This window comes from Plantactinospora alkalitolerans (assembly GCF_015690345.1).
GTDB lineage: Bacteria > Actinomycetota > Actinomycetes > Mycobacteriales > Micromonosporaceae > Plantactinospora > Plantactinospora alkalitolerans.
Window position 1 is genome coordinate 1 of record NZ_JADPUN010000128.1, and the last position, 52,136, is coordinate 52,136.

General features: G+C 69.7%; 42 protein-coding genes and 1 pseudogene. 18 read left to right on the forward strand and 25 right to left on the reverse strand.

Going from position 1 to position 52,136, the window contains the following annotated elements; all coding sequences use genetic code 11:
- Positions 1 to 1,226: sugar ABC transporter substrate-binding protein (locus tag I0C86_RS11735; RefSeq protein WP_196201260.1), on the reverse strand; the 1,226-nt coding region annotated here is incomplete at its 3' end.
- A gap of 690 nt (positions 1,227 to 1,916) precedes the next feature.
- On the opposite strand from I0C86_RS11735, the gene I0C86_RS43245 reads away from it, so the two are divergent.
- The 4 genes from I0C86_RS43245 to I0C86_RS11750 all read left to right on the forward strand — a co-directional run bounded on the left by I0C86_RS43245 (position 1,917) and on the right by I0C86_RS11750 (position 4,996).
- Positions 1,917 to 2,183: an RICIN domain-containing protein gene (locus tag I0C86_RS43245; RefSeq protein ID WP_323373593.1), complete on the forward strand. Its 267-nt coding sequence runs from the start codon at positions 1,917 to 1,919 to the stop codon at positions 2,181 to 2,183.
- Positions 2,180 to 2,326, forward strand: a complete 147-nt coding sequence (locus I0C86_RS43250) for an RICIN domain-containing protein (RefSeq protein ID WP_323373594.1) — start codon at positions 2,180 to 2,182, stop codon at positions 2,324 to 2,326. Before I0C86_RS43245 ends, I0C86_RS43250 begins: the two co-directional genes overlap by 4 nt.
- Positions 2,327 to 2,539: 213 nt before the next feature.
- Positions 2,540 to 4,132, forward strand: a complete 1,593-nt coding sequence (locus I0C86_RS11745) for an arabinofuranosidase catalytic domain-containing protein (protein WP_323373595.1) — start codon at positions 2,540 to 2,542, stop codon at positions 4,130 to 4,132.
- Positions 4,133 to 4,339: 207 nt separating this feature from the next.
- Positions 4,340 to 4,996 carry a DNA alkylation repair protein gene (locus I0C86_RS11750; protein WP_323373596.1) on the forward strand — a complete coding sequence of 219 codons (657 nt, stop codon included), beginning with the start codon at positions 4,340 to 4,342 and terminating at the stop codon, positions 4,994 to 4,996.
- 45 nt (positions 4,997 to 5,041) lie between these two features.
- Here I0C86_RS11750 and I0C86_RS11755 read toward each other — a convergent pair whose 3' ends face one another.
- From I0C86_RS11755 to I0C86_RS11795, 9 genes are all read right to left on the reverse strand, one after another.
- The gene (locus I0C86_RS11755; protein ID WP_196201262.1) at positions 5,042 to 7,918 is read right to left on the reverse strand and encodes a tetratricopeptide repeat protein; all 2,877 of its coding nucleotides are present in this window, start codon (positions 7,916 to 7,918) and stop codon (positions 5,042 to 5,044) included.
- Positions 7,919 to 8,027: 109 nt separating this feature from the next.
- Positions 8,028 to 10,985, reverse strand: coding sequence for an AfsR/SARP family transcriptional regulator (locus tag I0C86_RS11760; protein WP_196201263.1), 2,958 nt, complete (start codon positions 10,983 to 10,985; stop codon positions 8,028 to 8,030).
- A 123-nt stretch (positions 10,986 to 11,108) separates the two neighbouring features.
- Positions 11,109 to 12,635: a glycoside hydrolase gene (locus I0C86_RS11765; RefSeq protein WP_196201264.1), complete on the reverse strand. Its 1,527-nt coding sequence runs from the start codon at positions 12,633 to 12,635 to the stop codon at positions 11,109 to 11,111.
- A 109-nt stretch (positions 12,636 to 12,744) separates the two neighbouring features.
- Entirely contained in the window at positions 12,745 to 13,623 is an 879-nt protein-coding gene (locus I0C86_RS11770; RefSeq protein WP_196201265.1) for an esterase/lipase family protein, read from the reverse strand.
- A 267-nt stretch (positions 13,624 to 13,890) separates the two neighbouring features.
- Positions 13,891 to 15,201 carry a histidinol dehydrogenase gene (gene hisD, locus I0C86_RS11775; protein ID WP_196201266.1) on the reverse strand — a complete coding sequence of 437 codons (1,311 nt, stop codon included), beginning with the start codon at positions 15,199 to 15,201 and terminating at the stop codon, positions 13,891 to 13,893.
- Positions 15,202 to 15,221: 20 nt separating this feature from the next.
- Positions 15,222 to 16,064: a PIG-L deacetylase family protein gene (locus I0C86_RS11780; protein WP_196201267.1), complete on the reverse strand. Its 843-nt coding sequence runs from the start codon at positions 16,062 to 16,064 to the stop codon at positions 15,222 to 15,224.
- Positions 16,065 to 16,110: 46 nt separating this feature from the next.
- On the reverse strand, positions 16,111 to 17,199 hold the full coding sequence (locus tag I0C86_RS11785; RefSeq protein ID WP_196201268.1) for an alanine racemase: 1,089 nt from the start codon (positions 17,197 to 17,199) through the stop codon (positions 16,111 to 16,113).
- Positions 17,196 to 18,029 (reverse strand): amidohydrolase family protein, encoded by an 834-nt coding sequence (locus tag I0C86_RS11790; RefSeq protein ID WP_196201269.1) that lies wholly within the window; start codon positions 18,027 to 18,029, stop codon positions 17,196 to 17,198. The genes I0C86_RS11785 and I0C86_RS11790 overlap by 4 nt, the downstream gene beginning before the upstream one ends.
- 10 nt (positions 18,030 to 18,039) lie before the next feature.
- Complete coding sequence (locus I0C86_RS11795; protein ID WP_196201270.1) at positions 18,040 to 19,614, reverse strand: N-acyl-D-amino-acid deacylase family protein; 1,575 nt, start codon at positions 19,612 to 19,614, stop codon at positions 18,040 to 18,042.
- A gap of 34 nt (positions 19,615 to 19,648) precedes the next feature.
- Here I0C86_RS11795 and I0C86_RS11800 point away from each other — a divergent pair, with 34 nt between their 5' ends.
- Complete coding sequence (locus tag I0C86_RS11800) at positions 19,649 to 20,026, forward strand: RidA family protein (RefSeq protein ID WP_196201271.1); 378 nt, start codon at positions 19,649 to 19,651, stop codon at positions 20,024 to 20,026.
- Positions 20,027 to 20,031: 5 nt separating this feature from the next.
- Here I0C86_RS11800 and I0C86_RS11805 read toward each other — a convergent pair whose 3' ends face one another.
- From I0C86_RS11805 to I0C86_RS11845, 9 genes are all read right to left on the reverse strand, one after another.
- A complete protein-coding gene (locus tag I0C86_RS11805; RefSeq protein WP_196201272.1) occupies positions 20,032 to 20,883 on the reverse strand; it encodes an IclR family transcriptional regulator in 852 nt (283 codons plus the stop codon).
- Positions 20,884 to 20,894: 11 nt separating this feature from the next.
- Complete coding sequence (locus I0C86_RS11810) at positions 20,895 to 21,890, reverse strand: ABC transporter ATP-binding protein (RefSeq protein ID WP_196201273.1); 996 nt, start codon at positions 21,888 to 21,890, stop codon at positions 20,895 to 20,897.
- The gene (locus tag I0C86_RS11815) at positions 21,887 to 22,873 is read right to left on the reverse strand and encodes an ABC transporter ATP-binding protein (RefSeq protein ID WP_196201274.1); all 987 of its coding nucleotides are present in this window, start codon (positions 22,871 to 22,873) and stop codon (positions 21,887 to 21,889) included. The genes I0C86_RS11810 and I0C86_RS11815 overlap by 4 nt, the downstream gene beginning before the upstream one ends.
- On the reverse strand, positions 22,870 to 23,751 hold the full coding sequence (locus I0C86_RS11820; RefSeq protein WP_196201275.1) for an ABC transporter permease: 882 nt from the start codon (positions 23,749 to 23,751) through the stop codon (positions 22,870 to 22,872). The genes I0C86_RS11815 and I0C86_RS11820 overlap by 4 nt, the downstream gene beginning before the upstream one ends.
- Positions 23,748 to 24,707: an ABC transporter permease gene (locus I0C86_RS11825; protein ID WP_196201276.1), complete on the reverse strand. Its 960-nt coding sequence runs from the start codon at positions 24,705 to 24,707 to the stop codon at positions 23,748 to 23,750. The genes I0C86_RS11820 and I0C86_RS11825 overlap by 4 nt, the downstream gene beginning before the upstream one ends.
- A 76-nt stretch (positions 24,708 to 24,783) precedes the next feature.
- Positions 24,784 to 26,385, reverse strand: coding sequence for an ABC transporter substrate-binding protein (locus tag I0C86_RS11830; RefSeq protein ID WP_196201277.1), 1,602 nt, complete (start codon positions 26,383 to 26,385; stop codon positions 24,784 to 24,786).
- 26 nt (positions 26,386 to 26,411) lie between these two features.
- Positions 26,412 to 27,257: a fumarylacetoacetate hydrolase family protein gene (locus I0C86_RS11835; protein ID WP_196201278.1), complete on the reverse strand. Its 846-nt coding sequence runs from the start codon at positions 27,255 to 27,257 to the stop codon at positions 26,412 to 26,414.
- 6 nt (positions 27,258 to 27,263) lie between these two features.
- Complete coding sequence (locus tag I0C86_RS11840; RefSeq protein ID WP_196201279.1) at positions 27,264 to 28,154, reverse strand: Gfo/Idh/MocA family protein; 891 nt, start codon at positions 28,152 to 28,154, stop codon at positions 27,264 to 27,266.
- Complete coding sequence (locus tag I0C86_RS11845; RefSeq protein WP_196201280.1) at positions 28,151 to 29,143, reverse strand: Gfo/Idh/MocA family protein; 993 nt, start codon at positions 29,141 to 29,143, stop codon at positions 28,151 to 28,153. The genes I0C86_RS11840 and I0C86_RS11845 overlap by 4 nt, the downstream gene beginning before the upstream one ends.
- A 164-nt stretch (positions 29,144 to 29,307) precedes the next feature.
- On the opposite strand from I0C86_RS11845, the gene I0C86_RS11850 reads away from it, so the two are divergent.
- The 3 genes from I0C86_RS11850 (at position 29,308) to I0C86_RS11860 (ending at position 34,505) form a co-directional block, all read left to right on the forward strand.
- Positions 29,308 to 30,645, forward strand: a complete 1,338-nt coding sequence (locus I0C86_RS11850; RefSeq protein ID WP_196201281.1) for an aspartate aminotransferase family protein — start codon at positions 29,308 to 29,310, stop codon at positions 30,643 to 30,645.
- A gap of 181 nt (positions 30,646 to 30,826) precedes the next feature.
- On the forward strand, positions 30,827 to 31,981 hold the full coding sequence (locus I0C86_RS11855) for a sialidase family protein (protein WP_196201282.1): 1,155 nt from the start codon (positions 30,827 to 30,829) through the stop codon (positions 31,979 to 31,981).
- A 232-nt stretch (positions 31,982 to 32,213) separates the two neighbouring features.
- Positions 32,214 to 34,505 (forward strand): exo-alpha-sialidase, encoded by a 2,292-nt coding sequence (locus I0C86_RS11860; protein ID WP_196201283.1) that lies wholly within the window; start codon positions 32,214 to 32,216, stop codon positions 34,503 to 34,505.
- A gap of 95 nt (positions 34,506 to 34,600) precedes the next feature.
- Here I0C86_RS11860 and I0C86_RS11865 read toward each other — a convergent pair whose 3' ends face one another.
- The 3 genes from I0C86_RS11865 to I0C86_RS11875 all read right to left on the reverse strand — a co-directional run bounded on the left by I0C86_RS11865 (position 34,601) and on the right by I0C86_RS11875 (position 37,623).
- Positions 34,601 to 35,092, reverse strand: coding sequence for a PASTA domain-containing protein (locus tag I0C86_RS11865; RefSeq protein WP_196201284.1), 492 nt, complete (start codon positions 35,090 to 35,092; stop codon positions 34,601 to 34,603).
- Positions 35,093 to 35,289: 197 nt separating this feature from the next.
- Positions 35,290 to 36,855, reverse strand: coding sequence for a carbamoyltransferase C-terminal domain-containing protein (locus I0C86_RS11870; protein ID WP_196201285.1), 1,566 nt, complete (start codon positions 36,853 to 36,855; stop codon positions 35,290 to 35,292).
- 138 nt (positions 36,856 to 36,993) lie between these two features.
- Positions 36,994 to 37,623 (reverse strand): HAD family hydrolase, encoded by a 630-nt coding sequence (locus I0C86_RS11875; protein WP_196201286.1) that lies wholly within the window; start codon positions 37,621 to 37,623, stop codon positions 36,994 to 36,996.
- A 193-nt stretch (positions 37,624 to 37,816) separates the two neighbouring features.
- Here I0C86_RS11875 and I0C86_RS11880 point away from each other — a divergent pair, with 193 nt between their 5' ends.
- Genes I0C86_RS11880 through I0C86_RS11915 form a run of 8 tightly spaced genes read left to right on the forward strand, consistent with a single transcriptional unit; the run spans position 37,817 to position 48,295 of the window.
- Positions 37,817 to 39,037 carry an MFS transporter gene (locus I0C86_RS11880; RefSeq protein ID WP_196201287.1) on the forward strand — a complete coding sequence of 407 codons (1,221 nt, stop codon included), beginning with the start codon at positions 37,817 to 37,819 and terminating at the stop codon, positions 39,035 to 39,037.
- A 27-nt stretch (positions 39,038 to 39,064) separates the two neighbouring features.
- Entirely contained in the window at positions 39,065 to 40,570 is a 1,506-nt protein-coding gene (locus I0C86_RS11885) for a glycoside hydrolase family 5 protein (RefSeq protein ID WP_196201288.1), read from the forward strand.
- Entirely contained in the window at positions 40,570 to 42,216 is a 1,647-nt protein-coding gene (locus I0C86_RS11890) for a 3-dehydroquinate synthase family protein (RefSeq protein ID WP_196201289.1), read from the forward strand. The genes I0C86_RS11885 and I0C86_RS11890 overlap by 1 nt, the downstream gene beginning before the upstream one ends.
- Entirely contained in the window at positions 42,213 to 44,456 is a 2,244-nt protein-coding gene (locus tag I0C86_RS11895) for an ROK family protein (protein ID WP_196201290.1), read from the forward strand. The genes I0C86_RS11890 and I0C86_RS11895 overlap by 4 nt, the downstream gene beginning before the upstream one ends.
- Complete coding sequence (locus I0C86_RS11900) at positions 44,450 to 45,037, forward strand: phosphoheptose isomerase family protein (RefSeq protein ID WP_196201291.1); 588 nt, start codon at positions 44,450 to 44,452, stop codon at positions 45,035 to 45,037. The genes I0C86_RS11895 and I0C86_RS11900 overlap by 7 nt, the downstream gene beginning before the upstream one ends.
- Positions 45,034 to 46,431, forward strand: a complete 1,398-nt coding sequence (locus I0C86_RS11905) for a glycosyltransferase family A protein (RefSeq protein WP_196201292.1) — start codon at positions 45,034 to 45,036, stop codon at positions 46,429 to 46,431. Before I0C86_RS11900 ends, I0C86_RS11905 begins: the two co-directional genes overlap by 4 nt.
- Positions 46,428 to 47,444, forward strand: coding sequence for a Gfo/Idh/MocA family protein (locus I0C86_RS11910; protein ID WP_196201293.1), 1,017 nt, complete (start codon positions 46,428 to 46,430; stop codon positions 47,442 to 47,444). The genes I0C86_RS11905 and I0C86_RS11910 overlap by 4 nt, the downstream gene beginning before the upstream one ends.
- Entirely contained in the window at positions 47,432 to 48,295 is an 864-nt protein-coding gene (locus tag I0C86_RS11915; RefSeq protein WP_196201294.1) for a sugar phosphate isomerase/epimerase family protein, read from the forward strand. The genes I0C86_RS11910 and I0C86_RS11915 overlap by 13 nt, the downstream gene beginning before the upstream one ends.
- Here I0C86_RS11915 and I0C86_RS11920 read toward each other — a convergent pair.
- Positions 48,244 to 49,182, reverse strand: coding sequence for a glycosyltransferase family 2 protein (locus I0C86_RS11920; protein ID WP_196201295.1), 939 nt, complete (start codon positions 49,180 to 49,182; stop codon positions 48,244 to 48,246). The two genes, I0C86_RS11915 and I0C86_RS11920, sit on opposite strands and share 52 nt — an antisense overlap.
- A 107-nt stretch (positions 49,183 to 49,289) precedes the next feature.
- Between I0C86_RS11920 and I0C86_RS11925 the strand changes: the two genes are divergently transcribed.
- Together I0C86_RS11925 and I0C86_RS11930 are read left to right on the forward strand one after the other, a co-directional pair.
- Positions 49,290 to 50,201: an aldo/keto reductase gene (locus I0C86_RS11925; protein WP_196201296.1), complete on the forward strand. Its 912-nt coding sequence runs from the start codon at positions 49,290 to 49,292 to the stop codon at positions 50,199 to 50,201.
- A 198-nt stretch (positions 50,202 to 50,399) separates the two neighbouring features.
- Positions 50,400 to 50,798, forward strand: coding sequence for a hypothetical protein (locus tag I0C86_RS11930; protein WP_196201297.1), 399 nt, complete (start codon positions 50,400 to 50,402; stop codon positions 50,796 to 50,798).
- Between the two features lie 96 nt (positions 50,799 to 50,894).
- Here the strand turns inward: I0C86_RS11930 and I0C86_RS11935 are convergent, their stop codons facing one another.
- Together I0C86_RS11935 and I0C86_RS11940 are read right to left on the reverse strand one after the other, a co-directional pair.
- On the reverse strand, positions 50,895 to 51,644 hold the full coding sequence (locus tag I0C86_RS11935) for a peptidylprolyl isomerase (protein WP_407676300.1): 750 nt from the start codon (positions 51,642 to 51,644) through the stop codon (positions 50,895 to 50,897).
- An 82-nt stretch (positions 51,645 to 51,726) separates the two neighbouring features.
- Positions 51,727 to 52,136: pseudogene (locus tag I0C86_RS11940) on the reverse strand (epoxide hydrolase); the annotation flags it as partial.

The following is a 52,136-nucleotide window of genomic DNA, read 5'->3' on the forward strand; positions in this document are numbered from 1 at the left end:
GGACAACCTCGGCACGAAGTACCCGAAGATCTCCGAATCCCTGTGGACCGCGGTGCCGACTGCACCGCGGTCCACAGGGATTCGGAGATCTTCGGGTACTTCGTGCCGAGGTTGTCCCCGGTACGGCCCTTGGCCGCCCGGACCGCCTCCACCCAGACCTTGAGCTTGGGGTCCGCGGCCGCCTGCCGATCCTGGACGGCGGCGACGGGTGCGACGTAGGAGAGCGTGGTGTCGGTGGTGAGGAGGTTGTCGGGGCTGGTCAGGCAGGCGACGAGTTTCTGCGATGTCTCGTACCGGCCGGTGTTCTTCTGCACTGGAATGGAGACGAACTCACCGCCGGTGGGTGCCGGCGCCGCACCGCCCGCGCTGGCCGGGATCGCGATGGTGCCGTACGAGAAGCCGAGTTTCTCCGCGTTGGCCAGCTGCCAGGTGCCGTTCTCGGCGAACGCGTAGTTCCCGGTGGCGAACTCCTGCCAGCTCGTGGTCTGGGTGTTGTTGATGACGGAGTTCGGGGCGTGGCCCTGCCTCAGCCAATCCGTCCAGAGCGTCAGCGCGGACACCGCCTGCGGCGAGTCCAGGCTGGTCAGTTGGGCGCCCGATCCCCAGAACCAGGGCAGGAACTGGAAGCTGCCCTCCTCGGTGCCGATCGCGGAGAAGGTGATGCCCTTCTTCCCCTTGGCCTTGACCTTGGTCAGTGCCGCGGTCAGTGTCGTCCAGTCCTTGATCGTGGTCGGATCGACGCCGGCGGCGGTCAGCAGATCCTTGTTGTAGTAGAGGGCGAGAGTGTTCGCCCCGATCGGCACCCCGTACGTCTTGCCCTCGCTCTGGCCGGCGCCGAGCAGGTTCGGCTCCATGGCCGAGACGTCCAGCTTGTTGTCGTCGGTGGTGGTGAGCGCGCCGGCCTCGGCCAGTGTCGAGATGACCGGGTTGTCCACGATCAGCACGTCCGGCGAGTTTCCCTGCTGAGCGGCGAGCAGCGCCTTGTTGGTCAGGTCGGTGGTGTCGTGGCCGGTCCGCTCGACCGTCACCCCCGCGGAGGTGCCGCACTTCCTGAGCAGCGCGACCCATTCGGAGTCGTCGGCGAACTGCGGGTACGGATCCCAGATGACGTACGCGCCACCGTCGGTGGGCTCGTCGGCGGACGACGAGCAGGCACTGCCCAGCGCTGCGGCCAGCGCTATCACGGCGACGGCGGCCACGCGCCGCCGACGACTGAGTCCTGTCATGTGTTGCCTCACTTCAAGTCGATCGTCAGGTGACCAGGTGGGATGTGCGGGTTGACCGTCACGGGCCGGACCGCAGCCCGACCATGAGGCGAATCGGTTCGAGGAATCGGTTCGCACGAAGATAGGTCCGCCCCTGCCCAGTGGTCAAGAGATGGCGGCTGCACGGGAAGACTTGTCGGGAAACACCGTGTTCATCCCATCGTCACTTCATTGACATCGTTCAGATCCCGGTCCTACGATCCGTGCGAATCGATTCGCAAGTACAGCCCTCCGGGGCGCGTCCCCCACGCCCCAGCAAGGAGCCGCCCGTGAAAACCCCGTCCTGCGGCAGGTCAGGACGGGCCCAGGTATTCGTCGCCCGACTCGCGGTCGGCCTGCTCGCCGCCGGCGGCGTCATCGTCGCCGCGTCTCCGGCCCAGGCCGCCGACGAGTCGATCACCGTCAACTTCGCCACGAACAGCGGTACGCCCACCTACCGCGCGTCCGGCTGGATCTACGGCACGACCGAGAACTCAGCTGGCACTCGCTGCCGCGCGACCCGGTCGCGAACGTCGCCGCCGCCAACGCCATCCTCGACCCGCGCGGCATCGCCCATCCGCGTCCCTACCAGACCTGCCGTACACCAACCAGACCGACACCTACACCGTCGCCCTGCTGCCACCGTCGGACGGCGGCTTCCAGTCGGTGGCGGTGGCCCAGCACTCCCAGCAGTGCCCGAACAACGCCGGCCCGAGCAGCGCGGACGGCAACGTCCAGCAGCAGAACTACTGCGACGGCGGTGACCAGCAGCTCTGGAACTTCGTCCCGGTCGCCGGCGTGGCCGACAGGTACACCGTGGTCAACCAGCAGAGCGGCAGGTGCCTCGACGTCAGCGGGGTGTCCAGCGCCGACGGCGCGGCCGTGCACCAGTGGACCTGCCTGAACGGCCTCACCAGCAGTTCACCCTGCGCAGGGTGACCTACTCGGGCAACGATTCACACGACTGTCAGCTCGTCGCCCGGCACAGCGGCAAGTGCGTCGATGTCAACACGGTCTCCACGGCGGCCGGCGCGCTGGTCCACCAGTGGACCTGCAAGGCGGTCACCCGGGCAGCCCGTTGAACCAGACGTGGCGGGTCCTGGGGCGGTAGACGTCCCCGGGGGTGTGATTCGCTGGCCGTCCGCCCAGCGGCCAGCGCATCACCGGACAGTCATTTATTGACATGAATTCAACAAAGGTCATACGATTCGCTGCGAATCGATTCGCCACCGCCACCACCACCCCCGTGGCGCGTCGACGAGCCCCGCGCCTCCACAACTCCGAGGAGCCACCTCGTGCGAACCCCGTCCCCCATCGCGCCAGGAAAAGCCCCCGATCCCATCCCGAGACGCCATCGCGCCCGACGTCTGACCGCCCTGGCGGCCGCTCTGGTCGGCGTTGTCGTCGGCATCGGCGCCACCGCCGGTGCCCCGTCGCCGACCGCCGAGGCAGCCGCGTTGGCGGCCGCCATCGAACCGGGACAGAGCACCAGGATCATCGGTACGCCGTCCGGCCGCTGCATCGAGGTGCCCAACTCCAGCACCACCAACGGCACCCAGACGCAGCTCTGGGACTGCAACGGCACTGCCGGCCAGACCTGGACGTGGACGTCGACCAAGCAACTCCAGGTGTACGGCAACAAGTGCCTGGACGCCTCCGGCCGAGGCACCACCAACGGCACCCAGGCGATCATCTGGGACTGCAACGGCCAGAACAACCAGCAGTGGAACGTCAACAGCAACGGCACCATCACCGGTGTGCAGTCCGGGCTCTGCCTGGACGCCAACGGCGCCGCCACCGCGAACGGCACCAAGCTCATCCTCTGGGCCTGCAACGGCGGCGCCAACCAACAGTGGGCCTCGCCGACCACCACCCCGCCGCCGACCAACCCACCGACCAACCCACCGACCAACCCGCCGAGCGGCGCGCGCCCGTGCGACATCTACGCCTCCGGCGGCACCCCCTGCATCGCGGCGCACAGCACCACGCGGGCGCTCTACGAGGCGTACGCCGGCAACCTCTACCAGGTCCGGCGCTCGTCGGACAACACGACCCGCAACATCGGGCTCACGGGTACGGGCGGCACCGCCAACGCGGCGACGCAGGACTCGTTCTGCACCGGCACGACCTGCGTGATCACCGTCGTCTTCGACCAGTCCGGGCGCGGGAACGACCTCTGGTACCAGGGGTCCAGCGTGGTTCCGGGGTCACCGCAGAGCAGGCCGGCGACCGCGACGACGGAGTCCCTGACGGTGGGCGGCGCCAAGGCGTACTCGCTCTACATCAACCCCGGTAACAGCTACTGGCGGGACGGGCACCTGACCGGCGTGCCCACCGGTGCCGCTCCCGAGGGCATGTACATGGTCACCAGCGGCACCCACGTCAACAGCGGCTGCTGCTTCGACTACGGCAACAGCGAGACGACGAGGAAGGCCGACGCCGCCGGAGCGATGGACGCGATCAACTTCGGCACACAGTGTTGGTTCGGCGGCTGCTCCGGCACCGGACCGTGGGTGCAGGCAGATCTGGAGTGGGGCCTCTTCCCCGGCGGCAGCCAGACCTGGAACCCGAACCAGCGCGCGTTCACCAGCAAGTTCGTCACCGCGACGCTCAAGAACAACGGCACGTCGCGCTTCGCCATCAAGGGCAGCAACGCCCAGTCCGGCAGCCTCTACACGCTGTGGGACGGCTCGCTTCCGCCGGGATACAGCCCGATGAAGAAGCAGGGCGCGATCATCCTGGGCAGTGGTGGTGACTGCTGCAAGCCCGACGGTGGTGCCAACCTGAGCGCCGGCACCTTCTACGAGGGCGCCATGGTCGCCGGCTATCCGTCAGACGCGACCGAGAACGCCGTACAGGCCAACGTGGTGGGCGCCGGTTACCGCTGATCCCGGCAACCGCGACCGAACAACCCGTGCGCCGGCCACCACCGGATGGTGGCCGGCGCACGCTCCTGCGCGACCACGGTGCCGGGACCTGGCACCGTGGTCATGCCGTGCCCGGGGCCGAACCTTCCCGACAGCCTCGTAGGCTGGGGTCTTCCGTGTGGGTGACAGGAGGCTGGGGTGGCCGAGACAACGCTGACCGGGTCGACGGTGGCCGAGGTGCTGGCCGAGCTGGCCGCGATGGAGGACCCGAAGGCACGCGAGGTGAACCGGAGACACGGTGACGATCACGGTGTGAACCTCAGCTCGCTGCGCGCGCTCGCGAAGCGGCTGAAAACGCAGCAGGAACTCGCACGCCAGCTCTGGGAAACGGCCGACAGCTCGGCAAGACTGCTGGCGATCCTGATCTGCCGCCCGAAGGCGTTCGCGTCCGAAGAGTTGGACATCATGTTGCGCGAGGCGCGGACCCCCAAGGTGCACGACTGGCTGGTGAACTACGTGGTGAGGAAGAATCCCCACTCCGAAGCGCTGCGCCTGGCCTGGTCCGCCGATCCGGATCCGGTGGTCGCGAGTGCCGGCTGGGCGCTGACCACCGAACGCGTCGCCAGGAAGCCCGAGGGGCTCGACCTCGCGGGGCTGCTCGACGTCATCGAGGCGGAGATGAGGAACGCGCCGGACCGTCTGCAGTGGGCGATGAACCACTGCCTGGCCCAGATCGGGATCGAGCATGCCGAGCACCGCGCCCGCGCGATCGGCATCGGCGAGCGCCTGGAAGTACTCAAGGACTATCCGACCTCGCCGGGCTGCACGTCGCCGTTCGCGCCGATCTGGATCAACGAGATGGTACGCCGACAGCACGGCCAGTAAACATCTTCGCGCCCACGACCGCGAACTCGCCTCCTGACGTACGACTCACTCGGGCAACCGTTTGAGGCGGGGCCGATCGGCGGCGAGCCCTTCGCGCCGTATCCGGGCCACCCTCGCCGGGTCACCCTCCTCTTTCTCAATGAACTCGAGCCACCGCTCCGCCGCACCGTACGTACCGGCACGCACCTCGGCACGCAGGTCGTCAACGCGTCGATGCTTCAGCAACAGCGCACTCAGATCCCCGCCGGCCTCCCAGTCCCCGGCGTCGGCCCGATCACGAAGGAGCGTCACCGCTTCCTCGACACGATCCGTGCGGGCCAGGAGAGCGGCCAGCCAAAGAGCTGCCTCACGATTCTCGGAGACCTCGGCCCTCAGCCTCTCGATTGCGTCATCGATGCGCCCCCTGTCGATTAGGCCGCCGACGGCCCATGACGTACGCGGCCAGCCCTCGACCGCCATTCCGCTGTTGACCTCGTACTCTTCGATCTCCACATCGGGATCGATCGTCAGCTCGGCAAGCAGGTCACTGGCCGGATGGTCGTCGGGCCTCGCTCTGCTCCGCAGGACTGCTATCGCCTTGTCCGGCCGCCACTGTCCCCTGAGAACCTCGGCAAGTCGCCGCTCGGGCGACGGTCCGTTGCCATCTGCTCGCAGCCCCAGCACCTCCAGCGCCTCGTCAAACCGGCTCGCCCACGCGAGCAGGTCGACGAGCAGCCTCGCTGCGCCAGCGTCGCCGTCCCCCACTCGTCCTCGAAGGGCCTGGACCTCACCCTCAAGGCGATCATGCTCGGTGAGCAGCTTGTACAGCTTCGACGAGGAGCTGAAGGGAACCTCCGGGTCGTATCGGTCCGTCAACAGCTGTATCGCCTCATCGAGCTGGCCATGTTCGGCCATCAACTCGATCAAGCGTGCATGCGCGTGCCAGTCCGTGCTGTTCTCGGCCCGATCCCGGGCACGTTCGATCGCCTCTGCGGACCGGTCGTTGTCCGCCAACAGGTTGATCAGCGTGTTCACCGCGCGGGCATCGCCCGCGTCGGCCTGAACCCGGGCACGTTCGATGGCTTCCACGGACTGGCCGTTGCTCGCCAGTAGGTCAATCAGCCGCTCTGCGGCACCGGCGACTCCCGCACCGACGCGAGTACGTGCCAGGTCGATCGCCTCGGCAGAACGACCTTCGGCCATGAGAAGTCGGAACAACCGATCCTCGACGCTCGGATCGCCGTCGTCGAGGCGGTTCCTCAGCAGACCGAGCGCCTCGTCGGGCCTCCGCCCCTCGATCAGAAGGTCAATAAGTTGATCGCTTGCACTTCTGTTATCGGGATGCGCGGCTGAATGTGCGCGTGCGACCCTGACTGCCTCATCAAGCTCACCAGCGAGCGTCAACAGGTGAACCACCACCGGAACGTAACCTTTGCTGCCCGCATCGCAGAGGCGGCGGTACGCCTCGATCGCCTCGGGGTACTGGAGTCGCCGTTCGGCATTCTCCGCGAGCCGTCGCAGATCATCCTCGTTGGCGGTCTTCTCGACAAGAGCCCGCCATGTCGCACCAGACAGTTGTACGGTTCGGCGCTCTTTCGTCAACTGCTGCATGAGATAGTCCGTCACCGTGTAACCAACGATTGTTCGGCGGTCCGGAGCCGGGATGGGCATGAGGGGTGAGGTCGCTCGATCAATGCGACGTCGACTACTGGTCAGTTCGTCGAGAACCGGCGGAAACCAAGAATTGTCAGTGTAGATCGCCTGGAGGTAACCACGAGCTGCCTCGCAGAGCAGATCCCCGGAAAGAGGGCTCTGAATTCCCATTCTGCGAGCGTCGATCGCCGCATGCAGGACGGCAGCCTGGGCGGGAGTGGCTCGGGCGTAGCGCGCGGTCACCTCCCTGGCACCGGCAAGCGCCTCGGTGACGTTGTAGTCCCGGTCAGCCAGGGCTGCTGCCAGTCGGGGGTCTTCCACGCCGAGGGTTGCCGCGACGGCCCGCTCGGCGTCCGAGAAGCTGTGCAGACGGATTTCGTCGACGCGTTCGTACTCAAGGATGTCCAGCGCGGCCGGATAGCGGGGCGGTGGGACAGGAACGTCGGGGAGCAGGTTGCGTGCGCGGAATGTGGAGGCATATTCCGGCCAGAGCGTGCCGAGGACAACCACCGGCGTCGAAGAGTCCAGTAGTCGACGGATATCGGCCGCCGCAATCGGCGTTGAACCCTCGGTGAGGTAGGGTCCGGGCAGAAAACGTTGCAACTCGTCGAGCCATACGATCAGATTGGGTGACGTGTCGACGTTGCGCGCGGCTTTTTTTACGGACCCGCCGTCGCCGAGGTCGGGTGCCAGTAGGGAGAATTCAGCCAACTCCTGCCGGGCTGTCTCGTACAGCAGCCGCGTTTTTCCGACGCACGAATCGCCGATCAGGATCAGGAAGCCTCCGTCGGTGCGCGCCCGCCGCATCCATCGGCGCACCTCGGGTCCGACCGTGCGCTCGACGAAGACCACGGGAGTGGCGTCGGTCGTTGCCCCGCTGCGGTGACGCCTCCCAGGTGCAGAGACGGTGACATCGGACGGACCCGGAGAGGAAAGAGCACGGTGAATACGAAGGCGCGGATCGGCGGCGCACCCTGCACCGATCCTGGGCAGCCTGCCGAGGTCGTCAGAACTCTGACGTGGCTCAGCACCGAGGGGCTGCCCCGTACGGGAGTCGTTCCGACCGTCCTCCCGTCCTCCTCGGTCGACGCTCGACTGGAACCGCCAGACTCCGAAGGCCGCAAGGACGCCAAGTAGCGTCGCGGCCACAATCGACGCGAACGGGTGCTTCCGAAGGATGTCGAGACCGAACGGCCACGGAGCTTCGAGATCCGAGGCGACGTTCGTGGCCATCCCGGCAGCCGCCGCGGACAGCAGACCCACGACCAGCATCGCGGCGACCGCGCTCATCGGCCACCATCTCCGCCGACGCATCGTCGCCCCTTCCCGGTCCCCGGCGACTTCGCCCTCAACCCTGGGGCTCAGGCCTGCCCTTCGGCCTGTCTCCGGTAACGCCCCGTCAGGGACGATGGAGACCGACTTCGATCGTAGTCGTGCTGGTCGAGACCGGACGGCGAGATGTCGCACCGGACGGCGGCACGTCAGGTTTGAGTTTGGCGCGGATGGTGTCGGCGTCGGGATGGTCGAGTTGGTCGAGAATGGTCAGGGCCTGCCGCCAGGCGATGGCGGCGGCGCCCGTCTGGTCCAGAGCGTGATGGGTATTGCCGAGATGGTGTAGGACATCCGCCTCGTAATAGCGGTCGTCCGCCTGCCGGAGCAGCTCGATCGCCTCCTCGTAGCAGGAGATGGCGGATTTGTAGTCGCCGAGCTGGTGGTGGATGTAGCCGAGGCTGTCCAACGTGTACGCGACTCCACGATGGTCTCTGCCTTCCCGTTGCAGCGTCAGTGCCCGCTGGCAGTGGACCAGTGCCTGCCGGTGGTCGCCGAGAAGCGAATAGCACCAGCCGTACGAGTTGAGGGCCCGGGCCTGCCCTGTGCGGTCACCGGCGTCCCGGAACCCGGCGAGGGCCAGCCGGGCCTGCTCCAGCGCTTCCCGGTGGCGACCTTCCCGTTCCAACACGAAGCCGAGGCCGAGATGGGTCTTGCCCCGCCCGAGATGGTCGCCGACCGCCCTGTACCGGTCGAGGGCCTGCTGGAACTCGGTGACCGCGGCGTCGCGGCGACGCAGCCGGGCGTACGCGAAGCCGAGGGTCCGGTGAGCGTCCGCCTGCCTGGCAGGATCGCCGACGCGCTGCGCGGCGGCCAGGGCGATCCGCTGGGTGGCGGCCAGATCGGACCAGTGCCCCTGGCGCTGGAGGAAGTCCGACAGGGTCCAGGCCAACTGGGCCGCGAGGTCGTCGAGGCCGTGGTCGGCGGCCTGCCGGATCGCGGCCAGCAGGACCGGCCGCTCGGCGGCGAACCAGGCGAGCGCCTGATGGTCCTCGGCGACCTCCTCCGGAGTCACCCCGGCCGATGGTGGCGGCACCGTGATCGGCTCCCGGATCGGATGCAGTACCAGGGCGGCGGTGTACGCGCTGTGCAGGTAGTGGCTGAGTACGCGGTCCAGTGCCGCTCGCCGGTCCACCTCCGGGTCCACGGTGTCGGTGAGTTCGGTGGCGTACGAGCGGAGCAGGTCGTGGAACGTGTACCGGCCCGAGATGTGTTCGGTGAGCAGGTGCGCCTCGGTCAGTGCGGCCAGCAGGGGCCCTACCTGGCGTGCCGGGATACCCGCGAGGCTGGCCGCGGCGGGTGCAGCGATGTCCGGCCCGGGATTCGGGCCGAGCATCCGGAACAGCCGTGCGGCCGACGACCGCAGGGTGTGGTACGACCAGGAGAAGACGGCCCGTACGTCGGTGGCGGAGTCTCCGCCGGCGAACCGGTCGAGACCGCCGCGGGCGGCCCGCAGTTGCCCGGCGATGGCGGTGAGCGGGAACTCGGGGTGGATGGCAGCGCGGGCGGCCACGATCGCCAGGGCGAGCGGAAGCCGGGCGCATTCGGCGATGATCTCGTCGACGGCCGCGGATTCGGTGGCGGTCCGTTGGTGGCCGAGCCGGCTGGTGAGCATGGCGCGGGCCTCGGCGGGGGTGGGCACGTCCACGGTGACCGGATGCGCGCCGTCGGTCGCGACCAGTCCAGCGAGTTGGCTGCGGCTGGTCACCACGGTCAGACAGCCGGGGCCACCGGGCAGCAGTGGGCGGACCTGGGCGGCGTCGCGGGCGTTGTCCAGGACCACCAGGACGCGCCGCCGGGCGAGCAGGCTGCGATACAGACCGCTCTGCGCCGGCAGGTCCGCCGGGATCCGCTCGGGCGCCACCCCGAGCGCGTCCAGGAATCCGCGGACCGCGTCGGCGGGAACCATCGCGGGCCCGTCCGGGTCGAAGCCGCGCAGATTCACGTACAACTGCCCGTCGGGGAACCGGTCGGCCACCTGATGCGCCCAGTGCACCGCCAACGAGGTCTTGCCGACGCCGGCCATGCCCGAGATCGCGGCGATCAACACGGTCCGAGGGTCCTGGCCGGAGTCGTCGAGGACTGTGTCGAGCATCTTGATCTCGCTGGCGCGATTGACGAAGCGCACGACGTCGGCGGGCAGCTGCCGGGGCGCCGCCAGGTCCGAAGTCCGTGCCGATGGTTCAACCCGCGCTTCGACCGGCCGCGCATCGTCCGCGCCTGGCGGCAGGTCGGCCGTGCCCGGCAGGTGCTCCCAGGGCACGGATGGTCGCACCTCGCCGGCCAGCAGCAGTGCCGGCTCGCGCCGAAGCATCTGCCGGTGAAGCTCATGTAGGGCCGCGCCGGGATCGATGCCGAGGGCGTCCCGGAGCCGCAGACGGGTGTGCGTGAAGCAGTCCAGCGCCTCGACCGTCCGGCCACATCGGTACAGCGCGACCATGAGGTGGCCGACAAGTGGCTCCGCCATCGGGTACGCCGACACCAGGGTGGACAGTTCGGCCAGTACCTCTGCGTGGCGGCCGAGTATCAACTCGACGTCGAAACGCTCGTGAAGCAACGTCAGCCGTTCCCGCTCCAGGCCGTCGCGGACCCGGGAGGCCCAGTCCCCGTCGATCCCGGTCAGCGGCGCGTCCCGCCACAGTGCGAGCGCGCGTCGGTAGCCCTCCGCGGACGCACCGATGTCGTCCGCTTCCGCGCAACTGCGCGCCCGCTTCGCGAGGCCACGCGCCCGGTGCAGGTCGACCTCTTCAGGATCCACCTCGAGCCGGTAGCCACTGCCGGTCTTACGCAGCGGCACACCGATGTCGCGGAGCAGTCGCCTGAGCCGCGAGACGTGAGCATAAACAGAATCACGCGCGTGCACCGGCGGGGCCTCGCCCCACACCCGGTCGATCAACCCCGCCGTGGTCACCGCTTGGCCGGGATGCATCGCGAGAACCGCGAGCACGCAGCGCTGCTTTGCCGTGCCCGCGGCCACGAACCCATCGGCGCTCGCGATCTCGACTGACCCAAGTACGCGAATTCGCATCGCGACCTTTCCTGACAGCGACAGCCATCAGACCAGGTCCATATGGGAACTGCAAGCAGATTTGCGACACCGCGCCACGCCGGGGCCGGCGCACCCGGCCCCCGAGTACCGCCAACGGCGGTCTCACCGTGGTGAACCCGCCGCCCGGGAATGGAAACCGTCAACCTCGAAGGTCTCGACGGTGTGGGCCGGGATGTCCACCACGAACCGGTGAGCGCTGCGTCGAAGGTCGGTGCCGGCGACGTACTGCCGGCCGATGGTGCCGTTCGGGTCCGCGTCAGTGGTCCACCTGCGGACCATCCCGTCCGCCGACCCTCCGATGGCGGCGAACCGGGACAGGTCATATGTGATCCGTTGTGGGGAGTCACCGCAGACCGTGACCAGGACGAGCCGACCGGCGGACGCGTCGTAGGCGGCGACGGTGGCCTGGTCGCCACTGTCGATGATGACCATCCCCGGACGGATGTGCCGGGTGTACTGCGCGAGGACGAAGTACTTGTTGCTGACCGCCCCCAGCGTGCCGGTCACGCTCGTCGGATCGGGATAGCCTGCCTCGACCAGCCCCCACGTCAGGCCGTCGACCGGCTGCCAGTAACACCACGCTGTCGGATGGAGATAGCGCAGATCGAGGCTGAGGTTGTAGGCGAGGTAGAGACCGTGGTTCCAGCCCTCGCCGTACTCGGACTGCCACAACCGGCGGCGGTCGGCGTGCACCGCGCGGTACAGCTCACCGCGCGGACCGCCGGTGTTGCCGTACTCGTAGCCGTGCACGTCGACCCGACCGACCAGCGATCTGGTCGCGGGCGGGAAACTGTTCCAGGTCGTGGTCGCCATCGCGTACGTGCTCTCGTCCGAGGCGGCAATCTCCGTCCGGTCCAGCCCACGGCTGTCGAGTTCGGTACGGAGGTACCGGAGGACCTGCTGCTGGACGCCCGGGTCCAGATGGCACCCTTCCTGTGGGCCGTCCGCCCGCCACCAGGGCGCCGCCGGCTCGTTGAACGCCGCGACCGAGGAGAAGTCCACCGCCCAGTTGTCCTGGGCGTACTTCGCGACCGTCGCGAGGTAGATCGCGTGCTGGCGGTAGTTCCAGGACTGCAGGTTGTTTCCGCCGTCTGCCGCGCCGGACGGGTTGTGGTTGACACACATCCACCACAGCGGCGAGACGGAGAACAATTCGAACACGTCCGCGCCCCGGTCCCGGGCCTTGCTCATCATCTGCCGCTGGTTCGCGTCGGCCCGCCAGTTCCAGCTGGCGGACGCCGGGTCGGTGCTGGCCCAGTCCAGCCAGTAGCCGTCGATCTGCTTGTAACGCGGGATATTCGGCGACGCGACCATGCTCACCGGGGGCGTCCCGATCGTCCGCGACGTGCAGGCGCCCAGGTTGTAGCGGACGATGTTCAGGCCAAGGCCGGGATAGCTCCGGCCGCCGTACGACACGGTGTCGCGGGTGTAGAACAGATCGGCGAGGGTGTCGTTGTCGCCGAAGACGTTCGCCCACCAGGACAGCGAGGCGCCCCAACCCTCCCAGGGTCCGTAGCTCCGCAACGGGTCGACGGTCGTCGTGTAGTCGGCGTACGCGGGCCCTCCCAGCAGCACGCCACCGACCGACGCCGCTGCCACACCTCCGATCAGATGCCGTCGGGTCACCATCAGCAGTTACCTCCGGATCGATGTTGGACGTCGGGCTTCCGCCGCCCCGACGCGGGATGCCGGCGTCGGGGCGGCGGTCGTACCGGACTGGACTACGAGCCGGCCGGGCCTACCACGCGAAGTACCAGTAGCACCCGTTGTTCGCCACCCGTACGGGGGCCGCCTGGTTGCCGGACGGGTCGGTCCAGGTATCTCCGTGGTCATTCGAGTACTTGTGGGTCCAGGAGCCGGTGGTCTTCTGATGGATATTGGCGTGGCTGGTGCCCGGGACGTCGTTGTAGATCACTTTATGTCGGGCGTTCATGTTCGTGGCCACTCTTGACGGGACGATGACGTCGCCCTCGAAGCCGACCACGGTCCAGTCGGTGCCATGGGTACCCTGTGGATTGTCCTTGAGACTCAACATGAGGGCGGGTGAGGCCATCTCCACGCATTGCTTTACGAGGATGACCGCCCCACAGAGGGTGGCCAGCGCAGAGCCTGTTCCGTGAGGAGTCGACAACGTGACGACGTCCTCGACGAAGATGAAGGGCGGGTATCCGTCCCGTCTCTCCTGTACGCCGGTGAGCGCGCTCCGGATGATGAGCCCGCCCATGGAGTGGGCGATCACATCGACCGCGACGCCATTCTGGGAATACCGCTGGTAGATCGTCTCCGCCAACTGCTTGCCGAGGTCCAGGATCGACGTGAACCGACCCCCGCGGCTGGGGCGCAGAGAGCAGTTCGTATCTCCCGTGTAATAGCCGACGGTGACCAGATCACCGGTCCATGCCCATCCCCTCATGGCCGATACGGCCGCGCCCCAGTAGCTGTTGCAGTCGTATCCCGGGTCGACATGCTCGCCGTCGAATCCGTGGATGAAGAGCACCGGCTTGTCAGCGCTGTCATTGCGTACGGGTGTCGCCGCCGCCGGCACGGCCATCGATAGTGCCGCGACCACACCGACTACCACCGCCCCGATAGTCGGTCGTATCCAGCCTTGTTTCATGGGCGTACCTGCTCTCCTCCGGGTAGCGGGTACGTCCGTCGCGTGATCGCGGGGCCGACCCGAGGATTCGTCCGTCCGGGATCCGGACCGGGCAACAAATCCGTGTGCTCGATCGTCCGCGAACGAGCTGGTCGGCCACCTTGCGAGAAGTCTTGCGAAAACCTTGCAGGACCTACGATTTTTGCCGGGGCGTCAGCGGGGCGCGAGCCTCGACTCGTCGACCGCCCCGGCCGGCTGTACGGTCGGCAGGGCCGGCGGTGGCCCGATTCAGACCCCGGGTGGGGCCCAGGGCAGGGGGTCGGCGGCGTACTTGTGGGCGCGGACGTCGCCGGAGCGGGCGTGCCCCTCGAACAGCTCGACCCGGGCCGCCCGGCCACACAGCCGGCCCAGCTCGACGCTCGCCTCGCGGTTGGTCACCTCCTGGTAGGTGACCGTCTTCAGGTACTTGCCGACCCACAGGCCACCGGTGTAGCGAGCCGCGCCACGGGTGGGCAGGGTGTGGTTGGTGCCGATCACCTTGTCGCCGTAGGAGACGCAGGTTCCCTCGCCCAGGAACAGCGCGCCGTAGTTGCGCATCTGGTCCAGGGCGTCGCGCGGCGACTCGGTCAACACCTGGACGTGTTCGGCGGCGTACGAGTCCGCCAGCGAGAACGCCTCGGTCAGGTCCGCCACCACCGCCACCTCGCCGTGGTCGCGCCACGCGGGTCCGGCGAAGTCCCGGGTGGGCATGCCGGGCAGGATCTGCTCGATCAGTTCCATGACCTGCCGGGCCAGCGGCTCCGAGTCCGTGATCAGGATGGCCGGCGAGTCGGGGCCGTGCTCGGCCTGACTCAGCAGGTCGACCGCGACCACGAACGGGTCCGCGGCGGCGTCGGCGACGACCAGGATCTCGGTCGGGCCGGCGAACAGGTCGATGCCGACCTCGCCGAAGAGCTGGCGCTTGGCCTCCGCGACGTACGCGTTGCCGGGACCGGCCAGCAGATCGACCTTGCCGATCGTCTCGGTGCCCAGCGCCATCGCGGCCACCGCCTGGGTGCCGCCGAGCAGGTAGATCTCGTCGGCGCCGGCCAGGTGCAGCGCTGCGACCGTCGCGGCCGGGATCTCGCCGTGGATCGGCGGTGTGCAGGACGCCACCCGCTCGACACCGGCGACCTTCGCCGTCACCACGGTCATGTGCGCCGACGCCACCAGCGGATAGCGGCCGCCGGGCACGTAGGCACCGGCCGCCGCCACCGGGATGTTCTTCTGGCCGAGGAAGACCCCGGGCTCGACCTCCGCCTCGAAGTCGTGCAGGGACTCCTTCTGCCGTTGTGCGAAGTCGCGTACCCGGGCCTGCACGGTGGTGATGTCGGCGATCGCCTGTTCGGGAACGGTCGCGACGATCCGCTCGATCTCTTCGCCGCCGAGCCGGAACGACTCGGGCGACCAGTTGTCGAACTTCTCCGAATACTCCCGGACCGCCGCGTCGCCACGGGACCGGACGTCCGCGATCACCGCCGCGACCGTCTCGCGTACGCCCTGGGACCGGGCGTCGTCGTGGGTCACCAGGGGGGCGGACTTGAGGTAACGAGCTGCCATGGCCACCAGCCTCCAAGTATCTACAGCGGGTAGGTTGCCCGCAGGTCGAGCCGGCTGTAGGTGATGTGCCGGGTCAGCACGTCCTCGCTGCGCGCGGCCTCGGTGACCGGGAGCAGGGTGTGGGTTTCGTTGTTCAGCCGGTAGAACGCCTCGGCGAAGTTGACGCCGGCCACCCGGCCGTGCTCGCCGTTGTTGGCCTCGATGAGCTTGCGGGCGAACAGCCCGGAGTAGCCCTGGCTGTCGAAGCAGTCCATCGCGGCGACCTTCTTGCCGACCACCTCGGTGATGTCGATGTAGACGTCGTTGCGCAGCCCGTGGAGGCTCAGTCCGTCGGCGGCGATCACCGGCAGCGACGTGAAGAAGACCTGTTTGACGTGGAACTCCGACCGGCCGTCCAGGTTGCGCAGGAACATGCCGGCGCGGCCGAGCGCGGCCAGCACGCTCACCGTCGCGACCGTGTGCACGTTGGCGGCCATCACCGGATTGACCGGGTAGTCGCAGATCACCACGTCGGGTCGCTCGATCGCGAGCTGCTCGGCGATCTGGTCAACGACCGCCTCCTGGAGGGCGGCGTAGTGGTCGTCGAGGTCGAGGGTGATCACCCGAGAGATGCCGACGATCTCCGCCGCCCGTTCCAGCTCGCCCTTCTTGTGCGCCGCGATCGCGTCCAGGTCGGCCCCCACGATCGTTTCGTCGGGGTGCTCCTTGCGCCACTCCTCGGCGTACCGGTTGGCGTGCATCCTGCCGCCGTGGGTGAGGATCAGCGCGACCACCTCGTCACCTGCGGCCGCGTGACGGGCCAGGGTGCCGCCGCAGTTGGTGATCGTGTCCGCCGGATGAGCGTAGATGGTCAGAACCTTCATGGCTGCCAAGCCAACGTGAAATGCCATTCCATGTCAACAGACCCGGTCAGTACCGGGCGGAAATTTCCCAGCGTTCGACCGCCATGTCGCCGCGCACCGCGTACAGGTGGCTCCACATGTTGGTCGTGCCGCAGGCGTGGTTCGGCACCAGCCGCACCAGGTCGCCGACCGCCAGCGGATCGGCGTCGCCCTCGTGCAGGAAACCGTGCTCCTCGTTGGCCTCGGGAAAGGTGACACCCGGACGGTCGAGCACCAGACCGACGCCGCCGGCCACCGCGATCGTGTCGGAACTCATCGCCTTGACCCCGGCGTCGATGATCGGCCGCCCGGCCCGCCGTACCGACGCCACCCGGGCAAGCACGGTCTGCGCGCACTGGTCGAGCGTGCAGCTGCCGAGCCGGATCTGGTTGCCGTCGAAGTAGACGTAGGTACCGGGCCGTCCCTCGGTCACCCCGGGCACGAACGGCGCCGACGTGGCACCGGGCGTCGACCCGACCGAGACGACCTCCACCGCGAACTCGGCGGCACGCAGATCCTCGGCGATCGAGACCAGCAGCGTACCGGCGGCCGCGCCGGCCCTCTCCAGGTCCGAGCGCTCGGCCAGCGCGGAGATGTGCCCCTCGTGGGTCAGTACGCCGCGCAGCCGCAGGCCGGGCAGCGCGGCGATCCCGGCCGCCGTCGCGATCGCGGCGGACGGTTCCACACCGAGCCGGCCGTGCCCGGTGTCGACCTCGAGGACGAACGGCACCGTGACCCCGGCGGCTTCCGCCGCGACGGACAACGGCCGCGCCGCCTCGACCGAGTCCAGCGACACGGTCAGCCCGCCGCCGTGCCGCGCGATCGAGTCGACGACGAACGCGACCTTGCGCGGCCCGATCGGGACGTGTGCCCAGAGCAGGTCGGTAACGCCACGGCTCTGCAGCCAGGCCACCTCGACGGCGGTCGAGCAGGTGAACCCGATCGCTCCGGCGTCAAGCTGCCGGCGGGCCACCTCCCAGCATTTCGAGGTCTTGATGTGTGGCCGCAGCCCGACGCCGGCGGCCGCGAAGGCACCGGCCATCGAGGCGATGTTGCGCTCCAGCCGGTCGAGGTCGACCAGCAGCGTCGGGGTGGGCAGCTCGGCGAGCGGGATCATGCCAGCCCCAGCGCCGCGCGCGGGTCACCGTCCAGCAGCCACTCGATCGTCGACGGCTCGATCGCAGGCAGCCCGGACGGCCGCATCTCGGCGAGCGAGCGCAGCCCCGCCACCGCGCCGGCCGGAGTCCACATCGGAAAGTCGGAGCCGAAGAGCAGCTTCTCCGCCACGCCCCACTCCTGCGCCCGGACCAGCGCCATGAACCCGTCGAGCGGCCGCGCCCACGAGGCCGACACGTCGCCGAACACGTTGCGATTCTTCCGCAGCACCACGATCGTCTCGCGCTGCCAGGGATGCCCCAGGTGGGCGACGATCTGCTTGAGGTCGGGGTGCCGGCGGGCCACGTCGTCGACCAGCAGCGGGTTGGTCAGCTCCAACCGCCCCTCGGGGCTGGGCGTCGTGCCCATGTGCCAGAGCACGATCAGGCCGGCCTCGGTCGCCGCCCGGAAGAACGGGTCGTGCGCCTCGTCGCGCGGGTCGAAGTGGGCCAGCACCGGGTAGAGCTTCACGCCACGCAGACCACGGGCGATCCCGTCGGCGAGCTGCTCCATAACGTCGGCGTCGGAGAGATCGAGGGCCATGAAGCCGAGCGTGTCGGTCGAGGTCTGCGCGCAGAACTCCTCGACGTACTCGTTGGGGGTGATCACGCCGGCCCGGGTGGCCCGCATGCCGAAAACGAACGCCAGGTCCACGCCGGCCGCGGCCATCGCCTCGTCGTACTGCTCCGGGGTGCGGTCGGCGTACTCGTGGCCGTAGACCGGCTGCCAGTTGCGGTGCCACTCGCAGCCCCAGTGCTCGGCGAGGTGGCAGTGGGTGTGCACGTCGATCATCTGTTGCCTCTCACGCTCTGCTGGTTGTCAGGACGTTCCCGGCCCGGCTGCCGGTGTGCGCTCCCCCGTCGACGGTGACCACGCCGTTGACCAGCACCAGGTCGATGCCGGCGGCGAACTGGTGCGGCGCGGTGAAGGTGGCCCGGTCGGTCAGCCGCGCCGGGTCGAAGACCACCACGTCGGCCGGCGCGCCCGGCCGGAGCAGACCACGGTCGTGCAGCCCGACCCGGGTGGCGGGCGCCGAGGTGCAGCGCCGTACCGCGTCCGGCAGGTCGGTGGCGTACCGGTGCAGGAACCGCGGAAAGGTGCCGTAGCTGCGCGGGTGCGGGACGCCGGCACCGGTCACGCCGCCCGGGTCGAGCGCGAGCCCGTCGGAGGCGACCACCGCCGCCGGATGGCCGAGCACCGTGCGCAGGTCGTCGTCGCTGCGCCCGCCGGCCGTCATCAGCACCCCGTTGCCCAGTTCGGCGAGCAGGTCGAGGACCAGGTCGGCGGCGTCGACGCCGGCGGCCTCAGCGAGCGCGGCGATCGACCGCCCGACGACCGGGTCCGGCGCGGGCCGGCTGGTCCAGCTCAGGGTCAGCTCGTCCCACCCGGTCGGCCGGTCCAGCCAGGCGGCCCGGATCTCCGCGCGCAGCGCCGGGTCCCGCAGCCGCGGCGCCCACGCCTCCGGCCCGCCCTCCTGGGCGTACGCCGGCAGCAGTTGCGACAGCGGCGCGTTGCCGTGCAGGTAGGGGTAGATGTCGACGCCGACGTCGAAGCCGTCCGCGTTGGCGGCGTCGACCAGGTCGAGGGCGCGCCGGACCGCGCCCCAGTTCCGGCGGCCGACGGCGGCGAGGTGGGAGATCTGGGTACGGGCACCGGTCGCCCGGGCAATCCGGACCGCCTGGCCGACCGAGTCGAGCAGTTCGTCGTCGTAGTTGCGCACGTGCCAGGTGAAGATCCGGTCCCGGTCGGCGACCACGGACGCCAGGGCCAGCAGCTCGGCGTCGCGCACGTAGGGCAGCGGCGCGTAGACCAGTCCGGTGGAGAGCCCGACCGCGCCCGCGTCGAACGCCTCGCCCAGCAGCCCGCGCATCCGGTCGATCTCGGCGGGATCCGCGGCCCGGTCGGCGAAGCCCACCACCGAGGCGTGCAGCGCGAGGTGTCCGACCAGGGCGGCCACGTTGACTCCGGGGCCGGCGGCGGCCAGCACCGCGAGGTAGCCGTTCAGGTCCGGCCAGGACCAGTCGACCGCCGGATCGAGGTCGAGGTAGCCGACCGCCTGCCGGATCGGTCCGACCGGCGCGCCCGGTGCCAGCGGCGCGACGCTCAACCCGCAGTTGCCGACCACCTCGGTGGTCACCCCCTGGTGCACCGCGCTCAGCGCCCGCGGGTCGGAGAGCAGCGTCAGGTCGGAGTGGGTGTGGATGTCGACGAAACCCGGGCAGACCACGCGGCCGGTGACGTCGCGCACCGCCTGCGCGGACAGCCCGGAACCGATCGCGGCGACCCGGCCGGCGCGGACCAGCACGTCGGCCGTGACCGTCGGCCCGCCGGATCCGTCGACCACCAGCCCGCCGGCGAGCAGCAGGTCACCAGGCATGGGCAGCTCGCATGGAATGTGATTCCATGTTCCAATGATCGAGAGATTCCACCCCGAAGGGCTTCCCACGCCCCCCGTGCCACTGTCCTCCGCCACCAAGGCGGGCGACTTCGTCTTCGTCTCCGGCCAGGTCGCCACCGACCACGAGAACAACGTCTTCGTCGGCGACTTCACCCGCGAGGTGGAGAGCACGTTGGACAACGTGGAGGCGGTACTCGCCTCGGCCGGCGCCCGCCCCGACCAGATCGTCAAGATCGGTGCGTACCTGTCGAACGCCATCCTGTTCGCGCCGTTCAACGAGGTCTACCGGCGCCGCTTCCCGCAGGCTCCGCCGGCCCGCACGACCGTCGTGGTCGATTTCGGCCACCCCAATGTACGAGTGGAGATCGAGGCGATCGCCTACCTGGGCTGAGCGGCTCATGAGCGACCGACGACCCGCAGGGAACGGTGCACGATCCGCAGCGCCGTGACGAAGTCCGGGTCGTCGGTCACCGCCACGGCCGCCTCCCCCAGCGCCGCGACGTACTCGTGCTGCTTGGCCGTGCTGAACTCCCCCGCCGGCCCGGACACGCTCACCGCGGCCAGGCAGTCGCCGTCGATCCGCACCGGCACCGCGACGCAGCGCAGGCCGACGCTGCGTTCGTTGTCGTCGAGCGCGTAGCCGCGCCGGGTCACCTTCCTCAGGTCCTTGCGCAGGTCGGTCAGCGTGGTCAGGGTGTTCTCGGTGAACGCCGGGAACGGCTCGGCCGGCACGGCCGAGCCGACCTGGTCGTCGGGCAGTTCGGAGAGCAGCACCTTGCCCAGGCCGGTGGCGTAGGTGTGGTCACGGGCGCCCAGCGCGGTGGTGAACCGCAGCGGCCGGTCCGGCTCGGCGACGCAGATGTGCAACACCTGGTCGCCGTCGAGAACGCCGAGGTTCGCCGTCTGCCCGGTGCCCACGGCGACCGGCTGAAGGTAGCGCTCGGCGACCAGGGTCAGGTCCAGGTTGGACACGTACGCGGCGGCCAGCCGCTGCACCTTGTGGCCGAGCCGGTAGGACGGGCGTTCGTCGACCCGGACCAGATATTCCATTTCGGACAGCACGGCAAGCAGCCGCACCAGAGTGCTCTTCGGCAGGGCGGTGGCGTTGCTGAACTCGGTCAGGGTCAGCGGCTCCGGTGCCGCCGCCAGCATCTCCAGCAGGGCGAGCCCACGCGCGAGCGCGTTGGCGTGGTAGTTGGCCGACGCCGGCTTGGCGTCGTCGACGGAGGTGCGGGGTGAACTCGGCATTGTGGACTCTCCTACGCGCCGCCGATGGTGGCTGGGACCTCGGGGAAGTGACATGCGCTGGGATGCCCGACGCCGATCCGGTCGATCAACGCGGGCGCCTCGTGCGCGCACACCTCCTGAGCCTTCCAGCACCGGGTCCGGAACCGACAACCGGTCGGTGGGTTGCTCGGACTGGGTACGTCTCCGGCCAGGGTGATCCGCTCCCGCTCGTCCCGGCCGACCGGGTCGGGCACCGGGATCGCCGACAGCAGGGCCTGGGTGTACGGGTGCGTCGGCGCGGTGAAGATGTCGGCGCGGGTACCCGTCTCCACGATGGTCCCCAGGTACATCACCGCGACCCGGTGCGAGATGTGCCGCACGACCGACAGGTTGTGCGAGATGAACACGTAGGCCAGTCCGAGCCGGTCCTGCAGGCCACGGAGCTGGTTGATCACCTGCGCCTGCACCGACACGTCGAGGGCGCTGACCGGCTCGTCGAGCACCAGCAGCCGGGGATCGAGGGCGAGCGCCCGGGCCAGCCCGATCCGCTGCCGCTGCCCGCCGGAGAACTCGTGCGCGTAGCGGCGGGCGTGCTCCGGCCGCAGCCCGACCAGTTCCAGCAGCGCCCTGACCCGGTCGGCGCCACCGTCGGCGTACCGGCCCTGCACCCGCAGCGGCTCGGCGACGATCTCGTGCACCGTCATCCGGGGCGACAGCGACGCGTACGGGTCCTGGAACATGATCTGGATCGACTGCCGCTTGGCGCGCAGCTCACGCTGGGACAGCGTGGCCAGGTCGGCGCCCTCGAAGAGGATCTTCCCGGCGGTCGGTTCGAGCAGTCGGACCAGCAGCCGCCCCGTGGTCGACTTCCCGCAGCCGGACTCGCCGACCAGGCTGAGCGTCTCGCCGGTGTTCAGTTCGAGGTCGACGCCGTCGACGGCGCGGATCTCGCCCACCTGTCGGCGCAGCACGCCACGGCGGATCGGGAAGTGCTTGTGCAGGCCCTCGACCTTCAACAGGCTCGTCATGCGGTCACCGCCAGCTCGTCGTGGAAGTGGCACGCACTGCTGCGACCGACACCGATCTCCAGCAGCGGTGGCAGTTCGGTCCGGCAACGGTCGCGGGCCAGCGGACAGCGCGGGTGGAACGGGCATCCGGCGGGCGGGGCGGCCATGTTGGGCGGATTGCCGGGGATCGGGTCGAGCTGGTCGACGTCGAGGTCCATCCGCGGCAGGCTGGCCAGCAGACCCTTCGTGTACGGGTGCCTCGGCACCGCGAACAGCTCCCGTACGCCGGCGGACTCGACCACCCGGCCGGCGTACATCACCACCACCCGGTCGGCAAGCTCGGCGACGACGCCCAGGTCATGGGTGATCAGGATGGTCGCCGCGCCGGTCTCCGCCTGCGCCTTCCGCAGCAGTGCCAGCACCTGAGCCTGGATGGTCACGTCCAGCGCGGTGGTCGGCTCGTCGGCGATGATCAGGTCCGGGTCGTTGGCGATCGCCATCGCGATCATCGCGCGCTGCCGCATGCCGCCGGAGAACTCGTGCGGATACTGCTTGACCCGCTCCGCCGGGTCGGGCACGCCGACCAGCCCGAGCAGCTCGACCGCCCGCCGCCAGGCGGCCTTCCGGTCCGGCCGGCGCTGGTGCAGCAGCACCGCCTCGGCCACCTGCCCACCGATGGTCATCACCGGGTTCAGCGCGGTCATCGGGTCCTGGAAGATCATCCCGACCGGACCGCCCCGAATCGCCCGTAGCCGGGCGGCGGAGAGCGTCCGCAGGTCCGTACCCCGGAAGGCGATCGCGTCCGCGCTGACCTCGGCGGCCTTCGGCAACAGCCGGAGCACGGACATCGCGGTGACCGTCTTGCCGGAACCGGACTCGCCGACGATCGCGACGATCTCGCCGGGCTGGACGGCCAGGCTGACGTCGGTGACGGCGTGCACCACGCCGTCGTCGGTGCGGAAGTCGACGCTCAGGCCCTTGATCTGCAACAGCGGCTCGGTCATGACGCCGACCTCGGGTCGACCGCGTCGCGGAGACCGTCGCCGACGAAGTTGACGGCCAGCACGGTCAGGGCCACCGCGATACCCGGCGACAGCCAGAGCCACGGCTCGCTGCGGATGACGGTCAGACTCTGCGCGTCGGTGAGCATGTTGCCCCAGCTCGACGCCGGTGGCTGCACCCCGAGGCCCAGGAACGACAGGGTCGCCTCCAGGGCGATCGCCTGCGCGACGGCGAGCGTCGCGACGACGCTGACCGGCGGCAGGGCGGCCGGAATGATGTGCTTTCGCATCAGCCACAGTGGGCCCGCGCCGGTCGCCCGGGAGGCCAGCACGAACTCCTGTTCGCGCAGCGAGAGGGTGACACCGCGGACGATCCGGCCGCAGACCGGCCACTGGAACAGCCCGATCGCGATCACCATGGTGAGCACGCTGGGGCCGAGAATGCCGGCGACCACCACGATCACCACCAGCGACGGGAACGACATGAACACGTCGGCCAGCCGCATCACCAGGCCGTCGACCCAGCCGCCGAGCAGGCCGGCGATGCTGCCGAGCAGGGTGCCGACGACCACCGCGATGACGGCCGAGGCGATGCCGACGCCGAGCGAGATCCGACCGGCGAACAGTAGCCGGGAGAGCACGTCGCGGCCGGTCGAGTCGGTGCCGAGCAGATGGTCGCCGGACGGGCCGGTGCGGGCACTGAGCAGGTCGATCGCGTTGGGGTCGTGCCCGGACAGCGGCCGCGCGAAGATCGCGGCGAGCACCACCAGCGCGATGAACAGCACGCTGACCACGGCCGCCGGATGCTTGCGGAAGCGGCGCAGGGCCGCCGCCGTCGGGGACCGCCCGGCCGGCGCCGCCGCCAGTGTCGTGGTCGTCATCGCAGCCTCACTCTCGGGTCGACGACGGTATAGAGCACGTCGGCGAGCAGGTTCGACAGCAGCACGATGATCGCGATCAGCAGGGCGAACCCGACGATCACCGAGTAGTCGTGCTGGTTGACCGAGCTCACCGCGAGCTGGCCCATGCCCGGCCAGGCGAAGACCTGCTCGATGACCACCGCCCCGGCGAGCAGTTGCGGCAGGTTGGTGGCGATCACGGTGAGCACCGGAATCAGCGAGTTGCGGAACGCGTGCCGCAGCACCACCCGGCGCGGGGACGCGCCCTTGGCGTTGGCGGTCCGCACGTAGTCCGCGTCCAACTCGGTGATCATGCTGCTGCGGACGTACCGCATGAAGGGGCCGGAGTTGCCGAAGCCCAGGATCAGCGCCGGCAGGACCAGATGGTGCAGGCTGTCCAGCAGGCCCGGGTTGGTCGGATCGGAGATGCCCGACGACGGGAACCACTGGAACTTCAGCGTGAACACGTAGATCACGATCAGCGCCACGAAGAACACCGGGATCGAGACCGAGCCGAGGCTGACCACGGTGGCGCCGTAGTCGAGCCAGGAGTTGCGGCGGCGGGCGGCGAGGATGCCCAACGGGAACGCGATCAGCAGCGAGATGAGCAGGCCGACGCCCATCAGCTCGATGGTCGGGCCGATCCGCTCGCCCAGCAACTCGGTCACCGGCCGCCCGTTGAGCAGGGAGTAGCCGAGGTCGCCGTGCAGCGCGTTGGTCAGCCAGTGCCAGTACTGCACCACCAGCGAACGGTCGAGGCCGAGTTCGGCCCGCTTCTGCGCGATGAAGTCGGCGCTGCCGGAGTTGAGCTGGTCGGCCGGGATCTGCATGGCGATCGGATCGCCGGGCGTCTTGTGCACCAGCGCGAAGACCGCGATGGTGATCAGGAAGAACACCAGCACGTTGATCGACAGTCGCCGGACCAGGAAGGCCCCCATGCCAACTCCTCTCAGTGATAAGGCGGACCGCGGTCGGGTCGGGCGCCGTTGACCGACCCGACCGCGGCGCTCCCGGTCAGCCCGTGATGCTCCAACTCGCCGGGTCCCAGAACACCGCGTCCTGCGAGCCCGGTGCCCGGAAGCCCTGGACCTTCTTGTTGACCGCCCAGAGTCCGTACGGCGAGTACAGCCACATCAGGTCGACCTGCTCGTTCTCCAGCTTCGCCGCCTGGTCGTAGAGCGCCTTGCGCTGCGCCTGGTCGGCCGTGGCGTTCGCCTGCGCCATCAGCTCGTCGAGCTGCGGGTTGCAGAAGAAGTTGATATTGCCACCGGCGGGATAGGCGTTGGCGCACGCGGTGATCCCGTTGATGGTCGACGAGTCGACCGCGTAGTTACCGCCGCCGTAGAGCACCATGTCGTACGACTTGTTGGCGTACGTCTTGGTGATCTCCGCGGCCTGGATGTTGGTGAGCTTGACCTTCACGCCGACGGCCGCGAGCTGGCTCTGCACGATCGTCGAGGTGGCGTCCCGGTCCCGTTGGCCCTGCACCCACTGAAGCTGCACCTCACGGTTGCTGTCCCAGCCCGCCTCGGCCAGCAACTGCTTGGCCTTGTTGACGTCCTGGGCGTACTCGTTGAGTCCGGCCGGCTCGTTGGCCTTGGCGAAGTTCGACAGCCGGACCTCGGCCTTGCCCGCGAGCACGGTCTGCACGACCTGCTTGCGGTCGATGGCGTACAGGAACGCCTGGCGGACCTTGACGTCCTTGAAGTAGGGCTTCGACTGGTTCAGCGCGATCCGCACGAAGCCGGCGCCGGGCTTCTCCTGGGTGCTGACGCTGCTGAAGCCGGAGACCGTCCCGAGGTCGGTCGGCGAGTACGAGGCGATGTCGATGCCGCCGTTGCCGAGCTGGGCGGTGGCGTTGTCGGACGTCATCGGCTTGAGGTAGACGTCCTTGATCTTCGCCGGGCTGCGGTAGTTCGGGTTCGCCGTGACGTGCACGTACTGATTGGTCTTGTAGTCCACGAACGTGTACGGGCCCATGCCCACGGTCGGCTTGCGGAAGAACGGGTTCTTCGCGACCGCGTCCGGGCTGTCCTTGCCGAGGACGTGCTCCGGCAGGATCCAGACGCTGCCGATCAGCGCGAGCAACCCGAAGTTCGGCTTCGTTGCCTTGATGACGAAGGTGTTGTCGTCCGGCGCGGAGAAGCCCGAGATGCTGGTCGCCTTGCCGGCGGCGAAGTCCGCGACGCCCTCGACTCCGGTGTAGTTGCCGGCGGTCGAGCTGGTGGTCTTCGGGTTCGCCATCAGGTTGTAGGTGAACAGCACGTCCTTCGCCGTGAACGGCGTGCCGTCACTCCACTTGAGACCCTGGCGGAGCTTGAAGGTGAAGGTCTTCGCGTCCGCCGAGACCTCGTGGCTCTCGGCCAGCCGGGGCTGGAGCTTGTAGTCGGGGTCGACGCCGAGCAGCCCCTCGAAGATGAAGGACATGACCTGGCCGTCAGGGCCGTTGATCGGAGCCATCGGGCTGAACACCCCGGCCGGCTCCTGGTAGAGGTAGATGTTGAGCGCCTTGTCGGGGGTCGTTCCACTGCTGGTCGACGGCCCGGTGCAGCCGCCGACCGCGAGAGCGGCGACCGTCAGCCCGACGACCGCCACCCGTATCCGGTTTCTGAACATGATGGACCTCTCAGTGGGGGTGGTGGCTAGGCCACCGTGTTGCGGAGTTGGCCCAGCTGGCCGACGGCGACGGTCATCACGTCGCCGGCCGTCAGGAATTCACCCGTCGCGGCGCCCACGCCGGACGGCGTACCGGTGAGGATCACGTCACCGGGCTCGAGGGTCATCAGTCGTGACGCGTGCGCGACCAGCTCCGCCACGCTGAAGATCATGTCCTTCGTCGACCCGGTCTGCTTGGTGACGCCGTTGACGTCGAGGTGCACGGAGAGCGCCTGCGGGTCGGGCACCTCGTCGGCGGTGACCAGCCAGGGCCCGAGCGGCGCGAAGCCGTCGAGCCACTTGCCGGCCAGCCAGTCGAAGAACCAGACCGCCTTGTCGTCGGTGTCACGCGGGAAGCCGTAGTCGACCGAGCGGGCGGAGACGTCGTTGGACGTCATGTAGCCGGCCACCGCGTCGAGCGCGTCCGCCTCGCTGATGTCGCGGACCCGGCGGCCGATCACCACCGCGAGCTCGGCCTCCCAGTCGACCTCGGTGCTGACGGCCGGCAGCGCGATCGTCGCACCGGGGCCGACGATCGAGGTCGGCGGCTTGAGGAACAGCCGTGGGCTCAGCCGCGACTTGTCCAGCGGCTCGCCGCCGGTCTCTGTGACGTGGTCCTGGTAGTTCGCGGCCGCCGCCAGCAGCTTGCCGGGACGCAGCAGCGGAGCCAGCAGCTCGACCTCGGCCAGGGCGACTTCGAGCCCTCCGGCGTCATCGGTCCGGCCGGTCAGGTAACCCTCCAGGTCACCGTCGCCGAACTCGACCACCCGGTCGTCGTCGGTCAGCCGGCCATGTCGCACCTCGCCGGCGCGGCGATAGGTGACGAGTCGCATCGTTGCTCACTCCCCTGTCTCGACCGGCTGGCCGATCGCCACCGGCTGGCCGACTGCCATGGACCGCTGTGCGGCCTCGATCACGCGCTGCGCCTGCACCGCGTCGTGTGGGCCGAGCGCCGCCCGGCCGGCGGCGATTCCCGCCGCCAGCACGTCGAGCAGCACGTCGACCGTGCCCGGTCCGGTCCAGACCGGGCCGAAGGTGTCGGTGGTACGAACCTGGAGGGCCGGTTTCCTGGCGTCGACCGCGAGCACACCGTGCGAGCCGCTGATCCGGTAGCGGTGCACCGCCAGCCCGCCCGGGGGTACGTCGCGCAGCGCCGGCACCCGGCCGCAGACCACCGTGCTGGTCACGCCGTGCTCGTGGTCGAGCAGCAGGGTGACCAGGTCCGGCGTGCCGGTCGCGTGCACCCGGTGCACCTCGAGGCCGAGCAGCGCGCGCAGCACGTCGACCGGGTAGAGGCCGAAGTTGACAAGTTCTCCGGTGGGCGCGGGGTCACCGCCGGCCACGACGAAGTCGCACTGCACGTTCCACGGCAGGCCGACCCGGCCGGCCCGGACCGCCGCGATCGCCGAGCGCAGGGCCGCGCCGAACCGCTGGTGGTGCGCCGGTACGACGACCACGCCGTGTGCGGCCGCGAGGCGTTCGATCTCGGTCGCCTCGGCCAGCGTCGCCGCCAGCGGCTTGTCGGCGAGGACGTGCTTGCCGGCCCGGATCGCGTCGGCGACGGCCGTGCCGCGCTCCGCCAGCGGCACCGCGATGCTGAGCACCTCGGCCTCTTCCGCCGTGTCGACAAGCTCGAACCGCGGATGCCGCTCGAACGCCGGCCGGTACATCGAGTTCTGGTGGTCCTGGCTGCCGATGCCGGCGTTGCCGACCAGCGCAACGCGGATCATGCGGTCACCGCCACCGGCTTGCCGGTCGCGATCGACTCCTCGACAGCGACACCGAGAGCCACCGCCCGGACCGCGTCGGCGACCGGCATCGCTGGTGCGGCACCGCCGATCGCATCCAACCAGGCACCGAGCTGCGCGGCGAAACCGTTGCCACCGGCGGCCGGTACGGTCGTCGTACCGGCCTCGCCGAAGACCAGCGAAGACTCGCCGTCCCAGCCCTGCTCGACGATGCCGGCGGTGCCGGCGACCAGCAGCTCACGCTGCGCCAGCGAACCCGGCCGGTGGGCCCGGCTCATCTCGCATACCGCGGTCGCGCCGTCGGCATAGCTCACCACCATCTCCAGGTAGTCGTAGATGCGCAGCTCGGCGGCGGTCTGCTTGCGGCCGCGGGCGTAGACCCCGGTCGGCTCCCCGCCGAGCCACCAGGTGGCCAGGTCCAGCAGATGTACGCCGTTGTGCAGAGCGTGGCCGCCAGAGCGCTCCGGGTCACCGACCCAGGCACTCCAGTCCGGCCAGATCCAGCCACCGAGGATGGCCAGCCGGACCAGCACCGGACGCCCGATCGCGCCCGAGGAGATGGTCTGCTTGACCGCGCGGCCGTAGTCGTAGAAGCGGTGCGTGTGCGCCGCGACCAGCACCCGGTCGGCCGCCTCGAACGCGTCGGCCAGCCGGTGCGCGTCGGCGAGCGTGGTGGCCAGCGGCTTCTCCACCAGCAGGTGCTTGCCGGCAGTGGCGACCGCGAGCCCGAGCGGCGCGTGGGTGTCGTTGGGCGTGCAGAGGATGACCGCGTCGACCCCGGGCCAGCGCAGCGCGGTGTCGAGGTCGGGGGCGTACCGGATGCCCCCCTGCTTGCGGGCGAACGCCGCGGCGCGGGCCGGATCGGCGTCGACGATCCCGATCAGGGTGGCCCGGGGGTCGGCGTCGATCGCGCCGCTGTGCGCGTCGGCGATGAAGCCGGCGCCCACCAGCACGATGCCGATCCGATCCATCGACACAACCTCCCCAGGCACGGAACGATGTTTCATGTCCGGTCATCCTGTGGTCGGCGGGCAGCCCTGTCAAGGTCGCATTCGTCAAACATGGAACACCTTGCCACGTTGCCGAGGTTGTTCTAGCGTCGGCTCGGCCAGCCCAATTGGATACGAGGTCGCTCATGCCAACCCCTCCGTCGTCCCCCGAATCACCGCGCGCGTTGTCTGCCGAGTCCCCCCGGGGACGTGCGATCGCGGACGCCGCCGCGACCGTCATCCCCGGTGGCGTCAACTCGTCGACCCGCTACATCGGCGCGCCGTACGCGTTCGTCGCCGCCGACGGCGCCTACCTGACCGACGCCGACGGCCGGCGCTACCTCGACTACCACGCCGCGTTCGGCGCGATCCTGCTCGGTCACAACGCGCCGGTGGTCAACGACGCGATCCGCACCGCACTCGACGGCGTCGACCTGACCGGCATCGGGGTCACCGAGGCCGAGGTACGCCTCGCGCAGCGGATCGTCGAGGTCATCCCCTCGGCCGAGTCGATGATCGCGACGATGAGCGGCTCGGAGGCGACCGCGCAGGCGATCCGGCTGGCCCGCGCGGTCACCGACCGGGACCTGATCGTCAAGTTCCAGGGTGGTTTCCACGGCTGGCACGACGCGGTGGCCCGCAACGTGATCTCCGCGCCCGACAAGGCGTACGGCCGGGACCCGCTCTCCAGGGGCATCCTCGACCAGGCGGTCGACGCCACGCTGATCGCGGAGTTCAACGACCTCGACTCGGTCGCGGCACTGTTCGACACGCACCGCGACCGGATCGCCGCCGTCATCCTCGAACCGATCCCGCACAACGTCGGCGCACTGCTGCCCACCACCGAGTTCGTCGAGGGCCTGCGCAAGCTCACCGAGCAGCAGGGCGCGCTGCTCATCTTCGACGAGGTGATCACCGGCTTCCGGCACGCGCTGGGAGGCTACCAGCAGGTGATCGGGGTGACCCCGGACCTGACCACGTTCGGCAAGGGCATGGCCAACGGCTTTCCGGTCGGCGGACTCGCCGGACGGCGCGACCTGATGGAGCACTTCAACGGCCGCACCGGCGACGTGCTGCTGGCCGGCACCTTCAACGGCAACCCGCTCGGCTGCGCCGCCGCGCTGGCCACCATCGACTACCTCGCCGACCATCCGGAGTTCTACACGCGTACACACGCCCTGGGTGCGCGGATACGCACCGGCCTGCGCGGCATCCTGGCCGAGTTCGGTATCGAGGCCACGGTCGCCGGCTTCGGCGGCGTGTTCGCGGTCTACTTCCTGTCCGGCCCGGCCCTCGGCTACCGTGACCTGCTCCGCAACGACAACGGGGCCTACGTCGACTTCCACCGCGGTATGACCGAGCGTGGCTTCCTGATGCTCCCGATGGCCCTGAAGCGCAACCACGTCTCGGGCGCCCACACGGAGGAGGAGATCGACCAGACCCTCGAGGCCGCCCGCGAGGTCCTCAAGACCCTGGCCCGCTAGCCCCCGAGAACTCCCCGACCGCCGAGGCCCGTGCGGTGCCCGGGTGCCATGGTGCGGCAGTCAGTTCATTTGGAACGTCATTTCATGTCAGTGCCGGACAGACATTGACATGGAATGACGTTCCGAATAACTTCGGCCCGACCGCCGAAATCCCGCCGTACGCCCGATGGGAGTGGTTCTCGTGCGTTTCATCCTGCGCCGCGCCACCGCAGCTCTCGCCACCTCGACCCTGGCTCTCGCCGCCGCACCAGCCGCCGCCACCGCAGCCGAGCCGCCACCGACCGGTACGCCCACCAACCCGGTCATCGTCGCGGCCGCCGAGAGCGGCAAGCGCGCCTTCTTCGGCGACATGATCAAGCTCCGCGACGGGCGACTCCTGGTCGCGTACCGGGAGTCCGTCGCCCACATCAACCAGGACGGCCGCATCATGGTCGTGCAGAGCCGGGACCAGGGTCGCACCTGGACCGCCCCGCTGGTGGCGATCGACACCCCGATCGACGACCGCGACCCGAAGCTGATGCAGATGCGCGACGGCACGGTGCTGATGAACTTCTTCCGCACCGACTGGACCGGCTACCCGGGCAAGCCAATCACGCTGGTCGGCACGTTCGTCACGCGATCGACCGACCAGGGCGGCACCTGGAGCACGCCGAGCGAGGTCGGCACCGCGATGGAGGGACCGTCCGACGTGGTCGTCGGCGCCTACTACGCCGGCCACGCCGCGACCCACGGCCCGATCCTGCAGCTGCGCAACGGCGACCTGCTCGTCCCCCTCTACGGCAGGCTGCCCGAGGGCGGTACCGGGCCGGCGACGGTCGTCCGCTCGACGGACGGTGGACGTACCTGGCCGCGGGAGAACGAGTCGGTGATCGGCAGAGCCGACACGTTCGACTTCCAGGAGCCGAACCTCAGCCTGCTCAAGGACGGCTCGATCCTGTCCGTCATCCGCACGTCGATCAACGTCGCGTACGTGTCCCGGTCGTACGACGGCGGTCGCGTCTGGACGACGCCGGTGTCGACGGGCCTGCCCGCGTCGTCGCACCACCAGCTCGTCCTGCACAACGGAGACCTGCTGCTGACCTACGGTGACCTGTCCGGGACGTTCGGCCCCGGCCGTCCGACCGTCGGCCGCCTGCTCCAGCACCCGGAGCGCGACCTCGACGCCCAGCGCGACATCCTCATCTACGACGCCGCCGTCCACGGCCCGGCCACCGCCGACCAGGCCAACCCGTCCAGCGTCGAGCTACGGCCGAACCGCTTCTTCACCATCACCAGCGACCCGCACCTGGCCGCCATCGTCGGCGTCTACACCGGACGCCACGACTACCTTCGCTGAGTTCGCCTCGATCTGGCGGCGCCGTTCCAAGCGACGACGGGACGCCGCCGCCAGGTCGAAGCGATGTGGACAGACGGTGCGCCGCAGTGTGGACAGACGGTCCGCCGCAGTTTCCCCCAAATGACACGACGCCAACTAGTGTGGAACGGCGTTCCACGTCGCTATGATCCTCGATATGATCGCAATTGATGTTTATCGATCAAGGGGGTCCGTCATGGCTAGACGCACACACATGGCTGTCAGGCTCGTCGCGGCGGGTGCCGTCATCGCCGGGGCGGCAGTGGTCGCGCCCGGCGGCAGACCCGCGCAGGCCGCGCCCACCAACGACCCGACCTGTGGCACGCAGGTCAACGGCACGCCCGCCGGACCGTCCGGACAGCCCGCCAACTCCTACGCGTTGAACGTCGGCGGCGCCAGCGAGTTCGGCACCGTCTGGGATCCGCCGAGCAACACCCAGGTGGCGTTCCCCCACCTGATCGCCGCGGACACCACAGGTGCGAACGGCACCGCCGTGCGGCGACTCGCGGGGCGGTTCGGGCTCAACCCGGACTCCGTGTCCGCGCCGGCGCGCGGTGGGCAGGTCGTCTCGGTCGACGGTGGCGCGACCTTCCCCGCCGGCACCTACACCGAGGACCAGGCCGTGGCACCGCCGGTCGTCGGCGCCACCCGGCTACGAAACGGCACACTGCTCGGCTACAGCTTCAAGCCCAGCGCCACCAGCGGATCCACCGCCACCTACTCGGCCTACCGATCCACCGACGACGGCGTGAGCTGGACGGCCCAGACGTCGACGTTCGGACTCGGCGCGACCGCCAACGGAAGCCGGTTGACCGGCCAGCCGCTCGAGCTGGCCGACGGCACGATCCTGGTCGTCCTCTACGGCACGTTCACCGACGGCACCAACGACCGGGCGCAACTGCAGGCCAGCACCGACGGCGGTCGCACCTTCACCCGCCGGGCGATCCTGGCGAACGGCAACGCCACCAACGACTACAACGAGGGCTCGATCGCCGCCCTGCCCAGCGGCAAACTCATCGCCGTGATCCGGCACCACGTGTCGGAGGCGCTGGCCACCCCGGTCTACGTGACCTCCACGAACAACGGTGCCACCTGGACCTCGCCGCAGGCACTGAGTGTGTCGTTCCCCAACGGCTACGACCCCTACAACGACACCAGCAAGGCACTGCTCGCCGTCGCGCCGGACCTGAAGCTGATGCCCAACGGCGTCCTGGTCCTGCGCAGCGGACGACCGGACAACTGGGTGGCGATCTCCACCAACGGCGAGGGCACCGGCTGGGTGGGTCAGCTGACCTACCGCAACTGCCCGTCCGACGGCGTACGCACCCACGGCTCCACCGGATACGGCGGCATCGAGTACCTGTCCGCCAACCGCGCCATCGTCATCGGTGACAACTGCGAGCTGACCTGGGGCTGCGTCACCGCCGCCGAGACGGACTTCACCGTCGACAAGCAGACCCGCGCGTGGCGGCGCTGGATCGACGTGCTCACTCCGGACGTCGGCCGGATCGACCTGGCGACCAAGTACCGGACCGGCACGATCACCGTCGGCGGCACGATGACCACCCCGGTCACCGGCCACCCGCGTGCCCGGGCCGACGGCGCGTTCGACGGCAGTACCGAGTACTGGTCCAGCGCCGTGGACGCCGACAGCGCCGGCACCTTCGTCCTGAACCTCGACCGGGCGTACCCGCTCACCAAGGTCGGCCTGAGCCTGCGCAACGGCCGTGCCGCCAGCGGTCGCGTCTACGCCTCCACCGACGGGGTGAACTGGGGCCAGCCGATCGCCACCGCTACCAACCGCACGCATCTCGCGATGGAGTACTTCCCGCAGACCACCCCGGTGTCCGCCCGGTACGTCAAGGTGGAACTCGACGCGACCACCGGATGCGACTCGGGCCTCGGTTCAAGCTGCGCGTTCCTCAACGAACTGGAGCTGTACTCGTCGATCAACTCGTTCGAGAACGACCCGGTGAACAACCGGCCCCGTGGATACACCAACATCGTGCAGAGCTGGGCAACCCAGCGCAGCGGCGACCTGGCCGGTAACGACAGCGCTTCGGCCCTGCGAATCGTGGACACCAACCCCGACGCACACTCCCAGGTGACCTGGAACGGCACCGCCGCCGCCAGCAAGACACTCGAATTCCGACTCAAGCCGGTCAGTCTGCTCGGGTTCCTGTTCCCTGTGCTGGGCCGGAACTCGGCCGGGTCGACGGTGAACGCCTACCACCTGGCGGTCGCGGCAGACGGCAGCATCCGCCGCTACAACGGCAGCCAGTGGATCGCCCTGACCGCGGCCGGTGTGGTCGCCGAGGGCCGCTGGCACACGATCCGGGTGACGGCCACCACCTCGGCGGCCACGATCGCGCTGAACGGCGTGACCGTTGCCAGCAACGTGCCGGTCACCGCGGCAGCCACCACGCTGACCGGATACACCTTCGCCAGCAACGGCACGGGCACGAGCGGGGACGACTACCTGGTCGACGACGTGTTCATGTCCTGACCGCCGCCGCTGGACCCGCACCGGCGCACCCCGGCCGGGCGGCCCGACGGTGACCTTCCCGGCCACCGTCGGGCCACGGCCGTACGCCCGGCCTTCTATCCCTCTTTCGTGCACGTCAACACGATCAGAGTGTCCGGAGACACCTTCCGGCCCGCCTTCGCGGACTGTTTCGTCACCGTCCAGTTCGCTGGCAGTATCACCAACGTGTCGTTCTTGTCCTGCGACCCGAACTGGACCTTCGTGAAGCCGAGGGCGCGGAGTTTGTCCTCCGCGACTGCCGCGTTCTCCCCCACCAGGTTTGGCATGGTCACGGTCGGCGCCGCGACGGGCGACGGTGGCGCTGCGGGCGTGGTCGGTGCCAGTGTTGTCGGTGCCAGTGTTGTCGGTTCCGGCGCTGGACTGCCCGCCGTGTCCGCCGGCCTCTCGGCGACCCGTGATGTCGCCGGAAGGGTTGCCGGTTTCTCCTCGCCCGCGAACATGCCGACGATGGCGCATAACCCGCAGAGCAGGACGAGCACTCCGCCGACGGCACCGAGCACGATCAGAAGGGTCCGGTTGTTCTTCGCCGGTCCCGTCGCTGGTGGCATGGACGGACCTTGCGTTGGGTGGTGGGGGTAGGTCACCGGGGCAGTCTGGCGACCGGCTGTGACGGCGGGCAGCGGTCGTTTGGTGGATCTTGGTGTCGCCTGCGCCGCACGATCTGTCCAGTCGTTGAACCTTCCTTGGCCGGCTGTTCAGGCTGCTTGCGCCGTTCGTACGTCGCCGGGTGTCGGGGCAGCGACGATCAGCGAGCAGGCCCGGACCGCCGTCGGACGTACCACCGGTCGCCCACCACCATGTCATCCACACCGCGCGCTTCGCAGTAGCTGACCAGGTCCGACATGGAGTTGATGAACCCCAGGCCGTTGAAGTTCAGCGACGTGTTGCACAGGATGCCCACGCCTCGTTCCGCCGCGAACGCCGACAGCAGCTCGTGCAGCGCGGCGTTGTCCCGCCGGCTCACGGTCTGCACCCGCGCCGTGCCGTCGACATGGGTGACCGCCCCGAGGTCCGGCGAGACAACCCTCCGGAAATAGAGCATGTACGGGTCTTCGAAGTCCTCGTCGAACAGCTGACCAAGGTCCTCCACCCGGCAGCACGGCGCGATGGGACGGTAATCCTCGCGCTGCTTGATCTCATTGAGCCGGTCCTTGGTCTCGCGATGGAACGGTTCGGCCAGGAGCGAGCGGTTGCCCAACGCGCGGGGCCCGATCTCCCAGCGTCCCTGCACCCAGGCCACGACGCGCCGCGCCGACAGGACCCGCGCCACCTCACCGGCCGAGTAGCGGCGGGCCTCCCACCGATGCTCGTCGGGCACGACATCCTCGTCGAACGGCAGCCCGCTGTAGACGCTCCAGTTGATCCGGTACTCCCCGGTCGTCGCCAGCAACGCGTCGATCGCGGTGCCGATGGCCGAGCCGGAGTCGTTCGGGCACGGCGGCACGAAGACCGAGGAGAAGTGGGACGTCTTCCGCCACAACCCGTTCCAGTCGCAGTTGAGGCCACATCCACCGGATATGCGCAACGGCGTTCCCGGCGGCAGTTCCTGCTCGGCCTGGCGCACGAAGCTGTCGAAGATGCGTCGGGTGACCAGCGCCGCGGCGGCCTTGGCCGCTGGGCTTTCGACTCCCACGTTGTACAGCGGCGAATCGCGGAACTCTGCCTTGGGGACCGGGTAGAGGGTATCGAGCTTGAATATCTGGTCGACCACTTCGACGATCTCGGGATCGGCGTCGGCCGGATCGGCGTACGCGGCCAACGCCATGAGCTTTCCGCTGTCGCCCAACCGCGGCTCCGGGGCCCGGTCCGGGAAGGTGGGATCGGCCAGGCCGAAGATGAAGGCGTACCGGGCCCCGGGTTGGGACATGACCGGCACGGTCTTCACCACGCGACCACGACGGTCCACGAGGAAGTACGACCCCGCAGCGCCCTCCCAGACCAGCACCGTCTGGAGCGGATGGTCGGACTCCGGCGCCATGCCGAGTGCGTTCATGATGTGCGAACGCTCGTGCGACGACGAAAAGAACTGGACAGGCTTGCCGAAGAAGGTGCCGGACTCCGACAACAGTTTATCGCCGAGATAGCCGGAACCGATGTCGCCGACACCCGGGTCGGGCTTGTTCCACCCACCCAGCGCGATGACGTCCGGAAGGCCGTCGCACCGCCGCGCCGCTTCCAGAAGGGTGGTTGGGGTCAGGCTCGAATAACGCTGAAAGGAGTCCTTCTCCGCCTCGAGCGAGAAAAGCAACTCGTTGTCCCGGAGGACGGCGATCCCACCGTCATGAGCGGGTTTCAACGCGAAAATCAACATACAGTGAAACCTGCCATCGAAGCCCCCGTTACACATCGACGCCGAACACTTGTTTGGACCCTACCGTACATCGATGGATGTGGAGCGACTGCGGCGCATCCCGCATCCAACGCCTCGATATCGACGAAATCCGGACGTTCAGCCCGCCGAGCGGAAGCCCTGGATGATCTCGACGGCGTGCGCAAGGGTGGGTAGACACATGTCGGCCGCACCGAGCTCGGCCGGGTCGTGGGTGCTGGCTATCGCCAGCACCGTGCAGCCGGCTCGCTTCGCGGCGAGAATGCCGGCCGGGGCGTCCTCGACCGCCAGGCAGTCGGCCGCCGAGATGCCCAACCGCTCGGCGGCCATCAGGTAGCAGTCGGGGGACGGCTTACCGGCCGGTACCTCCTCGCCGTACACCTGCACCTGCGGTAGCGGCAGTCCGCACGATTCGAAGCTCAGCCGCACCGACCACCGGTTGCCCGAGGTCACGATTGCCCATGGCCGGTCGTGCAGGCTCTCGAGCAGTACGCGGGCGGTCGGCGCGGGTCGGACCAGCTCGATCCGCTCGCGCATCAACCCGTCCAGTTCGGCGCACTCGGTGGCGACGTCCAACTGCGGCGCGACCCGGGACAGGAGGTCTTCGGTGCGGCGGCCGTGCATGAGGCCCAGGACGTGCGCCACGTCGAGCGAACGACGTCTCGCCCACGTGCCCCAGATGTCCTGGTAGATCTCCACCGTGTCCAACAGCACACCGTCCACGTCAAACAGTACGCCGGAGGTCGCCACGGTGCCCCTGCCCTTCGATGCCGTCGACGGTCGCGCCGGCGCCTATACTTCGGGATCGGTCGATCTGTCACAAGGTTGCCAAGACTGATCTCAGGGTGATAATCAATTAACGATGGCCGATGAATACGGGGGGCTCGACTCTGTCTGCTGTGGTTGCGTTACTGACTGACGAATCGACCGCCTGGTCGATCCGGTGACCTCGGCGCAGGGTTCGCGGGCGCACATCGCAGTGGGTGCGGGCATATTCGTCGGGCTGGGGCTGCAGATCGGGGTGTGGTCGGTGCTGGTCGCCGACCTGGCCACCACGCTGCGGCTGAGCCCGGGCACGCTCGGCGCGGCACTGATCGCGTCGACCGCCGCCGGAATCGTGGCGATCATCGTGGGCGGCTCCGTGGCAGACCGGATCGGGCGCCGACCGGTCGCGATCCTCGGCTTCGCGTCGGCCTGCCTGGCCTTCCTGCTGTTCGCCCGGATCGAGACCGTGACCGGGCTGATAGGCGTACTCATGATCTTCGGGATTGGCGGCAGCCTGATCGACATCTCGGCGAACGCCATCGGTGCGGACATCGAGCGCCAGCACGAGACCCAGGTCATGAACTGGCTGCACGTCGGCTACAACGTCGGACTGGCGCTGGGCGCCGGACTGACCGTGTTCGCATTCGTCCTGGACTGGTCGTACCGGTCGATCTTCGTACTCCTGGCCGTGATTCTGGGCGCGTTCGCGCTGGCCATGACCCGGCTGCCGATGCCGGTCCCGATCGGCCGGGTCCGGGCCGGGCGAGCCGGCGGCGACGAAGGGCGCCTCGGCTACCGGGTGCTCGCCGCGCCGGCGCTGCTCCTGCTCACCGGCGCCGTGATCGCGGCCTATCTGATCGACGGCTCGTTCAACAGCTTCCTCTCGCTCTATCTGCGGTCGGTGTTCTCGTCCGGCGCGGCCCTCGCCGCCAGCGGCGTCCTGGCCGTCGCGCTCGCCGGCATCGCGGGCCGTCTGATCGGCGGTGGCGTGGTCCGTCGGGTCGGCCCGCGTCGCACGTTCCTGCTGGCCGCCGCGCTGACCCTGGTCGGCCTGGCCGCCGCGGTCGCCACCGAGAGCCCGCTGGTGACGCTGATCGGGCTGCTCCTGGTCGCGTTCGCGCTGGCACCGGTCGTGCCGACCGCACTGTCGGCGGTGGCCCGGGCGGCGCCGGGGAGCGCCGGACGCGCGGTGGGCGCGGTGGGCGCGGTGGGTTATGTCGCGCTCGTCGTCGGTCCGGCGCTGGTCGGAGCGCTGGCCGACCGGACCAGTCTGCGCTTCGCGATCGGCTCGCTGATGCTGGCCGCCGTCGCCATCGCGGCCGGAGGATCGATCGCCACCGGGACTCGGACCCACGTGGTGGACACACCCGACGGGACGTTATCCGCAATGGACTGCTGAGCTGCGAAGACAACGGGGAGATGCAACATGACGACCGAACAAGGCGAAAACATCCTGCGCGTCGATGGTGACCGATTCGTCAACGGGCGCGGCGAGGAGGTACGGCTGCGCGGCATCGGCCTGGCCGGCTGGCTCAACATGGAAAACTGGATGACCGGCTTTCCGGCGCACGAGCAGGGGCAGCGCGACGCCGTCCGGGACGTGCTCGGCCCGGAGCGGACGCGGTTCTTCTTCGACCGCTTCCTCGACCACTTCTTCACCGAGGCGGACGCGGCATTCATCGCGTCGCTGGGGCTGAACTCGGTCCGCATCCCGATCCACTACCGTCACCTGGAGAGCGACGCCCGTCCGTTCGAGATCATCGAGGACGGCTTCCACCACCTGGACCGGGCGATCGACCTGCTCGCCGCGCACGGCATCTACTCGATCATCGATCTGCACACGCTGCCCGGCTGGCAGAACCAGGACTGGCACTGCGACAACCCGACGCACACCGCGCAGTTCTGGCAGCACCGCCACTTCCAGGACCGCACCCTGCACCTGTGGCGGATCATCGCACAGCGCTACCGGCACAACGACTGGGTCGCCGGATACAACGCGCTCAACGAGCCGTCGGACCCGACCGGTCAACTGGTCGGCCCGTTCAGCCGGGAACTGGTCGAGGTCATCCGCGACGTCGATCCGAACCACATCATCTTCCTGGACGGCAACCGGTACGGCAACGACTTCGAGATGTTCGACGCGTCCATGCCGAACACGGTGTTCTCGGCCCACGACTACGCCCCGCCCGGCTACATGCCGGACGGCCAGTACCCGGGCGTCACCCACCTCACCCACGTCTGGGAACCGGTCGACGGCAAGACCTACGCGTTCGGCGTGCTGCGCCGGACCGACTCGCGCGACCAGTATTTCGACCGCGAGGCGCTGCACCGGATGTTCGAGAAGCGCAGCGAGTTCATGCGCCGGACCGGCACACCGGTGTGGGTCGGCGAATTCAACGCCATCTTCACCGGCGACCCGCAGGTCGACGAGATGCGCCTCCGTCTGCTCGGCGACCAGTTCGAGCACTACGAGAAGACGAACTCCAGCTGGGCGTTCTGGCCGCTGAAGGACATCGGCCTGTGCGGCCCGCTGTCCGTCGCCCCGGAGAGTCCATGGATGCGCCGGATCGAGCCCGTGCTGCGGCGCAAGGCCAAGTTCGGGGTGGACCTGTGGGGTGGCACCCACGACGGGATCCGGCATGTGATGGACCCCCTGAAGCAGCTCTTCGCCACGGAGTTCCCGGACTACCAGCCGTACCCGTTCGGCGCCGAGTTCTTCGTCAACCGGCTGGTGCCGCAGATCCTGCTCGCCGAGGCGCTGCTCCCCGAGTTCGGCGAGGTCTTCCGGGGCATGGACGAGACCGCCATCGACGAGATGATGCAGTCGTTCCGGTTCGAGAACTGCCGTTCGCGGGAGCCGCTGGTCGAATTGATCCGCAAGACCACCGGCGCCGACACGAAGGACGCCGGCGAACCGGTGGCAACGCCGTGATGGTCGCGTCGACGGGCCACAACACCGGTTCCAGCATCGAGGTCGGACGGATCGAGGCCCGGCTGGACTGCGAGGTCGAGGTCGAGGTCGTGCCCGGACTGTTCGACCCCGGCAGTACCGCGCTGCTGCGGCATCTGCGCGGGGCCCAGCGGCTGCTGGTGGTCGCCGACGCGGACCGCGCCGGCCCGCTCCGGGCCTACCTCGACCGGCAGGTGTGGCGCGGCCGGCTCGACCGGTACATCGAGGTGGACATCGCGACCCTCGACCGGCTGTCCCCGCTTGCGGCGGTGGAGCGGATCGCCGAGGAGGCGGCCGCGGCAGGCCTGGGTCGGCGCGACGCCTTCCTGAGCTATTGCGGCCCGGTCATGTCCGACTACGTGGCGATCACCGCTGCGTTGTTCCGCCGGCACACCCGGGCGGTCCGGCTCGTGACCGGCCCGTCCGGCACCGTGAGCCCCTGCCCGCGTACCGCGCTGCCGGACGCCGGGCTGACGGTGCGGCACCGGGAGGTCCGGGTGGTGGTGCCGGGGACGGCACCCGGCGGAACGTCGCAGCGCGGCGTCATCGAACAGTCGTACCGGGTCGAGCTGGCGCCGTCGATCTTCACCGATCCCGCCGATCCGCTGCGTGCCTGGCTGCCCGAGGGCGCCAGGGTACTGGCCGTGGTGGATGCGTTCTCGCCGGAGGTGGTGGCCGACGTCCGCCGCTACTTCCACCGGCACTCCGTGGTGCCGGTGGTCAGCTCCGCGCACGCCAAGACGCTCAGCCAGGTCGGCGAGTTGCTGACGACCGCCCGGCGGCTGGGCCTGGGGCCGGACGACCGGATCGTGGCGGTGGGCGGCGGCACGCTGCTCGACCTGGTCGGCACGATGGCCCTGCTGTACCAGGGCGAGACGCCGTACGTGCGGGTGCCCACCACACTGGTCGGCCTGATCGACGCCGGCGTCGGGCTCAAGGTCGGGGTCGACGTGAACCAGCGGCGCAACCTACTGGGCGGCTACCAGCCACCGCTGGCCTGCCTCTGCGACACGACCTTCCTACGGACGCTTCCACCGGCCGAGATCCGCTGCGGTATCGCCGAGGCCATCAAGATCGCAATGGTCGCCGACGGGCCTCTGCTCGACCTCCTGGAGGAACGTCACGACGACCTCTTCCAGCGGCCGGACGGTCCGGTGGCCGAGGAGATCGTCCGGCGGTCGATCGCCGCGATGATGCGGCAGTTGGCCGGGAACCCGTACGAGAAGGAACTGCGGAGACTCCCCGACTTCGGCCACGAGTTCGGGCACCTGCTCGAGACCGCGTCCGGGTACGCGCTGCGGCACGGCGAGGCGGTCTCGATCGGCATGGCGCTCGCCGGCCATCTCGGCGTACAGACCGGCCGGCTGCCGGCCGCCGCGTACGAGCAGATGATGGGGATGTTGTTGCGCGTCGGGCTGCCGGTGTACAGCCCGCTCTGCCGGCCGGAGCAGTTGTGGCGCTGGCTCGGTGGCGCCATCTCGGCGCACAAGGGCGGCCTGCCCCATCTCGTCGTGCCGACCGGAATCGGCCAGGGCGGCTTCATCGACTCGATGACCGAGCTCAACCCCGACCTGCTCCGCCGGGCCTGCGCCGACCTCGCCCGCCGCCGCCCGGCGGTCGCGCCGTGACCGTGCCACGCCGCCACGTCGCCATCGTGGTCGACGTCGGTGGCACCGCCACGAGGCTGGCCCTCGCCGAGGACGGCCGGCTCACCGACACGATCGTGCGGGTACCGACGCCGAGTCCGCGCATCGGCGTCGCCGACCCGGTCGGACAGTTGCTCGACCTGATCGCGGAGCAGAGCGACCGGCTGCGCGAGGCGCTGCCCGACCGGCACGTCGACGCGATCGGCGTGGCGTTCGGTGCGGTCGTCACCAACGCCGGGGTGGTGCGCAACGCGTCCACGCTGTGGCTGGCGCCGTCGACCGGTCTGGACGTCGCCGCCGCGCTGCGCGACCGGCTGCCGTGGGCACCGGTCACCGTGGTCAACGACGTGGCCGCGGCCCCCTGGCACTACCGGGAGCTGGGACGGTTCCTGTACGCCACGGTCAGCACCGGCATCGCGATCAAGGCCTTCGACGCCGGCCTGCCCGGGGCGCGCAAGGTGCTGCTCGACCCGGAATGGCTCGGTGGCGAGTCGGGGCACACCATCGTGGATCCGACGGCCCTGGACGCGGTGCCCGGCGGGGCGGCCGCCGCCGTACGGCTGGGTCGGGCCGCGGCGGGTGGTGACCCGGACGCCCGGGCGGATCTTGATCGGCTCGGCCTGCCCTGGTGCGAGTGCGGCGCGGTCGGTGACCTGTGCGCGTACGCCAGCGGGCCGGGCACCATCCGCGTGGCGGCCGCCGAGGCCCGGCGGCTCCCGGAGTCGTTCGCCGGCTCGGTCCTCGCCGAGCTGACCGGATCGGACCCCGACCGGATCGACGGTGCGGCGCTGGCGCGGGCCGCCGCCCGTGGCGACGCGTTCACCGCGACCGTCCTGCACCGGGTGACCCGGCCGCTGGCGGCCCGGCTGTTGCAGCTCTGCGCGGACCTGGGCCTGGACCGGGCGGTCATCGCCGGTGGCTTCGCGCACGGGGTCGGCGCGCCGTGGTTCGACGCGCTGCGGGCCAACGTGGACGAACTCATGGTCGATGCCGGTTGGTTCACCGGCTGGACGGCAGAGCAACGCGCCGGCCTGCTCGTCCGTCCGCCGGACACCGGCGACGCGCCGCTCGGCGGTATGGCCGCGCTGCTGGCCGAGGGCCACCGGCGGTACCTCAGCCTGGTGAAGCCGGTGGGCGATGGAGGGCTCGTCGTCCACGAGCGCGAGGTGCCCGGCTGCGGGCGGGAGCAGTTCCAGTTGCGCATGCGGTACGCCGGAATCTGCGGCACCGATCTGCGGATCCTGCGCGGCGATGTCGGGTGCGAGCCCGAGATCCCGGGTCACGAATGCGTGGCCGAGGTGGTCGCGGTCGGTGATTCGATCACCGGCCTGACGGTCGGCCAGGTGGTCACCCTCAACCCGAACAACCCGTTGGATGACAGCGACAAGCTGGGGCACAACCGTCCAGGCACATTCACCCAGCTGTTGACGCTGGACCACGGCGTCCTGAGTCGGGGCCAGGTCGTCGACGTACCGGAGATCGCGGGACCGGAGTGGGTGCTGGTCGAGCCGTTGGCCGCGGCGTTGCGGGCCAACCGGGCCACAACGGAGTTCGTGCCGGGCGAGCGGGTGCTGGTGGTCGGTGGCGGGCTCTCCGGTCTCATGCTCGCCGGCCTGGCCCGGCTGCGCGGCGCGGCGACCGTGCTGCTGGCCAGCCGCACGCCGGCCACCGTGGAGCGCGCCGTACAGCTGGGATTCTGTTCCCCGGAGCACGGCCTGCCGTTGAACGACGAGCTGGGAAGCGCCGTCTTGGCCGCGACCGGCGGGTTCGGCGTCGATGCCGTGTACGTGGCCGTGGGGTCGAACGCCGGCACCGCGACCGTTGCCACGCTCTGGCCGGCGCTGGCCAAGACCGCCGCGGTCAACCTGTACGGCGGATTCCCGGCCGATTCCCGACTGCCCGTCGGTGATGGTGACGTGATCGCTGTCGGTCCGTTGCGCTCCGCCGCGGCCCACCAGTGGGTGGACAATCCGGCCGGTGGCAAGGTGGTGGTCCTCGGCAACCGCGGTGGCCGCCGCGAACATCTGCTGGCCGCGGTCGAACTGTTCCGTGGCGCCGGGTCCGAGCTGGGCCTGGATCGTCTGGTGACCCACATCGTCTCGCTGCCGGCCGCGCCCAGGGTGGCGGCCGAGCTGGCCCGCCACGGCACCGTCGACGGCCGGCCGGCGCTCCGCGTGGTGATCGATCCCTGGCTGCCCGGGACGGTGGTGCGGGTGTGCTGAGCGATTCGAGCCCGGACGCGTTGCTGGCCACGTTCCGCGACGCCGCCGCCGGTGGGCGTGGCGGCGCGGCCGGCGAGGTCGCGCGGTTGGCCACCGAGGGCGGTACGCCCCGGCTGGGTTGGCTGGATCCGCCCGCCTGGCCGTCGGTCGCCGAGCTGCTGGCGGGGTACGCCGTCGCGGCGGACGGCCGGCTGCTGCTGATCGGCACCGGAGGCTGGGCGTTCGGCGCCCGGGCGGTGCGGGAGATCGACGGATCTCGACTGGACGTCCTGGACGCGCTCGATCCGGATGCGCTGCACCGCGCGGTCAATGGACCCGCCGGCCCACCCGACCTGGCAGTGGCGGTGTCCGAGTCGGGGACCACGCTGGAGACGCGACTGCTCGCCGACGCGGCTCGCGACCGGTTCGGCGTCGATGTCCGGTGGCTCACCGGGCCGCAGCTGACCGGCCAGGTGGCGTTGTTCGCGGCGCCGTTGAGCGTGCTGTTCCTGCTGTGCGCCCAGGCGGGCATCGCGGTGGCCACCAGCCGGTCCCTGCGGCCGCGCAGCGCCCTGCTCCGGCCGATCGGAGCCGAGCGATGAGCCTGGCGGTCGCCCACCGCATCCTCGGCCTCGATCCGGGCACCCGGCCGCAGTTCGAGCCGCTGCGGTCGTGCCGTCCGGGCGTGACCGTGCTGATCCCGACGCACAGCGACCGGGCGCACGACGGTGGCGGCACCGGCCGGCTGGACACCCTGGCCCGCTGCCTCGAGTCGCTGGCGGGGCAGCCCCGCCACGCCGGTCCGCCACTGTCCGTCGTGATCGTCGACGGTGGACTGACCGACGACGACGCGGACCGGATCCGCGCCGCGCTGTCGACGACCGGCCTGCCGCACGAGCTGGTGCCGGCGCCGGTCGCCGCCAGGTCCGCCGCCGCCACCCGCAATGCCGGCCTGGCCTGGCTTGCCGAGCAGCCGGACGGATCACCGCTGGTTCGCCGGCACCTGCTCTTTCTGGACGACGACACCGCGCTCGCCCCCGGCGGCCCGGCCGCGTTGGCGGACGTGCTCGACCGGGATCCGGGTGCGGTGGCCGTCTGCCCGAAGATCGTCACCGTCGCCTCGGTCACCGACTGGCTCGACCGGGAGCCGCCGGCGCCGGTCGCCCCGGTCAGCAGTCGGGTGCTTCCCGGCAGTCTGCACGACGGGCGGTACGACCTGCTCACCGTCACGTCGCACGGCAGCCTGGTGGCCGGCCGGGTGGTCGGCCTTCTGGTCCGGGCCGACCTGGTGCTCGGCTGGCTGCGCCACGGCGGCCGGCTGTTCTACCCCGGCACCCCGCGCGGTAGCAGCGAGGACATGCTGGCGATGGCGACACTGTCCCGGCTGGGCCAACTACGTACGGCGCCCGACGTGCGGGTGGCCGATCTGGTCCGGCGTACCCCGGTGGACACCCGGCGACAGCAGTTGGCCTGGGGGTACGACCACGGCTGGCTGCCCGGCGAACTCGGCGCGGCCGGCCTGCTCGATCCGGGGCTGCACGTCCTGACCTGGGACGAGGCGACCGGGTGGTGGCAGCATCACCGCCCCGACCCGCACCGGTACGGGTACCTGGTCAATCCGCAGGAGCTCGCGGTGCTCGGTGCGATGCTGGCCGCGACTGCCCGGGACGACACGACGGTGCGGGCACTCTTCGGGGTGTCCGCCGCCGAGTTGGCCGCGGCCACGGCGGCGCTGACCGGGCTGCTCATCCGACTACCCGACCTGCTACGGAGTGCGGAGGTCAGCCACCGGCCCGACCTGCCGCCGCTCGTGCCGCGAGGTTTCGAGACGTTGCGGGAGGGACTCGACGGGCTGCTCGCGCACCTGGCCGGCAACGCCCTGGCCAGCCTGACCCACGGGTTGGCCGACGACGGCCTGCCCGCCCGGTTCCTGTACGGCCTCCGCCAGGGCGCGGCCGGCGCAATCACACCTCGCGGAAACGGTACGGTGGTATGAGCATTCGGATCGGCCTGGCCGGGGCCGGCTTCCTGAGCAGGGCCGCGCTGCTGCCAGCCCTCGACGGCCTGGACGAATTCGAGGTCGCCGCGGTTCTCGACCCGGATCCCGACGTCCGGCGGGTGGTCGCCGGCGTCGTGCCCGGCGCCGTGGTGACCGGCGACGAGGAGGCGTTCTTCGGCGTAGACCTGGACGCGGTGCACGTGGCCACGCCGAACCACCTGCACGCGTCGATCGCCTGCCGGGCACTGGCCGACAACCTCGCGGTCGTGGTGGACAAACCCCTGGCCGGTACGGTGGCGGACGCGTTGGAGATCCACCGGAACGCGGAGAAGTCCACGGCGCCGCTGCTGGTCGGGTACATGTCCCGGTACAACGCGAACAACGAGGCCGTCCGGCGGCTGGTGGCCGACGGCGCGATCGGCGTACCGCTGGCGATGAGTGCCACGCACCTGGGGCACCGGACCGGCGACTGGCGCAACTACCGCGCCTACTCCGGCCTCGGCTGCGCGGCAGACCTGGCCATCTATCCGCTGCTGACGGCGGGTGACGTCTTCGACTCGCCGGCCACCGGGTGCCAGGCGGTCGCCTATCCGTCGGGCGATCCGGAGCTGACCGACATCTATCTGGACGCCACCGTGTGGTTCGGCGACCGGCGCCTGCACGTCGAGTCGTCGTTCACCGAGGCGCCGGAGGTCGGGGTGTCCCGATACAGCGTGGTCGGCAGCGGGGGCGTTCTCGTCGCCGTCGACACGTGGGCGATGAACGGCGACGGCAGCGTGCTGCTCTGCGACGACCACGGCCGTCGTCTGGTCACGGTGCCGTCGGTCGACCCGTACGCCCGGCAGTACCGGCTGCTCGCCGAGTGCATGGCGGGCCGACCGGTGCCGGCCGAGGTCGGTTCGGCCCGGGGCCTGCGGGACGTCGCTGTGCTGCACCAGTTGGACCGCAGTGCCGCCACCGGCGGACAGCGGCTCGCCATACCTGACCTGGAGCCGCCATGGACCTCGTGATGCACAGCTACTCGCTGCGCGACTACCCGCTGGAGCATGTGTTCGCGGTCGCCGCGCACTACGGCTTCGACAGCATCGAGGTGTCCACCTGGCACCTCGACCTGCGCGGGAACCCCGACGTGGTGCCGGGCGAGGTGGCCAGGGCCGTCGCGCTGGGCGACAGGTACGGGGTGCGGGTGCACTGCGTCGGGTACGAGGGCGACTTCACCGTGGACGACCCGGATCGGCACGCGCGGTCCGTCACGCTCGTCGGCCGGATCGTCGAGGCCTGCGGCGGCCACGGCATCGAGTTGGTGAACGGCTGCGGCGGATGGTTGCAGGGCGACCCGGACGACTGGAGGAACAACGGCAGCGTCCGCGCCGACGACGGGCACTACGCCCGAACCGGCGACGCCTACCGGACGCTCGGCGCGATCGGTGCCCGCGAGGGCGTGCGGGTGGCCGTCGAGGTGCATCCGAACACCGTCCACGACACCGTGACGACGACCGCGCGACTGCTCGACCTGGTCGACCATCCCGCGGTGATCGCCACCGTCGACCCGGCGAACTCCGCGCTGCTCACTCCTGAGGACCGGAATCCGGCGGTGCTCGACCGGCTCGGCAATCGGGTGGGCTATTTCCACATCAAGAACTACGTTCCGGCCGGCGGACGGGCCGACTTCAGTGTGGACACCGCGCACGGCGTGATAGACAACCTGCGCTGGCTGGAGAAGTTGGCCGAGCACGGCGGCGTGCCGGCCATGGCGCTGGAGTACTGCGGCGTGGGCGACCCGCACCCACGGTTGCAGGCCGCCCTCCGCTACGTCCGCGAGTGCGAGGCGTTGCTCGATGTGGTCGCCGCCCGCCGGTGACGGGCCAGCGACCGCAGCAGCAGCCACGCGGGACGCGGCTCGAACGGTCGAGCCAGCCACCAGCGCCACAGGTGGAACCGGGCCTCGCCGACGCGGCCGTGCCGGAGCAGCATGTCACCGAACAGGCGGTCGAAATCCAGGCCCCGGCGGCGGATCGCCGACGGATGCCTGCGGCCGTGGTGCTTCCACACCGCGTACGCGCCCAGCATCAGCTCGTCGAAGTCGGCGGTGATCTGTTCCTCGGTCGCCACGTCTCCGGCGCTGGACGCCCGGTATTCGGCCAGCGGCTCGGGATTGGGCACGCAGTGGTGGCCGGCCTCCACGAACCGCCACATGAACTCCTGGTCGTCGCCCAACCGGAATGCCTCGTCGAACCGGATCCGGCGGGCCACCTCGGTCCGGACCACTGTGAACGTCGGCTGGATCCACGATCCGGCGCACATCGCCTCGATCGAGGTCGGCATCGTGAAGTTCGGGTTGTCGAACAGGTTGTGCCACGAGCCGTCCTGATCCTGGCGGCGCCCGTTGCACAGCACCATGTCCGCGCCGGGGTTGTCGGCGAGCACCGCGAGCTGGCTGCGCAGGTACGTCGGCTCCCACCAGTCGTCGCTGTCCAGCAGGGCGGTCCACTCGGCGCGGGCGACGTCGATGCCGGTGTTCCGGGCGGCCGGCGGGCCGCCGTTGGCCCGGGTGATCACCCGCAGCCGCGGCTCGGTGCCGTAGCGGCGGCCGAGTTCGGCGACCGTGTCGTCGACGGATCCGTCGTCCACCACGATGACCTCGAACTCGCAATCCACCTGCGCCAGCACGCTGTCGATCGCGATCGGCAACACGGCCAGGCGGTTGTACGTCGTGATCACTACGGAAACGGCCGGGGCAGCGGGCATCGACATATCCCTTGTTCTCGATCAATTGGTCAAATCGTACAGTAGAGAAAGAGAGAGGTCCTGCCATGGCTGGCTCGGTACGGTACTCACCGCTCATTCTCGGAGGCTTGTTCGGCATCGAGGAGGAGGCCGTATCCCGCTCCCGTCTGGACGCGTACGCCGGAGGCGGCGGCCGGACGATCGACACCGCGCCGATGTACGCCGACGGCCTCGGCGAGGAGGTCATCGGACGGTGGCTGGCGGATCAGCGGCCGGCGGTACCCCGGGAGGATTGGCAGATCATCTCGAAGGTCTGCCATCCGGAGGACGGGCGGTCCCGAGTCCGACCGGACGTGATCCGGGCCGAGGTCGCCGGGTCGCTGCGCCGCCTCCGAACCGACTATCTGGACGCCGTGCTGTTGCATCGCGACGACCCGGACGTACCGGTGAACGCGATCACCGACACGCTGCTCGAACTCCATGACCGGGGCACGGTCCGGCAGCTCGGGGTGTCGAACTGGAGCGCCGGACGACTCGCGGACTTCGCCGACGCGGTGGCGCCGCTGAAGCCGATCGCCAGCTACCAGTTCAGCCTCGCGGTGCCCACCGGGCCGATCTGGCCGGACACCCGGCACGTGACCGCGGACGTGCTCGAGGTGGTCGTCGAACGCGGGCTCTGCCTACAGGGGTGGACCGCGCTGGCCCGGGGCTGGTTCGCCGGGCGGAACCCGGACGACCGCACCGGAATCGACCGGAAGTTGCTGCTCCTGTTCGATACGCCGGCCAACCGAGCCGCCCGCGAGGTGGTTTTCTCCATTGCCCGGAAACGCGATGTGGCACCGATCGCCGTCGCATTGAGTTGGATGCTCTCGGCGAGCCTGGATGTACACGCGGTACTCGCCCCACGATCGGCCGAGCAGTTGCGGGAATGCTTCGGCGGCCTGGAGTTCACATTGACGTCGGCTGAATGGGCCGAGCTGTCCAGGGCGGCCGGCGTGACCTCGGTGCCGGGCCCGGCGTCCGAGCGTGTCAGGGGCTGACCGGCACGAGCCGGTGCGGGCGTGTACGGCGCCAGATCCAAGGAACGATCAGCCTGCGGCGGTTGGAATTGCGGTTGCAGTTGGACGCCGCTTGCACCATCGGATCGATTGCTGTTGTATCCCGTGAATGCACGGCTTTCCGTTCCGGATCATTATTCGGTGCGGCTCCAGCTACCGTCCAGAAAGGATGGCAGGAGGATGAAGACCATCGTTCGTTTCGCCACGGTGATCGTCGCAATCGGTGCACTCGTACCGATGTCCGCCACCGCTTCCCAGGCCGCTCCGGCCGCGACGTCGGCGTGCGTGACCGCCAGCAATTCGTACGACTGGGGGGTCGGCGAGATCTCTCTGTGTCCGCAGAGCGACGGGACCTACCACGTCACCGGTTGGACCGACGACCTGAAGCCCGGAGACTGGCTGGCACCCGACGGCGCCTGCGTGGGCTGGGCCGTCTACGACGCGCAGGGCTACAGTGGCTCCACCGGGTGGAACTGCGCGCAGTTCCACCCGGAGCGCCCGACGAGGCTCGAATTCGACTTCGTGACGACGTTCCGGGCTCCGGTGACGGGCGCGAAGCTTTCGAAGGGCTACTTCTAGACACCCGCAGTGCTTCCGGACAGATTCCTGTCGATGGCGCTCGCAGGATCCCTGTCCGGAAGCTCTACCGGGCAGCAGCCACCTTGCCGCACCTACCTAGAGCGCCAGGCAGATTTCCGTGCGCAGGGCCGGGGCGCCGTCGACCGGGGCCGGATCCTCGGCCGTCGGCGCCACGCCGCCCGCGGCGATCCGGTCGAGGGTACGCAGGCCGAGTGGCCGTACGCTGCCGAAGATCGTGTAGTTCGGTCGCAGTGCCGAGTCGGCAAAGACCAGGAAGAACTGGCTGCCGTTGGTGTCCGGTCCGGCGTTTGCCATCGCGAGCACCCCGCGGGCGTAGACCTTCCGCGCGCCGGTGGGGTCGGTGGGAGCGGGCGGCAGGTCCGTTGGCAGCTCGTCCTTGTACCGGTATCCAGGGCCACCCTCGCCCGTACCCGTCGGGTCGCCGCACTGCAGCACCTTCAGCGTGGGGTAGGTGGTGAGCCGGTGGCAGACGGTCCGGTTGTAGAACCTGTTCCGGACCAGATGCAGGAAGCTCTGCACGGTGCATGGCGCCTGAGCACGGTCGAGAGTCAGCGGTACGAGGCCGAGGTTCGTGATCAAAGTGGTCGTCACCGTGCCACGGTCCGGCGTGTGGCGAGGGTCGCGCGGCAGCGTGACCGGTCGCGCCGCCGGATCCTCCGGAGTCTCCGTGTACTGGCAGGGCCCCGTCGTCACCTTCGGCGGCGCGGCGGCGGCGTGTGCCGGAGCAGCGCCGCCGCCGAGGAGCAGGCCGGCGGTGAGCACCGTGACAGCGATGCGGCGTGGGGTCACGTTGTCCTCCATCGACCGGTAGAAGTCTTCCCACATGGTTTAACGGAGATCAATGTTTCCGTCAAGCGTCAGGGCCCGGGCCTCGCATGATCAACCGATCGGTTGGCGTGCGTGCTGGTCAGCGGAGGCTGGCGAAGAACTCCTGGATGTCGGTGACCAGCACCTCGGTCGCCTGGTGGGCGGCGTAGTGACCGCCGACGTCGCCCCGCCCCTCGACGTCCGTCTCGTACGCCGTCCAGCGGACGATGTTCGAGTGGTCCCGCTCCGCGAAGCGACGGATGGACTGGAAGTCGCCGGGAAACATGGCGAGCGCGGTCGGCACGGTGGTCGGATCGGCCGGCGCCTGGCCGGCGTGGGCGTCCTCCCAGTAGAACCGGATCGCCGAGGCGGCGGTGCCGGTAAACCAGTACAGCGCCACGTTGGCCAGGACGAAGTCGGCATCCAGGCTCTCGTCGAACAGCTGCGCGTTCCAGGCCAGCAGCCCGACCGGTGAGTCGGTCAGCGCGAACGCGAGGGTCTGCGGCTGCT

What these genes read in the sequence shown, in the direction of transcription:
- I0C86_RS11870 (WP_196201285.1), bottom strand. Translation starts at nt 36,855, where the DNA reads ATGTTGATTTTCGCGTTGAAACCCGCTCATGACGGTGGGATCGCCGTC.
- hisD (WP_196201266.1), bottom strand. Translation starts at nt 15,201, where the DNA reads ATGGCAGCTCGTTACCTCAAGTCCGCCCCCCTGGTGACCCACGACGAC.
- I0C86_RS11840 (WP_196201279.1), bottom strand. Translation starts at nt 28,154, where the DNA reads ATGATCCGCGTTGCGCTGGTCGGCAACGCCGGCATCGGCAGCCAGGAC.
- I0C86_RS11850 (WP_196201281.1), top strand. Translation starts at nt 29,308, where the DNA reads ATGCCAACCCCTCCGTCGTCCCCCGAATCACCGCGCGCGTTGTCTGCC.
- I0C86_RS11835 (WP_196201278.1), bottom strand. Translation starts at nt 27,257, where the DNA reads ATGCGACTCGTCACCTATCGCCGCGCCGGCGAGGTGCGACATGGCCGG.
- I0C86_RS11800 (WP_196201271.1), top strand. Translation starts at nt 19,649, where the DNA reads ATGATCGAGAGATTCCACCCCGAAGGGCTTCCCACGCCCCCCGTGCCA.
- I0C86_RS11845 (WP_196201280.1), bottom strand. Translation starts at nt 29,143, where the DNA reads ATGGATCGGATCGGCATCGTGCTGGTGGGCGCCGGCTTCATCGCCGAC.
- I0C86_RS11935 (WP_407676300.1), bottom strand. Translation starts at nt 51,644, where the DNA reads ATGTGGGAAGACTTCTACCGGTCGATGGAGGACAACGTGACCCCACGC.
- I0C86_RS11765 (WP_196201264.1), bottom strand. Translation starts at nt 12,635, where the DNA reads ATGGTGACCCGACGGCATCTGATCGGAGGTGTGGCAGCGGCGTCGGTC.
- I0C86_RS11815 (WP_196201274.1), bottom strand. Translation starts at nt 22,873, where the DNA reads ATGACCGAGCCGCTGTTGCAGATCAAGGGCCTGAGCGTCGACTTCCGC.
- I0C86_RS11760 (WP_196201263.1), bottom strand. Translation starts at nt 10,985, where the DNA reads ATGCGAATTCGCGTACTTGGGTCAGTCGAGATCGCGAGCGCCGATGGG.
- I0C86_RS11810 (WP_196201273.1), bottom strand. Translation starts at nt 21,890, where the DNA reads ATGACGAGCCTGTTGAAGGTCGAGGGCCTGCACAAGCACTTCCCGATC.
- I0C86_RS11910 (WP_196201293.1), top strand. Translation starts at nt 46,428, where the DNA reads ATGAGCATTCGGATCGGCCTGGCCGGGGCCGGCTTCCTGAGCAGGGCC.
- I0C86_RS11795 (WP_196201270.1), bottom strand. Translation starts at nt 19,614, where the DNA reads ATGCCTGGTGACCTGCTGCTCGCCGGCGGGCTGGTGGTCGACGGATCC.
- I0C86_RS11865 (WP_196201284.1), bottom strand. Translation starts at nt 35,092, where the DNA reads ATGCCACCAGCGACGGGACCGGCGAAGAACAACCGGACCCTTCTGATC.
- I0C86_RS11930 (WP_196201297.1), top strand. Translation starts at nt 50,400, where the DNA reads ATGAAGACCATCGTTCGTTTCGCCACGGTGATCGTCGCAATCGGTGCA.
- I0C86_RS11755 (WP_196201262.1), bottom strand. Translation starts at nt 7,918, where the DNA reads ATGAGCGCGGTCGCCGCGATGCTGGTCGTGGGTCTGCTGTCCGCGGCG.
- I0C86_RS11805 (WP_196201272.1), bottom strand. Translation starts at nt 20,883, where the DNA reads ATGCCGAGTTCACCCCGCACCTCCGTCGACGACGCCAAGCCGGCGTCG.
- I0C86_RS11890 (WP_196201289.1), top strand. Translation starts at nt 40,570, where the DNA reads ATGGTCGCGTCGACGGGCCACAACACCGGTTCCAGCATCGAGGTCGGA.
- I0C86_RS11790 (WP_196201269.1), bottom strand. Translation starts at nt 18,029, where the DNA reads ATGATCGACGTGCACACCCACTGCCACCTCGCCGAGCACTGGGGCTGC.
- I0C86_RS11905 (WP_196201292.1), top strand. Translation starts at nt 45,034, where the DNA reads ATGAGCCTGGCGGTCGCCCACCGCATCCTCGGCCTCGATCCGGGCACC.
- I0C86_RS11920 (WP_196201295.1), bottom strand. Translation starts at nt 49,182, where the DNA reads ATGCCCGCTGCCCCGGCCGTTTCCGTAGTGATCACGACGTACAACCGC.
- I0C86_RS11820 (WP_196201275.1), bottom strand. Translation starts at nt 23,751, where the DNA reads ATGACGACCACGACACTGGCGGCGGCGCCGGCCGGGCGGTCCCCGACG.
- I0C86_RS11915 (WP_196201294.1), top strand. Translation starts at nt 47,432, where the DNA reads ATGGACCTCGTGATGCACAGCTACTCGCTGCGCGACTACCCGCTGGAG.
- I0C86_RS11860 (WP_196201283.1), top strand. Translation starts at nt 32,214, where the DNA reads ATGGCTGTCAGGCTCGTCGCGGCGGGTGCCGTCATCGCCGGGGCGGCA.
- I0C86_RS11780 (WP_196201267.1), bottom strand. Translation starts at nt 16,064, where the DNA reads ATGAAGGTTCTGACCATCTACGCTCATCCGGCGGACACGATCACCAAC.
- I0C86_RS11825 (WP_196201276.1), bottom strand. Translation starts at nt 24,707, where the DNA reads ATGGGGGCCTTCCTGGTCCGGCGACTGTCGATCAACGTGCTGGTGTTC.
- I0C86_RS11885 (WP_196201288.1), top strand. Translation starts at nt 39,065, where the DNA reads ATGACGACCGAACAAGGCGAAAACATCCTGCGCGTCGATGGTGACCGA.
- I0C86_RS11785 (WP_196201268.1), bottom strand. Translation starts at nt 17,199, where the DNA reads ATGATCCCGCTCGCCGAGCTGCCCACCCCGACGCTGCTGGTCGACCTC.
- I0C86_RS11770 (WP_196201265.1), bottom strand. Translation starts at nt 13,623, where the DNA reads ATGAAACAAGGCTGGATACGACCGACTATCGGGGCGGTGGTAGTCGGT.
- I0C86_RS11830 (WP_196201277.1), bottom strand. Translation starts at nt 26,385, where the DNA reads ATGTTCAGAAACCGGATACGGGTGGCGGTCGTCGGGCTGACGGTCGCC.